Origin of the sequence: Xanthomonas sp. 1678 (assembly GCF_031455575.1) — a bacterium.
In the GTDB taxonomy this organism is placed as follows: domain Bacteria; phylum Pseudomonadota; class Gammaproteobacteria; order Xanthomonadales; family Xanthomonadaceae; genus Xanthomonas_A.
In genome coordinates this window covers 285,764-335,716 of sequence record NZ_JAVDSZ010000005.1, presented here as the reverse complement: position 1 = coordinate 335,716, position 49,953 = coordinate 285,764, and the positions used below count along the sequence as shown (strand labels likewise).

General features: G+C 70.9%; 43 protein-coding genes (1 of these 43 running past the window's edge). 23 read left to right on the top strand and 20 right to left on the bottom strand.

All coding sequences use genetic code 11. The features are described 5' to 3' along the window. Window positions 1-161 precede the first annotated feature (161 nt). Entirely contained in the window at window positions 162-764 is a 603-nt protein-coding gene (locus J2Y70_RS12185) for a TetR/AcrR family transcriptional regulator (RefSeq protein ID WP_309917704.1), read from the bottom strand. 140 nt (window positions 765-904) lie between these two features. Here J2Y70_RS12185 and J2Y70_RS12180 point away from each other — a divergent pair, with 140 nt between their 5' ends. The 4 genes from J2Y70_RS12180 to J2Y70_RS12165 are packed head-to-tail and all read left to right on the top strand — an operon-like array spanning window position 905 to window position 7,503. Next, window positions 905-2,107, top strand: coding sequence for an efflux RND transporter periplasmic adaptor subunit (locus J2Y70_RS12180; RefSeq protein ID WP_309917701.1), 1,203 nt, complete (start codon window positions 905-907; stop codon window positions 2,105-2,107). Between the two features lie 14 nt (window positions 2,108-2,121). Then, complete coding sequence (locus J2Y70_RS12175; protein ID WP_309917698.1) at window positions 2,122-5,271, top strand: efflux RND transporter permease subunit; 3,150 nt, start codon at window positions 2,122-2,124, stop codon at window positions 5,269-5,271. A 1-nt stretch (window position 5,272) separates the two neighbouring features. After that, entirely contained in the window at window positions 5,273-6,769 is a 1,497-nt protein-coding gene (gene adeC, locus J2Y70_RS12170) for an AdeC/AdeK/OprM family multidrug efflux complex outer membrane factor (RefSeq protein ID WP_309917694.1), read from the top strand. A gap of 2 nt (window positions 6,770-6,771) precedes the next feature. Then, window positions 6,772-7,503, top strand: coding sequence for a TetR/AcrR family transcriptional regulator (locus tag J2Y70_RS12165; RefSeq protein WP_309917692.1), 732 nt, complete (start codon window positions 6,772-6,774; stop codon window positions 7,501-7,503). Here the strand turns inward: J2Y70_RS12165 and J2Y70_RS12160 are convergent. Continuing rightward, window positions 7,451-8,683 (bottom strand): MFS transporter, encoded by a 1,233-nt coding sequence (locus J2Y70_RS12160; RefSeq protein ID WP_309917689.1) that lies wholly within the window; start codon window positions 8,681-8,683, stop codon window positions 7,451-7,453. The genes J2Y70_RS12165 and J2Y70_RS12160 overlap by 53 nt on opposite strands. Further along, a complete protein-coding gene (locus J2Y70_RS12155) occupies window positions 8,680-9,123 on the bottom strand; it encodes a MarR family winged helix-turn-helix transcriptional regulator (RefSeq protein WP_309917686.1) in 444 nt (147 codons plus the stop codon). Before J2Y70_RS12155 ends, J2Y70_RS12160 begins: the two co-directional genes overlap by 4 nt. Window positions 9,124-9,364: 241 nt before the next feature. On the opposite strand from J2Y70_RS12155, the gene J2Y70_RS12150 reads away from it, so the two are divergent. Further along, complete coding sequence (locus tag J2Y70_RS12150) at window positions 9,365-10,516, top strand: winged helix DNA-binding domain-containing protein (protein WP_309917683.1); 1,152 nt, start codon at window positions 9,365-9,367, stop codon at window positions 10,514-10,516. A gap of 135 nt (window positions 10,517-10,651) precedes the next feature. Continuing rightward, window positions 10,652-11,059 (top strand): SMI1/KNR4 family protein, encoded by a 408-nt coding sequence (locus J2Y70_RS12145; protein WP_309917680.1) that lies wholly within the window; start codon window positions 10,652-10,654, stop codon window positions 11,057-11,059. An 11-nt stretch (window positions 11,060-11,070) separates the two neighbouring features. Here J2Y70_RS12145 and J2Y70_RS12140 read toward each other — a convergent pair whose 3' ends face one another. Beyond that, window positions 11,071-14,088 (bottom strand): PAS domain-containing protein, encoded by a 3,018-nt coding sequence (locus J2Y70_RS12140; protein ID WP_309917679.1) that lies wholly within the window; start codon window positions 14,086-14,088, stop codon window positions 11,071-11,073. A gap of 333 nt (window positions 14,089-14,421) precedes the next feature. Between J2Y70_RS12140 and J2Y70_RS12135 the strand changes: the two genes are divergently transcribed. Further along, window positions 14,422-15,477 carry an XdhC family protein gene (locus J2Y70_RS12135; RefSeq protein ID WP_309917676.1) on the top strand — a complete coding sequence of 352 codons (1,056 nt, stop codon included), beginning with the start codon at window positions 14,422-14,424 and terminating at the stop codon, window positions 15,475-15,477. Continuing rightward, entirely contained in the window at window positions 15,474-16,079 is a 606-nt protein-coding gene (locus tag J2Y70_RS12130; RefSeq protein ID WP_309917674.1) for a nucleotidyltransferase family protein, read from the top strand. The genes J2Y70_RS12135 and J2Y70_RS12130 overlap by 4 nt, the downstream gene beginning before the upstream one ends. A 191-nt stretch (window positions 16,080-16,270) precedes the next feature. Here the strand turns inward: J2Y70_RS12130 and J2Y70_RS12125 are convergent, their stop codons facing one another. From J2Y70_RS12125 to J2Y70_RS12105, 5 genes are all read right to left on the bottom strand, one after another. Beyond that, complete coding sequence (locus tag J2Y70_RS12125) at window positions 16,271-18,466, bottom strand: xanthine dehydrogenase family protein molybdopterin-binding subunit (RefSeq protein WP_309917665.1); 2,196 nt, start codon at window positions 18,464-18,466, stop codon at window positions 16,271-16,273. Window positions 18,467-18,488: 22 nt separating this feature from the next. Beyond that, window positions 18,489-19,490, bottom strand: coding sequence for a xanthine dehydrogenase family protein subunit M (locus tag J2Y70_RS12120; RefSeq protein WP_309917662.1), 1,002 nt, complete (start codon window positions 19,488-19,490; stop codon window positions 18,489-18,491). Continuing rightward, entirely contained in the window at window positions 19,477-20,319 is an 843-nt protein-coding gene (locus tag J2Y70_RS12115; RefSeq protein WP_309917659.1) for a 2Fe-2S iron-sulfur cluster-binding protein, read from the bottom strand. Before J2Y70_RS12115 ends, J2Y70_RS12120 begins: the two co-directional genes overlap by 14 nt. 323 nt (window positions 20,320-20,642) lie before the next feature. Continuing rightward, entirely contained in the window at window positions 20,643-23,033 is a 2,391-nt protein-coding gene (locus J2Y70_RS12110; protein ID WP_309917656.1) for a TonB-dependent receptor, read from the bottom strand. A gap of 474 nt (window positions 23,034-23,507) precedes the next feature. Then, window positions 23,508-25,574 carry a TonB-dependent receptor gene (locus J2Y70_RS12105; RefSeq protein WP_309917653.1) on the bottom strand — a complete coding sequence of 689 codons (2,067 nt, stop codon included), beginning with the start codon at window positions 25,572-25,574 and terminating at the stop codon, window positions 23,508-23,510. A 166-nt stretch (window positions 25,575-25,740) separates the two neighbouring features. Between J2Y70_RS12105 and J2Y70_RS12100 the strand changes: the two genes are divergently transcribed. Then, window positions 25,741-26,154, top strand: a complete 414-nt coding sequence (locus J2Y70_RS12100; protein WP_263395109.1) for a MerC domain-containing protein — start codon at window positions 25,741-25,743, stop codon at window positions 26,152-26,154. Between the two features lie 109 nt (window positions 26,155-26,263). Further along, window positions 26,264-26,449: a 30S ribosomal protein THX gene (locus J2Y70_RS12095; protein ID WP_263395108.1), complete on the top strand. Its 186-nt coding sequence runs from the start codon at window positions 26,264-26,266 to the stop codon at window positions 26,447-26,449. Between the two features lie 102 nt (window positions 26,450-26,551). Here J2Y70_RS12095 and J2Y70_RS12090 read toward each other — a convergent pair whose 3' ends face one another. From J2Y70_RS12090 to J2Y70_RS12075, 4 genes are all read right to left on the bottom strand, one after another. Beyond that, complete coding sequence (locus J2Y70_RS12090) at window positions 26,552-27,949, bottom strand: chloride channel protein (RefSeq protein WP_309917647.1); 1,398 nt, start codon at window positions 27,947-27,949, stop codon at window positions 26,552-26,554. Between the two features lie 451 nt (window positions 27,950-28,400). Beyond that, window positions 28,401-29,675: an ectonucleotide pyrophosphatase/phosphodiesterase gene (locus J2Y70_RS12085; protein ID WP_309917644.1), complete on the bottom strand. Its 1,275-nt coding sequence runs from the start codon at window positions 29,673-29,675 to the stop codon at window positions 28,401-28,403. Window positions 29,676-30,153: 478 nt separating this feature from the next. Beyond that, window positions 30,154-30,678, bottom strand: a complete 525-nt coding sequence (locus J2Y70_RS12080; protein ID WP_309917641.1) for a methylated-DNA--[protein]-cysteine S-methyltransferase — start codon at window positions 30,676-30,678, stop codon at window positions 30,154-30,156. Continuing rightward, the gene (locus J2Y70_RS12075; protein WP_309917638.1) at window positions 30,671-32,146 is read right to left on the bottom strand and encodes an AlkA N-terminal domain-containing protein; all 1,476 of its coding nucleotides are present in this window, start codon (window positions 32,144-32,146) and stop codon (window positions 30,671-30,673) included. Before J2Y70_RS12075 ends, J2Y70_RS12080 begins: the two co-directional genes overlap by 8 nt. A gap of 232 nt (window positions 32,147-32,378) precedes the next feature. Here J2Y70_RS12075 and J2Y70_RS12070 point away from each other — a divergent pair, with 232 nt between their 5' ends. The 5 genes from J2Y70_RS12070 to ubiM all read left to right on the top strand — a co-directional run bounded on the left by J2Y70_RS12070 (window position 32,379) and on the right by ubiM (window position 36,259). Next, window positions 32,379-33,449, top strand: coding sequence for a hypothetical protein (locus J2Y70_RS12070; protein WP_309917753.1), 1,071 nt, complete (start codon window positions 32,379-32,381; stop codon window positions 33,447-33,449). 97 nt (window positions 33,450-33,546) lie between these two features. Beyond that, on the top strand, window positions 33,547-33,807 hold the full coding sequence (locus J2Y70_RS12065) for a hypothetical protein (protein WP_263395103.1): 261 nt from the start codon (window positions 33,547-33,549) through the stop codon (window positions 33,805-33,807). Between the two features lie 80 nt (window positions 33,808-33,887). Next, window positions 33,888-34,472 carry a DUF4019 domain-containing protein gene (locus J2Y70_RS12060; RefSeq protein ID WP_309917635.1) on the top strand — a complete coding sequence of 195 codons (585 nt, stop codon included), beginning with the start codon at window positions 33,888-33,890 and terminating at the stop codon, window positions 34,470-34,472. 49 nt (window positions 34,473-34,521) lie between these two features. Then, a complete protein-coding gene (locus tag J2Y70_RS12055) occupies window positions 34,522-34,911 on the top strand; it encodes an MAPEG family protein (protein WP_309917632.1) in 390 nt (129 codons plus the stop codon). A 160-nt stretch (window positions 34,912-35,071) separates the two neighbouring features. Further along, on the top strand, window positions 35,072-36,259 hold the full coding sequence (gene ubiM, locus J2Y70_RS12050; protein WP_309917629.1) for a 5-demethoxyubiquinol-8 5-hydroxylase UbiM: 1,188 nt from the start codon (window positions 35,072-35,074) through the stop codon (window positions 36,257-36,259). 385 nt (window positions 36,260-36,644) lie between these two features. On the opposite strand, the gene J2Y70_RS12045 is transcribed toward ubiM, so the two are convergent. The 4 genes from J2Y70_RS12045 to J2Y70_RS12030 form a co-directional block, all read right to left on the bottom strand. Continuing rightward, a complete protein-coding gene (locus J2Y70_RS12045) occupies window positions 36,645-36,977 on the bottom strand; it encodes a hypothetical protein (protein ID WP_309917626.1) in 333 nt (110 codons plus the stop codon). Window positions 36,978-37,035: 58 nt separating this feature from the next. Then, the gene (locus J2Y70_RS12040) at window positions 37,036-37,257 is read right to left on the bottom strand and encodes an RNA-binding S4 domain-containing protein (protein ID WP_263395098.1); all 222 of its coding nucleotides are present in this window, start codon (window positions 37,255-37,257) and stop codon (window positions 37,036-37,038) included. A 123-nt stretch (window positions 37,258-37,380) separates the two neighbouring features. Continuing rightward, window positions 37,381-38,040, bottom strand: coding sequence for a serine/threonine protein kinase (locus J2Y70_RS12035; protein ID WP_309917624.1), 660 nt, complete (start codon window positions 38,038-38,040; stop codon window positions 37,381-37,383). Between the two features lie 22 nt (window positions 38,041-38,062). Continuing rightward, complete coding sequence (locus J2Y70_RS12030; RefSeq protein WP_309917621.1) at window positions 38,063-38,569, bottom strand: sigma-70 family RNA polymerase sigma factor; 507 nt, start codon at window positions 38,567-38,569, stop codon at window positions 38,063-38,065. Between the two features lie 159 nt (window positions 38,570-38,728). Between J2Y70_RS12030 and J2Y70_RS12025 the strand changes: the two genes are divergently transcribed. The 3 genes from J2Y70_RS12025 (at window position 38,729) to J2Y70_RS12015 (ending at window position 42,744) form a co-directional block, all read left to right on the top strand. Then, the gene (locus tag J2Y70_RS12025; RefSeq protein WP_309917618.1) at window positions 38,729-40,741 is read left to right on the top strand and encodes a DEAD/DEAH box helicase; all 2,013 of its coding nucleotides are present in this window, start codon (window positions 38,729-38,731) and stop codon (window positions 40,739-40,741) included. A gap of 134 nt (window positions 40,742-40,875) precedes the next feature. Continuing rightward, window positions 40,876-41,595 (top strand): pseudouridine synthase, encoded by a 720-nt coding sequence (locus tag J2Y70_RS12020; protein WP_263395094.1) that lies wholly within the window; start codon window positions 40,876-40,878, stop codon window positions 41,593-41,595. Window positions 41,596-41,676: 81 nt separating this feature from the next. Then, a complete protein-coding gene (locus J2Y70_RS12015) occupies window positions 41,677-42,744 on the top strand; it encodes a diguanylate cyclase (protein ID WP_263395093.1) in 1,068 nt (355 codons plus the stop codon). Window positions 42,745-42,763: 19 nt separating this feature from the next. Here J2Y70_RS12015 and J2Y70_RS12010 read toward each other — a convergent pair whose 3' ends face one another. From J2Y70_RS12010 to J2Y70_RS12000, 3 genes are all read right to left on the bottom strand, one after another. After that, a complete protein-coding gene (locus tag J2Y70_RS12010) occupies window positions 42,764-43,711 on the bottom strand; it encodes a DMT family transporter (RefSeq protein ID WP_309917613.1) in 948 nt (315 codons plus the stop codon). Window positions 43,712-43,839: 128 nt separating this feature from the next. Continuing rightward, window positions 43,840-44,700: a DUF72 domain-containing protein gene (locus J2Y70_RS12005; RefSeq protein WP_309917611.1), complete on the bottom strand. Its 861-nt coding sequence runs from the start codon at window positions 44,698-44,700 to the stop codon at window positions 43,840-43,842. Window positions 44,701-44,954: 254 nt separating this feature from the next. After that, window positions 44,955-45,356, bottom strand: a complete 402-nt coding sequence (locus J2Y70_RS12000) for a YciI family protein (RefSeq protein ID WP_309917608.1) — start codon at window positions 45,354-45,356, stop codon at window positions 44,955-44,957. Window positions 45,357-45,539: 183 nt separating this feature from the next. Between J2Y70_RS12000 and J2Y70_RS11995 the strand changes: the two genes are divergently transcribed. The 5 genes from J2Y70_RS11995 to J2Y70_RS11975 all read left to right on the top strand — a co-directional run. Continuing rightward, the gene (locus J2Y70_RS11995; RefSeq protein WP_309917750.1) at window positions 45,540-46,001 is read left to right on the top strand and encodes a YciI family protein; all 462 of its coding nucleotides are present in this window, start codon (window positions 45,540-45,542) and stop codon (window positions 45,999-46,001) included. Then, a complete protein-coding gene (locus J2Y70_RS11990; RefSeq protein ID WP_309917605.1) occupies window positions 45,998-46,420 on the top strand; it encodes a VOC family protein in 423 nt (140 codons plus the stop codon). The genes J2Y70_RS11995 and J2Y70_RS11990 overlap by 4 nt, the downstream gene beginning before the upstream one ends. A 37-nt stretch (window positions 46,421-46,457) precedes the next feature. After that, complete coding sequence (locus tag J2Y70_RS11985; RefSeq protein ID WP_309917602.1) at window positions 46,458-46,865, top strand: VOC family protein; 408 nt, start codon at window positions 46,458-46,460, stop codon at window positions 46,863-46,865. Window positions 46,866-46,923: 58 nt separating this feature from the next. Continuing rightward, complete coding sequence (locus J2Y70_RS11980) at window positions 46,924-48,177, top strand: RNA polymerase sigma factor (RefSeq protein ID WP_309917600.1); 1,254 nt, start codon at window positions 46,924-46,926, stop codon at window positions 48,175-48,177. Window positions 48,178-48,414: 237 nt separating this feature from the next. Continuing rightward, window positions 48,415-49,953 carry the 5' portion of a serine hydrolase gene (locus J2Y70_RS11975; protein ID WP_309917597.1) on the top strand. The gene runs 69 nt beyond the window's last position, so the window shows 1,539 of its 1,608 coding nt (coding positions 1-1,539); it begins with the start codon at window positions 48,415-48,417; the stop codon falls past the right edge of the window.

Sequence of the window (49,953 nt, the reverse complement as noted above, 5' to 3'; positions counted from 1 at the left end):
GGGGGGGTGTTTGGTGATACTGGGGTGGGGTAGTGGGGCGCTTTGGAGTTTGAGCTGTTGGTGCGGCTCCAGCCGCTACTGGATTTCCCGATAGCGCCTGTCGCGGCTGAAGCCGCTCCTACAAATGCGCCTATTGGCGAATACGCCACCCACCATTCCAGCTAAGTCCCATAGCCGCCGAAGAACACCTGCAGCGCGCGCCGCGTCGCCTCGCGCAGGTACTCCGGCGACGGGTTCTTCAGCGCGCCGAACAGGCAGGGCATCAGCGTTTCCGCTTCCAGCAGCCCGGCCAGGTGGCGGGCGGCGGTGGTCGGGTCGGCGCGGCGCAGCCGGCCCTGCTCCATCTGCTCCTGCAGGTAGATGCCCAGGCGGCTCATGCCGTGGTCGGGGCCACTCTCGAAGAACAGCAGGCCGATGTCGGAGCGTCCCGACACGCCGATGATGGTCTGCCACACCTGCACCGACTGTTCCGAACACAGGAAGCCCAGGGCGTCCTCGCCCAGGCGCTGCAGTGCGGTCGGCAGATCGTCCTCGGTCTGCATCAGCGCGGCCAGGATCGGCTCCATGAACCGCTCCGCGACGCTGTGCGCCACCGCCACGAACAGCTCTTCCTTGGACGGGAAATAGCCGTACAGGGTGCGTTTGGAGCTGCCGGCACGGCTGGCGATCTGGGTCATCGAGGCGCCCTCGAAGCCGGCCTCCAGGAACACCCCGGCCGCCGCTTCGACGATCGCTTCGCGTTTGGCTTCGGTCCTGACGCGCATCGCTCTGCCGTGGGGAAGGGCGCTTAAGTATACCGGGAGGGCAGAAATGATTGACGGCGCCGGATCGCATGATTAGTATACCGAACCGTACCGTTTAGATTCTTTCGCCCCGCCTGCGTCCCCCACCCGGAGATTCCCTCGTGCGTCCTGTCCTGTCCTCTCGTCTCTCGCCGGCCCTGGCCGTGGCGGTCACCCTGCTGTTGAGCGCCTGCGGTTCGCCCCCGGGCGGCCCGCCGCCGGAGGAGGGCACGCCGCAGATGGGCGTCGTCACCGTCGCCACGCGCCCGGTCGCGCTGACCACCGAATTGCCGGGGCGCACGCTGCCGTACCTGATCGCCGATGTGCGGCCGCAGGTGAACGGCATCATCCAGGCGCGCAAGTTCCGCGAGGGCGGCGAGGTCAAGGCCGGCGAGACGCTGTACCAGATCGACCCGGCCAGCTATCGCGCCACCTACGACAGCTACGTGGCCGCGCTCGGCAGGGCGCAGGCCACGCTGCGCACCGCGCGGCTGAAGGCCGAGCGCTACCGCGAACTGGTGAAGGTGTCGGCGATCAGCCGGCAGGACAGCGACGATGCCGATGCCGCGCTCGGGCAGGCCGAGGCGGATGTCGCCGCAGCCAAGGCCAACGTGGAAAGCGCGCGCATCAACCTGGCCTATGCGCGGGTGGATGCGCCGATTTCCGGGCGCATCGGCAAGTCCAGCGTCACCGCCGGCGCGCTGGTCACCGCCAGCCAGGCGACGGCGCTGGCCACGATCCAGCAACTGGATCCGATCTACGTCGACGTCACCCAGCCCAGCGCCTCGCTGCTGCGGCTCAGGCAGGCGCTGGCCAGCGGCGAACTGGAGAAGGCCGACGCCACCGCGGCCAAGGTGTCGCTGCTGCTGGAGGACGGAAGTCCGTACCCGTTGCAGGGGCGGCTGGAGTTCTCCGACGTCACCGTCGACCAGAACACCGGCTCGATCACCTTGCGCGCGGTGTTCCCCAACCCGAACGCGGACCTGCTGCCGGGCATGTACGTGCGTGCGGTGCTGCAGGAGGGGATGAAGGACCAGGCGATCCTGGTGCCGCAGCAGGCGGTGTCGCGCAACGGCGCGGGCAAGCCGACCGCGTACGTGGTCGGCCGCGACCACACGCTGCAGCTGCGCGTGCTGGAGACCGACCGCGCGGTCGGCGACCAGTGGCTGGTGCGCAGCGGGCTCAAGCCCGGCGAGCAGCTGGTGGTCGAGGGCCAGTCGCGGGCCCGGCCCGGGGCGACGGTCAAGACCGTGCCGTGGCAGGCGAAGGCCGCCACCGCCGCGGCGCCTGCCGCTGCCGCGGCCGCGCCGCGCGCGACCAACTGAGGCGCTAGACCGTCATGGCACGTTTCTTCATCGACCGCCCGATCTTCGCCTGGGTGCTGGCCATCATCGTGATGCTGGCCGGCATCCTCTCCGTCGTCACCCTGCCCATCGCGCAATACCCGAGCATCGCGCCGCCGGCCGTGGCGATCACCGCCAACTATCCCGGCGCCTCGGCCAAGACCCTCGAGGACACCGTCACCCAGGTCATCGAGCAGAAGATGAAGGGGCTGGACCACCTGAGCTACATGGCCTCCACCAGCGAGTCCAGCGGCCAGGTCACCATCACCCTGACCTTCGACAACGGCACCGACCCGGACACCGCGCAGGTGCAGGTGCAGAACAAGCTGTCGCTGGCCACGCCGCTGCTGCCGCAAGAAGTGCAGCAGCAGGGCGTGACCGTGACCAAGTCGGCGACCAACTTCCTCAACGTGCTGGCCTTCACCTCCGAAGACGGCAGCATGAGCGACTCGGACCTGTCCGATTACGTGGCCGCCAACGTGCAGGAAGCGATCAGCCGCGTCGAGGGCGTCGGCGACACCACCCTGTTCGGTTCGCAGTATTCGATGCGGATCTGGCTGGACCCGAACAAGCTGAGCAATTTCAGCCTGACCCCGCTGGACGTGAAAACCGCGGTCCAGGCGCAGAACGCGCAGGTCTCGGCCGGCCAGCTCGGCGCGCTGCCGGCCGCCGCCAACCAGCAACTCAACGCCACCATCACCGCGCAGACGCGGCTGAAGACCGCCGCCGAGTTCGAGGACATCCTGCTGCGCACGCAGTCCGACGGCTCGCAGGTGCGCCTGCGCGACGTGGCCCGGATCGAGCTGGGCAGCGAGAGCTACAACACCGTCGGCCGCTACAACGGCAAGCCGGCCGCGGGCCTGGCGATCAAGCTCGCCACCGGCGCCAACGCGCTGGACACGGTCAAGGCGATCGACGCCAGCATGGCCGAGCAGGAGAAGTTCTTCCCGCCCGGCATGAAGGTGCAGAAGCCCTACGACACCACCCCGTTCGTGCGCATCTCGATCGAAGAGGTGGTGCGCACGCTGATCGAGGCGGTGGTGCTGGTGTTCCTGGTGATGTACCTGTTCCTGCAGAACTTCCGCGCCACGCTGATCCCGACCATCGCCGTGCCGGTGGTGTTGCTGGGCACGTTCGGCGTGCTGGCGGTGTTCGGCTACACCATCAACACGCTGACCATGTTCGCGATGGTGCTGGCGATCGGCCTGCTGGTGGACGACGCCATCGTGGTGGTGGAGAACGTCGAGCGGGTGATGAACGAGGAGCAGTTGCCGCCCAAGGAAGCCACGCGCAAGTCGATGGGGCAGATCACCGGCGCGCTGGTCGGCGTGGCCCTGGTGCTGGCGGCGGTGTTCGTGCCGATGGCGTTCTTCGGCGGCTCCACCGGCGTCATCTACCGCCAGTTCTCGATCACCATCGTCGCGGCGATGACGCTGTCGGTGCTGGTGGCGATGGTGCTGACCCCGGCGCTGTGCGCGACCTTGCTCAAGCCGGCCAAGCAGCACGGCATGGCCACCACCGGCTTCTTCGGCTGGTTCAACCGCCTGTTCGACCGCGGCAACGGCCGCTACCAGGGCGTCGTGCGGCACATGCTGGGCAAGGGCTGGCGCTACATGATCGCCTACGCGGTGGTGCTGGCGCTGGTGGTGGTCGGCTTCATGAAGCTGCCGGTCGGGTTCCTGCCGGACGAGGATCAGGGCACGCTGTTCGTGCTGGTGCAGCTGCCGCCGGGCGCCACCGCATCGCGTACCGATGCGGTGATCCGCCAGGTCGAGCAGCATTTCCTGGTCGAGCAGAAGGACTCGGTCGCCGGTGTGTTCGCCGTGTCCGGTTTCAGTTTCGCCGGCAGCGGCCAGAACGTCGGCTTCGCCTTCGTCAAGCTGCGGCCGTGGGACGAGCGCACCGGCAAGGGCCAGAGCGTGACCGACGTGGCGGGCAAGGCGGGCGCGTTCTTCGCCGGCATCCGCGACGCCAAGGTGTTCGCGTTCGCGCCGCCGGCGGTGTCCGAGCTGGGTAATGCGACTGGCTTCGACCTGATGCTGCAGGACCGCGCCAACCTCGGCCACGCCGCGCTGATGCAGGCGCGCAACCAGTTGCTGGCCGAGCTGTCGCAGGACAAGCGGCTGGTCGCGGTGCGCCCGAACGGGCAGGAGGACACGCCCGAGTTCAAGCTGGACATCGACCCGCATAAGGCCGAGACGCTGGGCCTGTCGATCGCCGACATCAACGGCACCTTCTCCAGCGCCTGGGGCAGTACCTACGTCAACGACTTCATCGACAAGGGCCGGGTCAAGAAGGTGATGCTGCAGGCCGATGCGCCGTACCGCATGCTGCCGGAGGACATCGACCGCTGGTACGTGCGCAACAGCGCCGGCACCATGGTCGCCTTAAGTTCCTTCGCCAAGGCCAGCTGGAGCATGGGTTCGCCGCGGCTGGAGCGCTACAACAGCGTGCCGTCGGTGGAGATCCTGGGCATGGCGCTGCCGGGCGCGGCGTCCAGCGGCGAAGCGATGGCCATCGTCGAGGCCGCGGCGGCCAAGCTGCCGCCGGGCATCGGCTACGAGTGGACCGGCCTGTCGCGGCAGGAGAAGGCGTCCAGCGGCCAGACCGGCATGCTGTACGCGCTGTCGATCCTGATCGTGTTCCTGTGCCTGGCGGCGCTGTACGAGAGTTGGGCGATCCCGTTCGCGGTGATCCTGGTGGTGCCGCTGGGCGTGTTCGGCGCGCTGCTCGGCGCGATCCTGACCTGGAAGATGAACGACGTGTACTTCCAGGTGGGGCTGCTGACCACCATCGGCCTGGCGTGCAAGAACGCGATCCTGATCGTGGAGTTCGCCCGCGAGCTGCACGAGAGCGGCAAGAGCCTGCTGGAGTCGGCGCTGGAAGCGGCGCGCATGCGTCTGCGGCCGATCCTGATGACCTCGCTGGCGTTCATCCTCGGCGTGGTGCCGCTGGTGCTGGGCAGCGGCGCCGGGTCCGGCGCGCAGCACGCGCTGGGCACCGCGGTGATCGGCGGCATGCTGTCCGGCACGATCCTGGCGATCTTCTTCGTGCCGCTGTTCTTCGTGCTGGTGTGCGGCCTGTTCAAGCGCCGCGCCGGCACTCCCGACGACCCGTCCGCCGCGCGCGTCGCGGAAGGAGCCTGAGATGTCCCGTTTCCTGTTCGCCCCGCTGGCGCTGGCGGTGTCCGCCGCGCTCGCAGGGTGCAGCCTGATGCCGACGTACGAGCGCCCGGCTGCGCCGGTGCCGGCGGCCTTCGCCGGCGCCGACGCCGACAGCGGCGCGCAGGCCGGCGCCGCGCAGGCCGGCGCCGCGCAGACCGGCACGCTGCCGGTCGCCGACATCGGCTGGCGCGCGGTGTTCACCGATCCCAAGCTGCAGCAGGTGATCGAACTGGCGCTGGACAACAACCGCGACCTGCGCGTGGCCGCGCTCACCATCGACCAGGCCTGGGCGCAGTACCGGGTGCAGCGCGCCGACCTGGCGCCGGGCGTGGACCTGGCCGGCAGCGGCAGCGGTTCGCGCACGCCGGGCGATCTGTCGGCCGCCGGGCGCCCGTCGGTCGCGCACAGCTACAGCGCCACGCTGGGCATCAGCGCCTACGAACTGGATCTGTTCGGCCGCGTGCGCAGCCTCAAGGAACAGGCGCTGCAGCAGTTCCTGTCCACCACCGAGGCGCAGCGCAGCACCCACATCAGCCTGATCGCGCAGGTCGCCACGGCGTATCTCACCCTGGCCGCCGATCAGGACCTGCTGCGGTTGGCGCAGGACACGCTGACCAGCCAGAGCGAGAGCTTGCGGCTGCAGCAACGCAGCTTCGACCTCGGTGCGGCCTCGGCGCTGACCCTGCGGCAGGCGCAGACCACGGTGGAAAGCGCGCGGGTGGACGTGGAGCGCTACACCGCGCAGGTGGCGCAGGACCGCAACGCGCTGCGCCTGCTGGCCGGTGCCGAGGTGCCGGCCGCGCTGCTGCCGACCGCGCTGCCGGACAGCGCCAGCGCCGACGCCAACGTGTTGGCCGGCATTCCGGCGGGGCTGCCGTCGGAACTGCTGCAACGCCGTCCGGACATCTTGCAGGCCGAGCGCACCCTGCAGGCGGCCAACGCCAACATCGGCGCCGCGCGCGCGGCGTTCTATCCGAGCATCAGCCTGACCGCCTCGGCCGGCAGCGCCAGCGCCGGCCTGTCCGGGCTGTTCAAGGGCGGCTCGGGCAGCTGGAGCTTCGCGCCGAGCATCTCGTTGCCGATCTTCGACGGCGGCCGCAACCGCGCCAATCTCGACATCGCCAAGGCGCAGCGCGACATCGACGTGGCCAACTACGAAAAGGCGATCCAGACCGCGTTCCGCGAAGTGTCCGATGCGCTCGCCGCGCGCGACACGCTGGGCCGCCAGCTGCAGGCGCAACAGGCGCTGGTGGACGCGTCCGCCGACAGCTACCGGCTGTCGCAGGCGCGCTTCGAGCGCGGCGTGGACAGCTACCTCGGCGCGCTGGACGCGCAGCGCACGCTGTACGCCGCCGAGCAGGCGCTGATCGATACGCGGTTGTCGCGCTTCACTAACCTGGTGACCTTCTACAAGGCGCTGGGTGGCGGCTGGGTGGAGATGGCCGCGGCCACGCAGGCCACGGCAGCGGTGGATCGCTAGCGATGCCGCGGCACCGCGCCGCGCCGGTGCCGCGGCGGCGCGCACCCGCGGCCACGCGCGAGAAGCGCGCCGCGATCCTGCGCGCCGCCCGGCAGCTGTTTTCCCGCGACGGCTTCGACCACACCAACATGGACGCCATCGCCGCGTGCGCGGACGTGTCCAAGGCCACGATCTACGCGCATTTCGCCAACAAGGACGCGTTGTTCCGCGCGACCGTGGACGCGATGGTGGGCGAGATGCCGGATCGCTGGGAGGCGCTGCTCGCCACCGCCGGGCCGTTGCAGCCGCGGCTGGCGGCGGTGGCGCACGCGCTGATGGAGATGGCGACCGGACCGCTGCCGAAGGCCATCCATCGCATGCTGGCGTTGTCCACGCAGTTCGCGTTGCCGCATGCCGATACGCACTGGGACCTGTGCTTCGAACGCTACGATCGCGCCATGCAGCGGTTCCTGCGCGCCGAGACCGGGCGCGGCACGTTGGCGATCGCCGACGTGGCGCATGCGTCCGCGCAGTTCTTCGGGCTGGTCGCCGGCGCACCGGCGCTGCGCGTGCTGCTGACCGGCGCGGCGGTCGCGCCGGAACGGTCGGCGGCGGCGTGCGTGGACAGCGCCGTCGCGTTGTTCGTCCAGGGCTACCGGCCCGATCCGATGTCCGCTGCCGCGTCGCCGGTGCCGGCGCCCCCTAGGCGGGCTGCGCGGCGCGCAGCGGGCGCTGCTCGCGGATCGGCAGATTGACCAGCGCTGCGGCCACCGCCAGCGCCATGTCGGCGTACCACATCCACTGGTAGTCGCCGAAGCGCTCCAGCGCCACACCGCCGAGCCAGGCGCCGAAGAACCCGCCGATCTGGTGCGAGAGCAGGGTCAGGCCGAACAGGGTGCCAAGGTAACGCGGCCCGAACAGCTTGCCGATCAGCCCGGCTGTGGGCGGGACCGTCGCCAACCAGGTGAAGCCGAGTGCGGCGGCGAACAGGTAGAAGGTCAGCGGCGTCGGCGGCGCGAGCAGGTACAGGGCGATCAGCACCGCGCGGCTGGCGTACATCGCCAGCAGCAGCCATTTCATGCGCACGCGCTCGCCGAGCTTGCCGGCGACCAGGCTGCCGGCGACGTTGAACAGGCCGATCAGCGCGATGGCGATCGCCGAGACGCTGGGCGCCAGCCCGCACAGCGCGATCTCGCCAGGCAGGTGGGTGACCAGGAACGCGATGTGCACGCCGCAGGTGAAGAAGCCCAGGTGCAGGCACCAGTAGCTGCGGTCGCGCAGGGCGACGCGCAACTGCGCGCGCAATCCGCCGTCCGCGGCGACCGCTGTCGCCGATGGCGCCTGCGCGTGACTCTTGCCGCGCAGCGGCCAGGCCAGCGGCAGGGTCAGCAGCGACAGCGCCGCCATGCCGGTCATGGCCATCGCCCAGCCGGCGGCGCCGATCATCCATTGCACCAGCGGCGCGAACAGGAACTGACCCAGCGACCCGCCGGCGTTGATCAGCCCGGCGGCGAACGAGCGCTGCTGCGGCGCGAGCCGATGCGCGGTGGCGCCGATCAGCACCGAGAAGCTGCCGGCGCCGGCGCCCGCCGCGGCGAGCAGGCCGAGGCTGACGATCAGGCCCCATTCGGTCGGCATCAGCGGCGCCAGGCCCAGGCCCAGCGCCAGCAGCATCCCGCCCAGCCACAGCACCGGCAGCGGGCCGCGCTGATCGGCGATGGCGCCGAACACCGGCTGCACCGCGCCCCACACGAACTGGCCGACCGCCAGCGCGAAGCTGATCGCGGCGATGCCGACGCCGCTGCTGCGATGGATCGGCTCGACGAACAGACCGGTGGTCTGGCGCGCGCCCATGGTCAGCATCAGCGTTGCCGAGGCGATGAGCAGCAGGCCCCAGTGGCGGCTGGCCTGCGCGTGCGGCGCCGCGTCACTCATGCGGTGGCGTCCTCGCGATCGGCGCCCAACGCGCGTTCAAGCTGCCGCAGCTGGCGGTGCAGGGCGTCGATGGCGGTGGTGCCGGCGAGGGCGTCGATCCGCGCCTGCGCGCGCTCCCAGTGCGGCAGCGCGCGTTTGAGCAGGCGCCGGCCGGCGGCGCTGACCACCACCAGCTTCTGCCGCGCATCGTCGCTGCGGCGTTGCTCGATCCAGCCGGCCGCCTGCATCGGCTTGAGATTGCGCGACAGCGTGCTGCGGTCCATGCCCAGGCGTTCGGCCAACGCGCCGAGCTGCTGTGCGCTGCCGGCGCGGCGCAGGATCGAATACTCGTTCAGGCTCAGCCCCACCGCGCTCAGTTCGCGGTCGTAGACCTGCGAGGTACGGCGCGCGGCGCGGCGCAACAGGAAACAGGTGCAGCGGCAGGGGAGGGCATCGTCCATGGTTCGGCAAAGTACGTGCATATGCATGTAGTTGGCAAGCGCAAGGTCGGCAGGGACGGCGGCATGCCGCCGTCGTTTGCGCGTAGCACGGGCCGAGCCGGGCGGGGCAGGGTGCATGCAGTTGCAGCGGTGGCAGTGCACCCTGCCTGGCGCAACGACGCATGCATGCGCACGCGCGATCGCGTGGTGCCCGACGTTGCTATGCTCTGCGGCGCCTTGCGCCTGCCGGAGTGCCGCACCGATGCCGAAGACCCCCGCCGCCTCTGTCCCCATCGCCGCCGCGCGGGCGCGCGCGCTGTGGCTGGACGCGCAACGGCTGACCACGCCCGCGCCGTTCGGCGCCGGCGCCGAAGCGGTGCGGCGGGCCACCGCGCACCTGGGCTACGTGCAGATCGACACCATCCACGTGATCGAGCGCAGCCACCACCATGTGCTGTACAGCCGCATCCCCGACTACCGCAAGCAGGATCTGGAACAGGCGCAGTCGCAGGACAAGTCGGTGTTCGAATACTGGACGCATGCGCTGGCCTACGTGCCGATCGCCGACTACCGCATGTACGTGGCGCAGATGGCGCGCTACCGCGCCGAGGCGGACGCGGCCGGCAGGATCGATCCGGCCGACTACACCAAGCTGCTGCGGCGCATCCGCAACGACGGGCCGTTGTCGATCCGCGACATCGACGACGACGTGCTGGTCGAGAAGACCCATCCGTGGGGCAGCCGCAAGCCGTCGCGGGCGGCGCTGCGCTACGGCTTCTTCAGCGGCGACCTGGTGGTCAGCCAGCGCAGCGGCATGCTCAAGACCTACGAGCTGGCCGCGCGCCATTTCGGCTGGACCCGGCGCCCGCGCCCGGCCAGCGACGCGCAGTACGCGCGCTATCTGCTGGAGCGCGCGCTGCGCGCGCAAGGCCTGGTCGGTGTGGACTCGATCTGCTACGGCCATGCCGGCGCCAAGCCCGCGGTGCGCGCGCTGATCGCCGCCGCGGTCGCCGCCGGACGGCTGCTTCCGGTGCACCTGCAGGGCCAGGAGCAGGCGACGTTGTGGGCCGAACCGGCGCTGCTCGAGCACGCGCCGCCCGTGCCGGACGAGACCGTCGCGCATCTGCTGTCGCCGTTCGATCCGCTGGTGATCCAGCGCAAGCGGCTGCAGCAATTCTTCGGCTACGAACATCGCTTCGAGGCCTACGTGCCGGCGGCGCAGCGGGTGCTCGGCTACTTCGCGCTGCCGGTGCTGGTCGGCGACCGCATCGTCGCCGCGCTCGACCTGAAGATGGACCGCCAGGCGGGCAGGCTGCTGATCCAGAAATGGACCTGGCTGGTGCCGCAGCGGCCCGCGCTGAAGCGCGCGATCGAGGCGGCGCTGCAGCGTTTCGAGCGCTTCCATCTGCAATAGCGAGGCGCACTTGCCGCGTCCGTGTGCCGCCGGGTTGTGCGAACTTGGCCAAGCCGCCCGAACGATGCGCGGCCCGCTGCAGACACGCCCTATACTCGCCGCCTCGTGCCAGAGCAGAGCAGCGGGAGCGCTCGAATGCAGCTGATCCTCGAAGACTCCGGGCAGGCCCTCACCGTGCAGGAGCTGGACGAATTTCAGCAGCAATTCGGTGCGCAACTGCCGGCCGGCTTCAGGCAGTTCTATCTGCAGCACAATGGCGGGGACCTGTCCGACGACCATGGCGACAACGATTTTCTGCTGGGAGGTTTCACGCCGATCAAGTACGGCATGGCTCCGATCGAGACCGTCTACCGCGACCTGACCGACAGCGTTCCCTCCCTGCAGGGAATGATTCCCTTCGCCTACGACTATGGCGGCGACTGTTTCCTGTTGTCGCTCAGGAAAGATGACCACGGGAAAATCTACCTCTACCTGATGGACGAGGAGGAACTGGCCCTGGTAAGCGATTGCTTTGACGACTTCATGGCCGAACTCACCGGCTGAGCGGCCGCGACCTAGTTTTCGCAGGCCGCCGCTTCGTTCCCGCCCGCGTTGTCGCCGGCGCCCACCGCGTCCATCACCGCCCGCGCCAGCCCGGCACGCGAGTACGGCTTGGACAGGCGCGGGATCTGCGGGTGCGCGCCCGGCGCCAGGTCGGTGTAGCCGGAGAGCAGCAGGATCGGCAGCGCCGGCTGCGCCTGGCGGATCGCCACCGCCAGCTGCATGCCGGTCATGTCCGGCATCGCGTAGTCGGTGACCACCAGGTCGAAGCGCTGCTGCGCGAGCATGGCCAGCGCCTCGGGACCGGAGCCGGCCGCGGTGACCTGGTGGCCGAGTTCGCCGAGCATCTGCGCGGTGTTGGCGAGCACCAGTCGGTCGTCGTCCACCGCCAGGATCTTCAGCGCGCCGGCCGCCACCGCCGGCAGCGCCGGCGTGCGCACCGCGGGCGCGGCGGCGGCGGCATCCGCGTCGGTGGCCGGCAGCCAGATTTCCGCGGTGGTGCCCAGGCCCGGCGTGCTGTGGATCAGCAACGCGCCGCCGCACTGCTGGGCCAGCCCATGCACCATCGACAGGCCCAGGCCGGTGCCCTTGCCGACGCCCTTGGTGGTGAAGAACGGCTCGGCGGCGCGCTTGAGCGTGGCCTCGTCCATGCCGGTGCCGGTGTCGGTGACCGCCAGGCACACGTAGCGGCCGGGCCGCAGCCCATCGGCCGCGTGCCGGCGCCGCGCCGCGCGCGCGGCGATCAGGATGCGGCCCTGGCCGTCCATCGCGTCGCGCGCGTTGACCGCCAGGTTCAGCAGCGCCGTTTCGAGCTGGTTGGCATCGGTCTCCACCGCTGGCAGGCGCGTCGGCAGTTCCAGCTGCAGCGCGATGGTCGCGCCCAACGAACGTTCCAGCAGGTCGGTCATGCCCTCGACCAGCGTCTTCACGTCGAGCCGCTCGGTGCGCAGGTCCTGCCTGCGCGCGAAGGCCAGCATGCGCGCGGTCAGCGCGGCGCCGCGTTCGGCGCCGGCGGTGGCGTTGTCCAGCAGCCGCCGCAGCAGCGGGTCGTCCGGCACGCGCCCGCGCAGCAGTTCCAGGTTGCCCAGGATCACCGTCAGCAGGTTGTTGAAGTCGTGCGCGATGCCGCCGGTGAGGTTGCCGATCTCCTCCATCTTCTGCGCTTGCCGCAGCGCCTTCTCGGCCATGATCCGCGCGGTCATCTCCACCGCCTCGAACACCATCCCCATCGCCGTGCCGGCCGCATCCAGCACCGGCCGCAGCGACAGGTCGAAGGCGCGCACGCCGGTCGGCAGGTTCAAGGTCATGCTCATGTGCTCGGTGCCGCCGGCGGCGACGCGGCGCACCGCGGCCTCGACCAGTTCCGGCGCACCGTCCGTCTTCGCGAACCACGGCGTGGTCCACAGCGGCCAGTCGCGGATGTCGTCCAGGCGCGCGCCGATACCCTGCAGCGCGGTGGCGTTGGTGTAGCGCAGGCGCCCGTCCAGGTCGAGCAGGCCCTGGAACAGGTGCGAGGTCTCCAGCACGGTGCGGATGTTGGATTGGCTCTGCGCCAACTCGGCGGTGCGCTCGGCCACCTTGCGCTCCAGTTCGCGCAGGAAGCGCTGTTCGTCCAGCCGTCGCTGCGCCTCCGAGCGCACGCGCTCGATGTGCGCCCAGGAACGCTCGGTCACTTCGGTCAGCAGCGACAGCTCCTCCTGCGTCCAGCGGTGCGGCGCGCTGTCGTGGATGGCCATCAGTGCGGTCAGCCGTCCTTCCTTGACCAGCGGCATGCAGATGGTCGCGGCCAGGCCGATGTCCAGGAACGTGGCCGCTTCGTGCGGCGGCAGCTGCGCGCGGTTGTCGTCCAGCACCAGCGGCAGGCCGGCGCGCAGGTTGCGCACCGCCAACTGGCCGAACGCGGTCAGGCTGTAGTGGCCGGTGATGCTCTGCGCGCCGGGCGCGCTCCAGTCGCCGCGGATGGTGAAGCCGTCCTGGTCCGGATCCATGTCCGCATAGGCGCACACCGACACGCGCAGGTACTCGCCGAGCAGGCGCGTGGTGGTGGCGAGGATGGCGCCGGCATCGGTGCTGGCGGCGGTGGCCTTGGCCAGCGCGTCGAGAAACCGCAGGCGCCGCTCGTTGGCGCGCAGCGCGTCGGCGCTCCGGCGCTGCTCGGTGACGTCGTGGCCTTCGATGAAGATGCCGGTGACCTCGCCGGACGGACCGGTCACCGGCTGGCAGACGAAGTCGAGGATGCGTTCGTGCGCCTGGCCGTCGTGCTGCAGCTGGAACGTCGCCGAATTGGCGACGAAGGCCGTGCCCGTGCGGTAGGCGTTGTCCAGGATGTCGAGGAAGTCCGGCCGCGCCATGTCCGGCAGTGCGGCGCGGATCGGCAGGCCGAGCAGCTCGCCGCCGCCCATCAGGCGTACGAACGCCGGGTTGGCCAGTTCGACCACGTGGTCGCGTCCGGTCAGCATCACCATCAACCCCGGTGCCTGGTCGAACAGGCGGGTCAGGCGCGTGCGCTCGGCCTGGATATGGGCCTGCGCGCGCACCCGCTCGGTGGTGTCGACGACGAAGGCGATGATCCCGGCGGGGGCGCCGTCGTCGTCCAGCACCGGCGAATAGTCCAGGTCCATCCACACCTGCTCGGGGCGGCCGTGGCGGTGCAGGGTCAGTTCCTGGTCCTTGTACGACAGCGTCTGCCCGGCCAGGCCCACCTTCATCACGTGGTCGTTGAACTCGGCCACTTCCGCCCAGCCCTGGCGCACCTCCGAGCCGAGCAGCTGCGGATGCCGCGCGCCGGCGAAGACCGCGTAGGCGTCGTTGTAGATCATGATGCCCTCGGGCCCCCACAGCAGCACGATCGGCAGCGGCGAGCGCAGCAGCATCGCGGTTACCGTGCGCAGGCTCTGCGGCCATGCCGACAACGGCCCCAGCGGCGTACGCGACCAGTCGAAACGGCCGATCAGCGCGCCGGTCCCGCCGCCGCCGTGCAGGAACGGGTGCGCGTGGGCCTCGGCGGCGGGAGTCGCGTGGTCAGGGCTCATGAGGGGGAATTGCCGGCGTCGTGCGGGTAAGCGGCGGTACTTTACCGGAGCGTTCTGCGCCGGCCATGACATGGAGTTCATGCGCGCAGGCGGGCCGATCCGGGACCGGCAGGCATCTGGCATGCACGACGGCGCGGGGCATCGGCAAAGGGTGCGCGGCCGGCGTGGCGAGCGCGGCGCATGCCTCGCGCGGATCGTGCGCGACACAAAGCCGCCGCCGTGCGCCGCCGCGGGGCGATGGCGGCGAATACATTGCCCGCGTCCACCGGCGAACGGATCGGGCCTTCACAAGCGCCTGCTTAGTCTGTGATTCCCACCTTCAGCGACAGCCGCATGTCCGCCGCCAGACACTGTCTCCACGCCGCCATCGTCGCCTGCCGAAAGCGCGCACCCGCCGTGCTGGCGGTGGTGATGGCCAGCGAAGGCTCCACCTATGCGCATGCCGGCGCGATCGCGCTGTTCGGCGCCGACGGCGCGCAGCAGGGTTGGCTCAGCGGCGGCTGCCTGGAGCCGGAGATCGCGCGCTGCGCGGCGCGCGCGGCGGCGGCCGGCGCGCTGGCGTGGATGGAGATCGACACGCGTGACGACGACGACCTGCTGTCCGGCTCGGCGGTGGGCTGCCGCGGCCGCCTGCGCCTGGCCTTGTTGCCGTTGTCGGCACTGCCCGGCATTGAGCGCCTGGCGCAGGCCTGGCTGCAGCGGCGCGGCGGCTTGGCCCTGGCGCTGGATGGCGACGGTGGCGTGGTCGCGGCGGTGGCCGGGCAGACGCTGCAGTGGCGGGTGCCGTGCCAGGCCTGGAATGGCGCGGCGGCCTGCGGCGGGCAGGTACAGGTGCCGCCGCCGCCGCGGGTCAGCGTGTTCGGCGCGGGTCCGGAAACCGCGGTGCTGTTGCCGCTGCTGCGGCAACTGGGCTGGATGACCACGCTGGTCGAGCAGCGGCCGCGCTGGATGGCCCAAGCCGTGCTGGCCGACCTGGCGTTGGCCTGCACGCCGACCCGCGCGCTGGCCGACTGCGCCGACAGCGATGCGGCGCTGGTGATGCACCACCACTTCGAACTGGACCGCGAAGCGCTGGACGCGCTGGCGGGCAGCGCGATCCCGTTCCTGGGCCTGCTGGGGCCGCCGCGCCGGCGCGAGGATCTGTTCCGCCTGCTGCGCCCGCAACAGCACGCGCAACTGCTGCCGCGGCTGCATGCGCCGGTCGGGCTGCGGCTGGGCGGCAGCGGCGCGGAGGCGATCGCGCTGAGCATCGCCGCGCAGCTGCAGGCCACCCGCACCGCGCCGCCACGGCCGGACGCGGTGGCGGAGGCGGGCGGCAGGCCGCGGCGCTCGCACCGCGATGCAGTGGCGCCGCCGGTGCCCTTGGATGCCGAGGAGGAAGCGCGATGAGCCAGGCGCACGCGGCGTTGATCCTGGCCGCCGGCGCCAGCCGCCGCCTCGGCCACGCCAAGCAGGCGCTGACCCGCGACGGCGAGCCGCTGCTGCGCCGCGCCGCGCGCCTGGCGCTGGCCACGGCGCCGGCGCGTTGCGTGGTGGTGCTGGGCGCGCAGGCCGAGGCGCTGCGCCCGGCGCTGGACGGGTTGCCGGTGGAAGTGGTGCGCAATCCGGACTGGTCCAGCGGCATGGGCGGCAGCCTGGAGTGCCTGCGCGCGGTCGTCCACGACGACGCCTCCATCAGCCACAGCCTGGTGCTCGGCTGCGACCAGCCGGCGCTGGATCTGCCGCACCTGCACGACCTGCTGGCCGCGGCGATGCGCGCCGCCTCCGGCTGCGCGATCAGCGCCTACGCCGGCGTGCGCGGCATGCCGGCGGTGGTGGCGCAGGACTGTTGGCGCGGGCTGCGCCTGTCCGGCGACCGCGGCCTGCGTGCGCTGTTCGAGGCGATGGCGCCGGACAGCCTCGGCTGCATCGTGGCCCCGGCGCTGGCGCTGGACCTGGACACCCAACAGGACGTGCTGGCCGCGGTGGAGCGTGGCTGGCTGGATCCGTAGCGGCCAAGGAGGCTGGGGCGCTGGTTACGGACGAGCGAATCCCTTGTAGGAGCGGCTTCAGCCGCGACCGGCTCTATCGGCAAGGCCACGGTCGCGGCTGAAGCCGCTCCTACAGGAAAGCATGACGGGCCACCCTGGCCGCGCACGAGCGCATGCCACGCCTGGCGCAGCGATGCCAGGTGCCGCCGCGCTCAGCCGATCAGCTTGTCCGGGGTGATCGGCAGTTCGCGGATGCGCTTGCCGGTGGCATGGAACACGGCGTTGGCGATCGCCGCGGGAATGCCGACCATGCCCAGTTCGCCCATGCCCTTGACCCCGAGCGGGTTGACGATACGGTCCTGTTCTTCCACGAACATGGTCTCGATCTGCTGCACGTCGGCGTTGACCGGTACGTGGTAATCGGCCAGCGACGCATTGAGCATGCGCCCGTAGCGATGGTCGACCTCGGTGCCTTCGCTGAGCGCCATGCCGATGCCCATCACCACCGCGCCGATCTCCTGGCTGTGCGAGGTCAGCGGGTTCATGATCTTGCCGCAGGCGGTGGCCTCGATGACCCGCGTCACCTGCACCATGCCGGTGTCCGGATCGACCTTGACCTCGATGAACTGCGCGCCGTGCGCGGCGGTGGCGTACTTCTGGCGCTCGGCCGAGGGCTTGGACTCGTGCACCACCTCCAGTTCCTGCAGGCCGTGCTGGCGCATCAGTTTGGCCACATCCAGGCCGGCCTCGGGCTTGCCGGTCGGGCGCAGCCGGCCATCGGCCAGTTCCACCGCGTCCACGTCCAGGCCGCTGAACGCCGATTGCCCGTCCTGCCTGGCCAACTCCAGCAGCTTGGCGCGGATCTCGCGCACCGCGCCGTGGATCGCGCTGCCGACGCTGGCGGTGGTCCACGAGCCACCCTGCGACGGCGCCTTCGGCAGGCGCGTGTCGCCGAGTTCGAACTGCACGCGCTTGGCGTCGATGCCCAGGTATTCGGCGGCGATCAGGGTCATCACCGTATAGGTGCCGGGGCCGATGTCGGCGGTGGCGCTGCCGACCACGGCGCTGCCGTCGGCCTTGAGCAGCACCCGCGCCAGCGCCGGCATCTGCATCGCCGGCCAGGTGCCGGTGGCCATGCCCCAGCCGACCAGCAGGCGCCCATCGCGCATCGAGCGCGGTTCGGGGTTGCGTTTGCTCCAGCCGAAGGTCTCGGCACCAAGCCGGTAGCACTCGCGCAGCGCCTTGCTCGAGAACGGCTTGCCGGTTTCCGGATCGGTCTCGGCGTAGTTGGCCAGGCGCAGCTGCAACGGGTCCATCTTCAGCGCATGCGCCAGTTCGTCCATTGCGCACTCGATGCCGAACATCTGGCTGATCGCGCCGGGCGCGCGCATCGCCTGCGGCGTCGGCAGGTCGGTGTCGACCACCTCGAAGCGGTCCTCGACGTTGGGGCAGGCGTACAGCGAGCGCGCGTTGCGCAGGAACGCTTCATTGAACGCCTCGATGCGCGAGGTGTTGAGCACGTGCCGGTAGCGGATCGCCTGCAGCTTGCCGGCGGCGTCGGCGCCCAGGTCCAGTTCCACCCGGTAGTAGGGGCGGTAGCCGTGGCCGCTGAACATCTGCCGGCGGGTGTAGACGATCTTGACCGGGCGGCCGACCGCCTTGGACACCGCGCCGAGCAGGAAGGTGTAGTAGTTCGGGCGCAGGCACGAGCCGAACGCGCCGCCGACGAACAGCGACACCACGTTGACCCGCTCGGTGGGAATGCCGAAATAGCCGGCCAGCTGCTCGCGATCCTGGTGGACGTTCTGGCTCTTGTTGATGACGGTCAGCGTGTCGCCGATCCAGTAGCCGATGCCGCCGTGCGGCTCCATCGGGTTGTGGTGCTCGATCGGCATCGTGTACGCGGCCCGCACCTGGGCCGGCGCGGCGGCGAACGCCGCGGCCGGGTTGCCGCGCGGCGGCGGCGACTCCTTCGGCGTCGGATCGTAGGCCTGGCCGAGCAGCGCCACGAAATCGGTGCTCGGCGTTTCCGCCGCGTAGTCCACCTGGATCAGCCGTGCGGCATGCCGCGCCTGCTCGAAGCTGGCGGCGACCACCACCGCGATCGGTTGCGCGCTGAAATGGATGCGCTCGTCGACCAGGGCGCGGAACGACAGGTCCTCGCCTTTCTTCTTGACCTCGTCGGACACCGGCTTGACCGAATTCAGATGGGTCAGCACCTTGATCACCCCCGGCGCGGCCTCGGCGGCGCGGGTGTCGATGCGCACGATGCGGCCCTTGGCGATGGTGCTGGTGAGGATGTAGCCGTGGGTCAGGTGCGGGATCTGGAACTCCGCCGCGTAGCGCGCCTTGCCGGTGACCTTGGCGTAGCCGTCGACGCGACGCATTTCCTTGCCGATGTAGTTCATTGCCGGTTCTCCGGTTCGGTGCTCACGCGGCATCGCTGCCGCTGGCGCGGTGCAGGGCGCGGATCATCGCGTGCGTGCCCATCGGCACCTTGTAGGCGTTGTGCGCCAGCGGGCGCGCGGCGGCCATCTCGGCCTGCGCGGCGGCGGCGAAGGCCGCTTCGCCGATGCGCTGTCCGACCAGTGCGCGTTCGGCGGCGCGCGCGCGCCATGGTTTGTGCGCCACCCCGCCCATCGCGATGCGCGCCTCGCGGATGCGCCCATCCGGCTCCAGCGCCAGCGCCGCGGCCACCGAGACCAGCGCGAACGCGTAGCTGGCACGGTCGCGCACCTTCAGGTAGTGGCTGTGCGCGGCGAAGCGCTGCGCCGGCAGGACGATCGCCTCGATCAGTTCGCCATGTGCCAGCTGGTTGTCCAGGTCGGCGCGCGCGTCGGGCAGCAGGTGGAAGTCGGCGAAGGGGATCTCGCGGCGCGCGCCGGCCGGCGTGCGCACCTGCACCGTGGCGTCGAGCGCGGCCAGCGCTACGCACATGTCCGAGGGATGCACCGCCACGCAGTGCTCGCTGTGGCCAAAGATCGCATGGGTGCGGTTGAGTCCTTCGCGCGCGCCGCAGCCGCTGCCGGGGCTGCGCTTGTTGCAGGGCAGGGCGGTGTCGTAGAAATAGCCGCAGCGCGTGCGTTGCAGCAGGTTGCCGCCGTTGGTGGCCATGTTGCGCAGCTGCATCGTCGCCCCGGCCAGGATCGCCTGGCTCAGCAGCGGATAGCGCTGGCGCACCAGCGGGTGGTTGGCGGTGTGGGTGTTGTTGGCCAGCGCACCCAGGCGCAGGCCGCCGTCGGCGGTTTCGGCGATCTCGGCCAGACCTTTGAGCCGGGTCAGGTCGACGATCTCGTCGGCGCCGGTCACGCCTTCCTTCATCAGGTCGAGCAGGTTGGTGCCGCCGCCGAGGAAGCGCGCGTTCGGATTGGCGGCGACGCGGCGCACCGCGTCCTCGGCGGAACTGGCGCGCTGGTACTTAAACGGCGTCATCGGCCACCTCCTTCGCCATCTTCAGCGCGGTCAGTTCGGACTGGTCGACGTAGCGCCAGGTCAGCGCACGCGGCGCGCCGCCGCTGTGCACGTCCTGGATCGCGGCGACCATCTTCGGATAGGCGCCGCAGCGGCACAGGTTGCCGCTCATGCGTTCGCGCACTTCCGCATCGGTGAGGTCGGTCACCGGCTGGCTGACGTCGGCACTGACGTGGCTGGCGTCGCCGCGTTTGATCTCGTTGAGTAGCGCCACCGCCGAGCAGATCTGCCCGGGCGTGCAGTAGCCGCACTGGAAGCCGTCGTGCTGCACGAACGCGGCCTGCATCGGATGCAGCCGCTCGCCGTCGGCCAGGCCCTCGATGGTGGTGATCTGCGCGTCCTCGGCCTGCGCGGCCAGGGTCAGGCAGGACAGCCGCCGCTCGCCGTCGACGATCACCGTGCAGGCGCCGCACTGGCCGTGGTCGCAGCCCTTCTTGGTGCCGGTCAACGCCAGGTGCTCGCGCAGCGCGTCCAGCAGCGTGGTGCGCGGGTCCAGCCGCAGCGCATGGCGCTGGCCGTTGACCTGCAGCACGACCGGCAGCACGACCGGCAGCGCGTTCTGCGGCGGCGGCACGTTCGCCGGTGCGGCGAAGGCGGCCTCGCTGAAGGCGATCTGGCCGCCGGCGCCGCTCAGCCCGGCGGCCGACAGCAGGGCGATGAATTCGCGCCGCGACAGGCCGTTGATGCCGAGCCGTCGCGCGAGCGCCGCCTCGTCGTCGCTGAGCGGCGCATCGGGCGGCAGCTCGGCGGCGTCGGGCGCGACCTTGGGGGGATGGGGGTCGTGCTGCATCGGTCTCTCCTGCCTGGGGCCACCGCCTTGTCGCAGCGCGCGTGGCGCAACGGAAGGGACGGTGCGACCTGGGGTGGGCGGTGTCGTCGCGACACCGGTGCATGGACGCGCGACGGCGCCATGTCGAAGCATCGCAGCGGTGTTGCGAAGAGATTGCGAAGGGAGGGGTTCGGTGGAGCCGGGATTCGGGAGTCGGGAGTCGGGAGTCGCAAGGGCGCAGCATCGCGTTCTGTAGGAGCGGCTTCGGCCGCGACAGGCGCTACGGATAGGGTCTGTCGCGGCTGAAGCCGCTCCTACAAGGTCTCTGCGCAGATGTTCGCGCGCTACCAGCGATACGCCACCGATACCTGGTACTGGCGGCCGGCGATCGGGCGGCCCATGAACACGCCGCCGGTGGCCGCGCCGGGCACGCGCACGTTGCCTTCGGTCAGGCCCAGTTCGTCGGTCACGTTGCTGCCGCTGGCGGTGAACTCCCAGTGGTCGCCGGCATGCAGGCTGGCGCCGACGTCGATCATGTCGTACGAGGGCAGGCGCTGGCTGTTGGCCAGGTCGGCGAAGCGCTCGCCGACGTAGGAGTAGGTGGCGAACAGGCGCAGGTCGCCGAACGGCAGCGCCCAGTAGTAGCTCGGGGTCAGCCGGAACTGGCGCTTGGGCTGGCGCATCACCTGGTTGCCGGTGAACTCGCGGTAGTTGCGGTATTTGGCGTCCAGCCACACCCCGGTGCCGGCCAGCTCGAAGCCGCCGAACGGACGGATCGCGCCTTCCACTTCCAGCCCGTAGGCGCGCGAATCGCCGACCGTGGTGAAGTTGCTGCCGTTGGACAGGAACGCTTGGAACGGCGAGTTCTTGAAGGTGTTGTAGAACGCGGTCAGGTACAGGTCGTAGGCGGTCGCGCCGGACTTCAGGCCCAACTCGTACTGGTCGACCTCCTGCACCTTGGTCTGCCCGTCGCGCAGGTTGTCGAAGCCGGGGAACTTGACCCCGGAGTTGACCCGCGCGAACAGGCTGTTGTGCTCGTCGAGCTTGAAGTTCAGGCCCGCGGTCCACGACAGCGCGTCGTCGTCCTGGTCGATGCGCCGCGCGCTCGGCAGCGAGATCGAGGTGGCGTTGTCGTACAGCGTGGCCGGATTGCCGTCCAGGTCCACGGTGGCGGTGTCGTGCACCGTGCCGGTGACGCTCTGGCGCTCGTAACGCACGCCCAGGTCCAGGCGCAGGCGCTCGTCCAGCTCCCATTCGTCGGCCACGAACACGGCGGTGTTCTCGCCGTCGTAGTGCGCGCGCAGGGCGAAGAAGGCGGTGCTGGTGAAGCCCTCGCGGGTCGGCTGGCGGCCGTCGGCCAGGTCCACGTCGATGCGCCGTGCGTGGTTCTGCGCGGTCAGCAGCATGGTGTTGCCGAGGTACCAGGTGTCGTTGGAGGAATACTTGGCGTAGTAGCTGCCCACGGTCAGCGTGTTGCCGGCGAACAGTTCGCGGCTCAGGCGCAGATCGTTGGTGAAGGAGTTCAGGCGCTTGTCCACCGACCACCAGCCGGCTTCCAGCACCTGCTGGTCCGGATCGACCGCGCCGCCGCCGTTGGTGTAGCGGGCGCTGCCGGCGCTGCCGTAGCCGGCGATGAAATCGCCCAGGCGCTGCGGCGCATCGCCGGTGAACAGCGCATAGGTCGGCGCGGTGCCGCCCATCACGTTGAAGCGGTCGGCGATGGTCCAGTCGCCGACCTGCCAGTTCAGTTCGCCGCCGAACACGTCGATGTTGACGCCGCGGCCATCGGCCAGGTCGCGCTGCACGGTCTCGCCGTTCGGGCCGACCGGCAGGCTGACGTTGCGGAAGTCGTTGCTGAGCAGGGTGCCGGTCTGCGCGTTGAGGCCGGGGAAGCTGGACAGGTCGCCGCCGTTGTTGCGCGAGCGCAGCGGGATCGCGGTGTAGAAGGCGTTGTTGTCGTCGGTGTGGCGGGCGTAGAACGACACCTCGCCGCTGTCCCAGCGCTTGCTCAGCGTGGCGCTGAACTGGCCGCCCTTGTCGGCGGAGAACTGCGGGTCGCGCACGCCGTCGGTCTCGCGGAAGAAACCGCCGATGCTGTAGTACCAGCCGTTGCCCATCGGCCCGCTGTTGAACAGGTCGATGCGGCGCAGGGCGTCACTGCCGCCGGTCAGGCGCACGCTGCCTTCCGGCTCGTCCTGGCCCTTCTTCTGGATGAAGTTGGCGGTGATGCCGGCCTGGCCGTTGGAGAAGATCGGGCTGGAACCGCCGCGCAGCACTTCCAGGCGCTCGACGGTGTCGTCGGTGCGGAACAGCGTGGAGTTCTCCAGGAACGACAGCGTCGGCGGCGGGAACAGCGGCGCGCCGTCGAGCTGGAAGGTGACGAACGGCGCATCGCCTTCCGACGGCATGCCGCGCACGAAGATGTTGGCGCCGGTGCCGCCGCCGCTGGGTTCGGCCCACACGCCCGGCACGATCTTCAGCAGGTCGGCGCTGCTCTGCGGCACCGCCTGCTGGATCTGTTCGGGCGTGGCGGTGGTGATCGAGAAGCTGGCGTCGCGCTTGCGCAGGCCCTTGAAGCGCGCGGTGCCGCTGACCACGACGGTATCCAGGGTGGTGGCGTCGGCTTGCGCGGTGGACGCGGCCGGCGTGTCGGCGGTCTGCGCCCAGGCCGGCGGCGCGAGCAGGACGGCGGCGACGGACAGCGGCAGCAGGCGGCGGTGCAATGCAGGTTTCATGAAGAATCTCTCCTTTCTTCATCCGGAACGGTGTGCCGGCGCTCGCGATCCGCGTGCGTTGCACGGCGGCGTGGGTCGGCCGGCACGGCGCGAGCGGGGGCTGCGCGCCGCGCTCTTTGTAACGCCGTTGCGCGCGCAGGCCATTGTGCAGCGCGGTATCGGGTTCGATTGCGTGATGGGCTGCGCAGGCTGGCGCCGTCGCCGCAGGGCGCGTGCAACGCGATCCGCAATTCGCGATGCCGTGTCGTGGCGCCGCTTTGGCGGCCCTGGTCAGCGTTGGCGGCGGGCTGCCGGTGCCGCATATCGCAACCGATCACGCGAGGCCGCCGGACGCGTTCCGCAGCGCGGTGGCCGCGCATCGTTGCGATGGTTGGGTTGGATTGGGCGTGGCTGCAAGCGTCGGCCTGCCCTGCTGCCGCCAAAAAAGAGGCCGCCCGAAGGCGGCCTCCACTGACGCGGGGGAGAGGAGCCGCGTCAGAAGAACAGGCGCACACCGAAGGAGGCGTTGCGGCCGGGCAGCATCACGTCGTCCTTCAGGAACGAGGTGTGCACGCGCGCGTCCTGGTCGGTGAGGTTGTTGCCGTCCAGGAACACTTCCCACGCGGTGGCGCCGGCATCGACGTGATAGGCCAGGTGCGCATCGACCAGCGTGTAGCCGGCGGTCGGGGTCTCGTCGACCGCCACCTTGTCCTGCTTCTGGTAGCGGGTGGCGCCGAGCGAGGCGCGCCAGTTGCTGGCGTCCCAGCGCAGCTGCGCGCCGTAGCGCGCCGGCGCGATGCGCGGCAGGTTGCCGCCGTCCTTCAGCCGCGCGCGCACGGTGTCGCCGAACACGCGCAGGTCCCAGGCGCCGCTGTCGTTGTCGGCCAGGTGGAAGGTGGCCTCGCCCTCGAAGCCGTGGAATACCGCATCGGCCTGGGTCCACTGGCGGATCGGCAGGAAGTCGTTGTCTTCCTCGTGGAACCACTGCTCGCCGGTGTCGACGATGTAAATGAAGTCGTTGTAGCGGTTGTAGTACGCCGAGACCTTGGCATCCACCCAGTCGTTCTTGAAGTTCAGCCCCAGCTCGGCCTGGTTGGCCTTCTCGGTCTTGAGGTCGGCGTCGCCGATCTCGTAGGCGAGGGTGGCGATGTGCGGGCCGTCGGCGAACAGCTCTTCCTCGGCCGGCGCGCGCTCGGCGTGGTCGAGGTTGGCGGTCAGGCGCCACTGTTCGTTGAAGCGGAAGCCGCCGCTGAGCGAGAAGCTCTTCGGGGTGAAATCGCGGTCCACGCCGATCTCGGTTTCGTACTTGGTCTTGTCCACGCGCGCGCCGACCTCGGCGCTGACCCGTTCCCAGTTGTTGCGGGCCACGGCGAACACGCCGATGGCGCGGGTGTCGGTCTTCGGCACGAACGCTTCCTCGCCGATCGCCTGGAAGGTGGAATCGGTGCCCTGCACGCCGAACGCGGTCTGCCAGCCGCCGCCGAAGGTGAAGGACGCCTCGACGCGGCCCTCGTTGGCGCGCTTGTCGAACACCGTGCCCACTTCCGCGCCTTCGAACTCGGTATGGGTGTAGTCGGTATGGCCGAAGCTGTAGCGCAGCGCGCTGCCGTCGCCCCACGGATCGGTCAGCCCGCCTTTGAGTTCGTAGCGGTCCTGGTGCAGGCGCAGCGACACGCCGCGCTCGCCGGCGGCCGGATCGCCGGGCTCGCCCGGGTTGCCGTAGTTGTCGCGGAAGCGCGAGGCCGACACGCCGACGAAGCCCCAGTCGCCGGCCAGCGAGGCGCCGATCGAGCCGACCTTGGAATCGAGGAAGGAATTGACCTGGCGCCCCTGCGGGGTGTCGTAGTCGTTCTGGTTGCGGTACACGCCGTCGGCATGGATCGACAGGCCGCTGCCGTTGCCGGCGTCGACGCGGAACATGTCGGTGTTGCCGTCCTTGTCGCCGCCCTCGAAACGCACCTCGGCGCGGCCGTGCACGCCGTCGACCGGGGTCTCGGCGATGCGCCCATCGACCACGTTGACCACGCCGCCGATCGCGCCGGAGCCGTACAGCAGGGTGGACGGCCCCTTCAGCACTTCGATCTGGTCGGCCAGGAACGATTCCACCGCCGGCGAATGGTCCTGGCTGACGGTGGACACGTCCTGGGTCGACAGGCCGTCGCTGAGCACCGCCACGCGCGGGCCGTCCAGGCCGCGGATGATCGGCCGGCCGACGCCGGGGCCGAAGTTGGAACTCTGCACGCCCGGCAGGCTGGCCACGGTCTCGCCGATGCTGGCGCCGCGGTTCTCGTCCAGGCGCTCGCCGGCCAGGACCTCCACCGGCTGGCTCAGGTCGCCGACCACATCGCGCAGCGGGCTGGCGGTGACCACCACCGCGTCCAGGTCCTTCACGTGGCGGTCGTGCTTGCCGCCGTCGGCGTGGCGGCTGTCGCTGGCCGGCGGCGTGGCGTCGGTGTCGGCGGCGGGCGCATCGGCGGCCAGGGCCAGGACCGGGGCGAGCAGGCTGCCCAGGGCCAGGGACAGTGCGGTGCGACGGAGCGAGCGGGGGCGGGAGCAGGACATTAGGTATACCGAGTAGGGGAAAAGGCATTGCCTGGCGAGCACGGGCGCTCGCGTTCGCCGCACAGGGGCGGCGACAGGCACGAAAATGCGGAAGCATGGCGACGCTGGTCGCCGGCCGGGTAATGTTATATTATTCTATAACGCAATCACCACTGTGCTGGAAGTCATGTCGCCTACCTCCAATCTGCGCGCCTTGCTCGATCGCCTCGGCGCCACCGGTTCGCTGCTGTGCGCGGTGCATTGCGCGCTATTGCCGCTGGCGCTGGCGGTGCTGCCGTCGCTGGGCCTGTCGGTGTGGCTGGGCGATGGCGTGGAGCGCACGCTGGTGCTGTTCGTGACCTGCCTGGGCCTGTTCAGCCTGGTCCTGGGCTACCGCCGGCACCGTGCCTGGCAGGCGTTGGGGCTGCTGCTGGTCGGCCTGCTGTCGCTGTGGGCCGGCATGCTGGTGCCGGCGCTGCACCACGCGGTGGCGCCGCATGCGGCGATCATGACCTTCGGCGGCACGCTGGTCGGGCTTTCGCACCTGCTCAACCTGCGGCTCAACCACGGCCACGTGCACGACGCCAGCTGCGCCCACTGAGCGCACGTGGTAGGCTTGCCGGCCTTGCGCGAGGGCGCTGACCGCGTTGGCCTCGCCAAACCCGTGCACCGCGCGGGGATTTCGCACACACATTCAGGAGTCGATGAGCATGGGTAAGGGTGACCGCAAGACCGCCAAGGGCAAGCGCTATAACGCCAGTTATGGCAATTCGCGCTTGCACAACGTGAGCAAGGTGGCCGTTGGCGCAGCTGCGCCGGTCGCCAAGAAGTCGGTGGTCAAGACCCCGGCGGCGAAGAAGGCAGTGGCCAAGAAGACGGTCGCTAAGGCCGGCTGAGCCTCGGCTCCAGCGGTACGAGAAGAACGCGGCGCTTGCGCCGCGTTTTTTTTGCCTGCGCGATGGACGCGACCGCGTCGCGCGGCGCGGTGCGTTGCGCGCTCAGCGCGGCGGATCGTCCTCGCCCGGGTCGCCGGCCAGGTCGGTGGTCAGGGGCGTTGGTTCTGGTGCGGGTTCGGCCACGGCCGGCGCCGCCAGCAACTGCTCGGCCAGGCCGCGATAGATCGGCGTGCGGCAGACCAGCGCCGAAGCGCCGCGCGCGATCAGCACCGTGGCCAGGATCGGCAGCAGCATGTCGCTGCTGTCGGTGAGTTCCAGCGAGATCACCGCCGAGGTCAGCGGCGCCTGGGTGACGCCGGTCAGGTAGGCGCACATGCCGAGCAGCACGAAGGTGCGCGGGTCCACGTCCGGCATCAGCACCGCCAGGTTGTGGCCCAGGCCGGCGCCGACCGCCAGCGCCGGCGAGAACAGCCCGCCGGGGATGCCGGCCACGTACGACGCCAGGTTCGCCAGCAGCTTCATCAGCCCGAATTCGTGGCCGACGCTGGCGTGGCCCTGCACCAGGCTGCGCGCCTGTTCGTAGCCGGTGCCGAACGCGCCGGCGCCGAACGCCAGGCCCAGCGCGACCAGCGCCAGGCCGCACAGCGCGGCCAGCAGCACCGGGTGGCGGCGGCGCAGCGCGCCCAGCCAGCGCGGCTTGCCGGCGACGGTGGCCAGCACCATGCGGCTGAACGCGCCGCCGAGCAGGCCGGCGACCACGCCGCACAGTACGATCGCCAGCCACGCCCGGCCCAGCGGCAGCGCCGCCGACACCTTGCCGAAATAGGTGTAGTTGCCGAGCAGGCCCAGCGAGATCACGCCGCCGACGATCACCGCGGTCAGCAGCGTGCCGGAGAAGCGGTGCTCGAAGCGCCCACTCAGCTCCTCGATCGCGAACACCACCCCGGCCAGCGGCGTGTTGAACGCCGCGGCGATGCCGGCGGCGCCGCCGGCGAGCAGGAAATGCGAGGCCTGGCGCGGATCGCGGAAGCCGAACCAGCGCCCGAGCACGTACATCAGGCTGGCGCCGACGTGCACGGTCGGCCCTTCGCGCCCGACCGAGGCACCGCCGAGCAGGGCCAGCGTGGTCAGCAGCAGCTTGCCGGCGGACACGCGCAGCGACAGGTTGTCCTGCCGGAACGCATCGTCGGGCCGCTCCAGCGCGGCGATCACCTGCGGGATGCCGCTGCCGCGGGTGGGACGCAGCACGCCGTTGGTCAGCCAGGCGAGCAGCGCGAACACGCTCGGCGTGAGCAGCAGCGCCCACCACGGCGAGTGCGCGATGATGCGCTGGAACAGGTGGAAGGCCGCGTCGCTGGCCTTGGCGAACACGATCGCGACCAGCGCGACCGCGACCGCGCCGCCCCACAGCACCGCACGCTGTTTCCAGCTCTCGTGCGAGAGCAGCGGGTGCAGGCGTTGGCGCATGCGCGGCGGTGGCACGGGATCGGGCGACTGCATGTGCGGATTGTCGCATGCGTCGATGGCGCGGGCTCGCGCTGCATCCATCCGTCATGCCCGACACGGTTCGCATGCGGCGCGACGGCTGGGGCCGCGTCCTCGCATGTCGGTGCAGACGTCCACCCGGGCGCAGCGAAAAGTGGCGTGACGGCGCAGCGCGGCCTTGGAAGCAGTTTGCGCGTGCTTGCCCGCCGACGGCGGCACGGCCGCAGTGCGATGGGCCGCGCTCTGCCCGCAGCGCCGATCGCGCGCGATGCGCAATGCGGTCGTGACGGCGCGATGGCACCGCTTCCGTCTGCACATGGCCAACCATGCCGGGGGATGTCGCTCGCCGCTGCCACGCTACGTCCCGCCGTCGCGGTAGCGACGGCACCCGGCAGCGCATGTTGCAGGCACGCGAGGCTGTATCCGGTTATCCGGATTCCAACAAGCCGTGTCGCGACCGCTGTACTCAGCGCAACGCCGGCAGCAGCGCCTGCGGGTCGCCGTCGTTGGCTGCGGCGGGAATTCCCAGCAGTCTGGTCAGCAGCGGATACACATCGACGTTGTCGAACGGCGCCAGCGTCGCGCCCTGGCGGAATGCCGGACCGCGGGCGATGAACGCCGCGCGCATCGATGGCAGCGCCGGATCGTAGCCGTGCGAACCGCGCAGGCCGGTGCGCGGTTTCTCCGCGGCGCGCTCGGCCGGCAGCGCGTCCCAGCCCTCGTGCATCTGGCACACGATCGGCGGGACGCGCGGATGGCTGCCGTAGTGCCAGCGCGCCGGCAACTCGGCCTTGCGCCAGCAGTCGTACTGCGGATGCGCGCCGAGCAGCCTGGCCTCGACCTTGGCCTCCTGGCCAGGCCGCGGCGCGATGCCGATCGACTGGCCATAGCTGACCACCTCGGCCTCCTGCATCGACACCATGTCCTCGATGATGACCACCTGTTGCGCCGGCACCGTCGCCATGCCGTGGTCGGACACCACCACCAGGTTGGTGCGCTGCAGCTGCCCGCGCTGCGCCAGACCGTCGAGCAGGCGGCCGATCGCGGCGTCGACCTGCTCGATCGCCTGCGCGTACTGCGCCGATTGCGGGCCGAAGTCGTGGCCGGCCCCGTCGACCTGTTCGAAGTACAGGGTCAGCAGCTGCGGATGTGGCGCGTGGCGATCGTCGAGCCAGCCCAGCGCCTGGTCGACCCGCGCGTTTGGCGCGACCTGTTCGTCGAAGGCGTGGCCGCGGCTCGGGCGCACCCCCTGGATCGTCGCCTCGCCGCCCGGCCAGGCCCAATTCGCCGCGGGCAGGCCGGCCTTCTCGGCGCCGACCCAGATCGGTTCGCCGCCCCACCAGCGGCCGTCGCCGACCGCGTCGCGGTCGCTGACCCGGAACGTGCCCAGTAGCGGGTCGCGCATGCTGTTGTGGACGATGCCGTGGTGGTCCGGGCGCAGCCCGGTGACGAGGGTGTAGTGGTTGGGAAAGGTCAGCGACGGATACGACGGCGTCATCCATTGCGCGCGCACGCCCTCGCGGGCCAGCCGGCTCAGGTTCGGCGTGATACCGCGATCGAGCATGTCCGCGCGCAGGCCGTCGATCGAGATCAGCACCAGCAATGGCCGCTGTGTCGCCGCGCTGGACGCGGCCTGCGGCGCGCCGGCCGCGGTGCCGGGAGAGGAGGAGGGGGTGGAGGCGCAAGCGCCGAGCAGCAGCGCCGCGCAGGCGCTTGCCAGTCGTAGGGCGAGGGAAGTCATCGGCGCATGATAAAGCGCGCGCGGTGACGCGGCGAAGACATGCGCGGCGGACACGGATGGTTGCGCACGCACTGCGGCGCACGTCGTCAAGCATCGGGCGCAGGTGGTGAAGCGCCGTCGCTCTGGCGACTGACCGCTTTAGCCCCTCTCCCCCCGGGAGAGGGGTTGGGGTGAGGGTACGTCGGCACGGATAGCCTGGCGCACCCGAACATCCAAGGCTTCGCCGTACCCTCATCCGCCCCTTCGGGGCACCTTCTCCCGAGGGGAGAAGGGAGTGGCCAGCGTGCGCGGCGAGGTCGCTGACGATGCCGGCGTGGCGAGGCTGCTTTAGCCCCTCTCCCCCCGGGAGAGGGGTTGGGGTGAGGGTACGTCGGCATGGATAGCTTGGCGCACCCGAACATCCAAGGCTTCGCCGTACCCTCATCCGCCCCTGCGGGGCACCTTCTCCCGGCGGGAGAAGGGATGCCAGCGCTGGCATTCAGTCGAACAGCGGCGCCGTCGCGCCGTGCGCCGCTGTCGCCCCGCGCCGCTCCAGCGCCAGCAGTGCGGCCTTGGTCGGCAGGCCGCCGCCGAAGCCGGTCAGGGTGCCGTTGGCGCCGATCACGCGGTGGCACGGCAGCACGATCGGCAGCGGGTTGCGGCCGTTGGCGGCGCCGACCGCGCGTACCGCGCGCGGCTGCGCGATGTGCTGCGCCAGCTGCGCGTAGCTCCAGGTCGCGCCGAACGGGATGTCGGCCAGCGCCTGCCACACGCGGCACTGGAAGGCGGTGCCGCGCGGCGCCAGCGGCAGGTCGAACGTATCGCGCTCGCCGGCGAAATAGGCCAGCAGCTGTTCGCGCGCCTCGCGCACCGGCGCCGCGTCGCGGATCCAGTCGGCGCGGCCGCGCGCGTCGTAGCGGTTTTCCGGGAACAGGATGTGGCGCACGCCGTCGTCGCCGACGGCCACGGTCAGTTCGCCGATCGGGGTGGCGAAGGCGTCGTAGTACAGGCGGTGCTCAGTCATGGGAAGTCTCCTCGGGTGGATCGCCGGCCAGGTGCCAAAGCTGCAGGACGGCGTAGGCGCGCCATGGCCGCCAGGCCTGCGCGCGGGCCTCGGTGGCGCGTTCGCTCAGGCGCGCGCCGTCGGCGCCGAGCACGCGTTGCAGGACCAGGTCGCCGGCCGGGAATGCGTCGGGCTGGCCGAGCGCGCGCAGGGCGATGTAGTGCGCGGTCCAGGCGCCGATGCCGGGCAGGGCGGTGGCGCGTTCGACGAACTCGGACAGGCGCTGGCCGGCACGGAAATGCAGGCGTCCGGCCACCACCGCCGCGGCCAGCGCGCGGAGCGTGGCGGCGCGCGACCGCGGCAGGCCGATCGCTTCCAGCGGCGCGTCCAGCAGGTCCTGCGGCGCCGGGAACGCGCGGTCCAGGCCGGGCGCCTGGCCGGGCCGGTGCGCACCGTGGCGCTCGACCAGGCGCGCGGCCAGGGTCGCCGCGCCGGCCACGCTGACCTGCTGGCCCAGCACCGCGCGCACCGCCACCTCGAAGCCGTCCCAGCCGCCGGGCACGCGCAGTCCCGGGCGCCGCGCGATCGCGCGCGCCAGCAGCGGTTCGGCGGCCAGCGTGGCGTGCACCGCGCGCAGGTCGGCGTCCAGGTCGAAGATGCGGCGCACCCGACGCACGATGTCCGGGATCGCGCGCGGGTCGGCCGCGGCGATGCGCAGGCGCAGTTCATGGCGCTGCGGATCGGCCTCGACCCGGATCCGGGTCGAGGCCTCGAGCGGGCCGAGCACGCGCTCGTAGCTGGCTTCGCCGATGCGCTCGATGCCGGGGATCGCGCGCTTGCGCAGGAACGCCAGCATGGCCGGGAAATCCAGCGGCGGGCGGTAGCCCAGGCGCAGCACCAGATCGCCGCCCGGCACCTCGGCGCGCTGCTTGCGGATCGCCGACGGCGGCATGCCGCAGCCTTCCAGGAACGCGGCGTTGAAGCGGCGCAGGCTGTTGAAGCCGGCCGCCAGCGCCACCTGGGTGATCGGTAGCGCGGTCTCGGTCAGCAACTGCTTGGCCAGCAGCAGGCGCCGCGTCGCGTGCACCGCGACCGGCGTGGCGCCGAGCTGGGCGACGAACACCCGCTGCAACTGGCGCGCGCTGAGCCCGACGTCGCTGGCGAGGCGTTCGACGCCGGCGTCCTGCAGCGCGCCCTCGGCGATGAGCGCCAGCGCGCGCCGCACCGATTCCTCGCCCAGATGCTGCTGCGCTTCCGGCGACAGCTCCGGCCGGCAGCGCAGGCACGGCCGATAGCCGGCCGCGGCCGCGGCGGCGGCGCTGGGGTAGTAGCGCACGTTGCTGCGCTTGGGCGCCGGTGCCGGGCATACCGGCCGGCAATAGATGCCGGTGCTGCGCACCGCGGTGAAGAACACGCCGTCGAAGCGCGCGTCGCGGGCCTGGCGGGCGCGGTCGTAGAGGGCGTGGTCGGTGGTCGCTGCGTAGATCATGGCGCCAGTCTAGTCCGCCCCGGCGGAGCGGACTGGCCGTTTTCGGACATGGATGGTCGGCATGGATGCGGCGGCCACGCCTGCGCCGCGACCGCAGGCAGCGGCGGTTTAGGCGCAGTTGGGAAGCGGATGCGCATCGGCACTAGACTAGGACCGCGCGCTCCCGGGTGCGCCGTCTCTCCACTGCGGATCCCGTCGCTTGCCTTTCCCGTCCAAAACCTGGTGGTTGTCGCTGTGCTGCGCTGGCCTGTTGTCGTGCCAGCAGGGCGCGCCGTCCGCCGGCAGGACCGTGGCCGACAGCCCGCCCGGCGACGGCGAACACATGGTCTCGGTCGGCGCACCGCCGCCCCCGCCCGTGCGGGCGCCCGCCGCCACGCCCAAGCCCGACGCGGCCAAGCCCGATGTCGCCAAGCCCGACGGCGGCGCCTGGGACGAGGCGGCCCTGGAGAACGGCGAAGCCTTCGTCAGTTGCGACACCGACTACGCGGCCGATGCCGGCGACGGCGAGCCGCTGGCCGGGCTGGACCGGCCGACGCTCGAGACGGCGCTGGCGCCATGCCGCGAGCGCGGCCTGCTGCGGGTGCGCTACGAAGGCAAGATCAACGCCGGCTTCGCCGCCATGGTGCAGCGCCTGGCCGAGGTCGCCACCCACGCGGGCATCGGCAAGCGCGTGCTGGACCTGGATTCCAGCGGCGGCCAGGTCGAGGCCGCGATCCGCGCCGGCGACGCGATCGGCGAATCCGGCTGGACCATCTGGGTGCGCGAAGGCTCGATCTGCCACAGCGCCTGCGTGTTCGTGCTCGCCGCCGGCGACAACCGGCTGATCTCCGGCAAGGTCGGCATCCACCGCATGATGCGGATCAGTTCCACCGCGACCTCGCGCGCCGAGCTCAACCGCGAGTTGCAGGAGGTCTACGGCAACGTCAAGGACTACCTGGAGCGCAACGGCGTGGCGGTGTCGGTGGCCGACCTGATGATGACCGTGCCCAACCGCAGCCTGCGCCTGCTCAGCAACGACGAACTCAAGCAGTACGGACTGGACGGGACCAACGCGGTGCAGGACGACCTGGAGCGGATCAAGCAGCTGCGCAAGTGCGGCGACGACTTCCTGCGCCGCAAGGACGCGTTCCTGATCGCGTTCGACCACGAGTGCAAGGCCAAGGGCGTGGACCTGGAGACGTTGACTGCCTGCGGCCAGGCCCTCAAGCAGCGCTTCGGCTTTCCCGACCAGGCCTGCCCGGCGGAGAGCCCGCTGTCGGAAATCGACGTGGCCACGCTGCCGCTGGCCTCGCCCGGCGCCTGAACGCCGGCTGCGCCGGCGCGCCGCTGCGCTGCGGTGTTCACGCCCCCGGCACCGCGGCGGCGCTAGCGTCCGCGCCATCCACTTCGGGAGCGTGCAGATGGCGGTCGGAACCAAGCTGATGGTGCGGCTGTATCTGCCGCCGGCGTTGCTGGTATTGGGCGGTTTCCTGGTCGCCGAACTGCTGCTGCACTTCGCCAGCGGCGCGTATGCGCAGCCGCTGGCGCGCACCGCCTCGCTGCTGAGCCTGGCCGGCCTGCTGGGCGGTACCGGCTGGGCGCTGTGGGCGAGCTGGCGCGCTTGGCACCGGCAGCGCTATGCGGTGCCGGTCAGCGCGGCGGCGCCGGGCGAGGAGCCGTGAGCGCCCCTGCGCCGGCGCGCGCGGCCGGCGTAGACTGCGGCCCCCGCCGCTGCCACGCGGCCTGAGCGATGCCCACCCCGATGCCCTTGTCGACCCGCCTGCTGGCGCCGCTGCTGTATGCGGCGGCATTCGCCGTAGCCGCGCAACCCGCTGCCCAGTCCGCTGCCCCGCAGCCTGCCGCTGCCCAGCCCGCCGCCGCCGCGCAGTCCGCCGTTTCGCCGCCTGCGGCCGCCCAACCTGCCGCGCCCAAGCCGGCCGCGTCCAAGCCTGCTGCGCCCGCCGCGCCGGGGCCGCTGTCCAAGCAGGACGCACAGATGGCGCAGGCCGGGCTGCGCGCGGCGCAACTGGTCGATGCCGGACGCAGCGGCGAGCTGTGGGATGGCGCATCGGCGGTGGCGAAGAAGGTGGTCGCGCGCGAGGCTTTCGTGCGTCAGGTCGATGCGGACCGCGCACGGCTCGGCGCGCTGCTCGGCCGCGGCGTGGCCAGCGTGGCGCGGGTGCGCTACGCGGCGGGCTCGCAGGTGCCGCCCGGGGTCTACGTCAACATCAGCTTCCCTAGCCGCTTCGCCAACGCGCCGCAGCCGGTGCGTGAACTGGTCTCGCTGCGCCTGGACGACGACAAGACCTGGCGCCTGGTCGGCTACCACGTCGGTCCGCCGAACTGAATCGGCCGCGTCCGCCGTTCCGCTGCTTCCGCAACTGCCCGAGGTCTTCATGAGTATCGAAATCCGCATGCTGGCCTGGGCGATCCTGCTCGGGATCGTGCAGCTGTTGCTGGCCGCCGCGTTTGTCACCGCGCAGCGCGGCATGAAGTGGAATGCCAGCGCGCGCGACGCGCCGCAAGCGCCGCCGGCCGGCGTGGCCGGGCGCCTGGACCGCGCGCTGCGCAACTTCCTGGAAACCTTTCCGTTCTTCGCCGCCGCGGCGGTGGCGGTGGTGGCGATGGACAGGGGCAGTGCGCACACCGCACTGGCGGCGCAGCTGTATTTCTGGGCGCGGCTGGTCTACGTGCCACTGTATGCGGCGGGCGTGCCGTATGTGCGCAGCCTGGTGTGGGCGGTGTCGCTGTGGGCGATCCTGCAACTGGTGTGGGCGCTGCTGTGAGGCCGCGCGTGCGGCGCCGCGCGCGGCCATGCGCCGCGGCCGCACCGCAGCGGATGCGCGAGGCACTGCGCTGCGACCGTTTGCCGCAGCGCTGATCCAGATCAATGCCGCGCCGCGCGGCGGGTTTATGCTGGCCGCGTCCGATACGGGAAGCGCAGCAATGCATGTGGATATCGCCATCGTCGGTGCCGGCCCGGCCGGCCTGTGTTTCGCCCGCTCGCTGGCCGGCAGCGGGCTGTCGCTGGCGCTGATCGAGCCGCAGCCGCGCGCGGCCCTGGCCGAGGCCGCCTTCGATGGCCGCGAGATCGCGCTGACCCACGCCTCGCGCACGCTGCTGGAACAACTGGACCTGTGGTCGCGGATCGATCCCGATGCGATCTCGCCGCTGCGCGATGCGCGGGTGATGAACGGTTCCTCGCCGTTCGCGCTGACCTTCGCCGCGAGCCAGCGCGACCGCGGCGACCTGGGCTGGCTGGTGCCCAACCACCTGATCCGCCGCGCCGCATTCGACGCGGTGCAGGCGCAGCCGGGCCTGACGCTGCTCGACGGGGTCTCGGTACAGGCGCTGCATTGCGACGACACGCAGTCCACGCTGCGCCTGTCCGATGGCTGGACGCTGCGCGCGCGTCTGGTGGTCGCGGCCGACAGCCGTTTCTCCAGCACCCGACGCATGCGCGGCATCGGCGCGCAGATGCGCGATTTCGGCCGCAGCATGCTGGTGTGCCGGGTCAGCCACGAGCGCCCGCACCAGCACACCGCCTGGGAGTGGTTCGGCTACGGCCAGACCCTGGCGCTGCTGCCGCTGCGCGGCAACCAGGCCTCGGCGGTGCTGACCCTGGCGCCGGAGCGCGCGCAGGCGCTGATGCAGATGGACGAAGCGGCGTTGGGCGCGGAGATCAGCGCACGCTTCGAGCACCGGCTCGGCGCGATGACGCCGCTGGTGCGGCCGCAGGTCTATCCGCTGGTCGCGGTGTACGCGCAGCGTTTCGTCGGCAAGCGTTATGCGTTGATCGGCGATGCCGCGGTCGGCATGCATCCGGTGACTGCGCACGGCTTCAACTTCGGCCTGCAGAGCCAGGCGCGGCTGGCGCGCGCGCTGCATGCGGCGGTGGCGCAGGGCCGCGACATCGCCGCACCGGCCTTGCTGGCCGGCTACGAGCGCGGCCACCGCCTGGCCACGCGGCCGCTGTACGAGGCGACCAACGCGATCGCCGCGCTGTACACCGACGACCGCCTGCCGGCGCGCGCGCTGCGCAACGCGGCATTGCGCGTGGCCGACCGGGTGGCGCCGTTCAAGCGCGCGATCGCTGCGCACCTGACCCAGCGCGGTGCGGTGGGCGCGCGTTGAAGGTGGGGCGCGCGCAGGACTCAGGAGAAGGTAAAAGGTAGTTCGTCGCGCGGCGAGTGACAGCGACAGCAGCGCCGCCGGGTTGGCACCGCCATGTGCGCTCTTTCCCGTCCGCCTGCACACGCCACTGTAGGGGCGGCTTCAGCCGCGACAGGCTTTCTCGGGAAGGCCTGTCGCGGCTGAAGCCGCTCCTACAAAAAGCCAACGGCGCCCAGATGCGGGAATCACCCCATCATTTGGCGCACCGATGCCAGCGGTCTGTGGATTGGCGAAGCAGTGTGGGAGCGACTTCAGTCGCGACGGGCTCTACCGGGAAGGCCCGTCGCGACTGAAGTCGCTCCCACAAGATGCGATTGCCCGGATGGAGGCGAGAAACCCGCTAGCGCTATGGCGCGCGAACGAGGCTGCGTTCCTCAGCCTCGGCGATTATCCGGGCGAGGGCCGCCTGCACGTCGCCCGAGCGCTGCGCGGCCTCGATCGGCGCGATGGCCCAGTCGCAGCCGGCGCGGCGCAGGTGCAGGCGCCAGTCGCCGCGCCAGCCGTCCAGGTCGTCCAGGCCCAGGGCGATGGCGCCGCCGCCTTCGGCATGCCCGCCGCGGATCGATTGCGACAGCCAGAACGGCCGCGCCGCCTCGGGGTCGATCGACAGGCCGTACACGTCGTGCAGCGGGTCGTCCGCCGACGGCGCGATGTTGCGCGCGCCGATGTCGATCAGCATGCCGCGGCCGCCCTGTGCGGCGGCCGGGAACGCGCCGTGCAGGCCGCGCCGCCTGCGTTCATGCCTTGCCGATCACCCGGATCTGCACGTCGTCCAGCGCGACCACCTGGCCCGCGTGGATCTTGCAGGCCTTGCGCAGCTCGACTTCGCCGTCCACGCGGACCTGGCCTTCGCTGATGACGGTCTTGGCCGCGCCGCCGCTGTCGCACACGCCGGTCAGTTTCAACAGGTGCTTGAGTTCGACGTAGTCGCTTTCTAACTGGAGATCGATGGTCTGCATTGAGGGACGCTGTTCGGAAATCGGCGCTCATTGTCGGTCATTCGCGGGAGAAACGCTCGGACTTCGCGCCGCGGCGGGCGTTGCGGACGCTCTGCGTGCGCCGCAAGCCAGCGGCTGCGGCACTCACTCGCGCTGAAAACGCTCGGCTTCGTCGAGCAGCAGGCTGGCCTTGCGCAGGCTCGATCCTCCCAGGCTGTCGTCGACGATCCGTTTCAGCCGTGGACGGCCCGGATGCCGCGACCAGCGATAGAACCCCACGCTGAGCGCGATGCCCGCCACGCCCACGCCGAGCCCGATCCACACCACCGCCGCCGCCCTCGCCAGCAGGTCGATGCCGGCCAGCGCGCCAAGCACCATCAGCACCGGCACCCACAGCAGCCACCACGACAGCCCGCAGACCAGGCCACTGCCGACGTACCAGCGGCGGGTGTGCGCGATCCGGCGCTGGATCTCCAGCACCGGCGCGCCGTAGTCGATGCGCAACAGCCGGCCCAGCACGATGCCGGCCATGGCCACGGTGAGCACGCCGTAGGCATGCACCGCCACACCGGCGGCGATCAGGTGCGCCGGCAGCGCGCCGCCCCGGCTCCACAGCAGGCCGGCCAGGGCGATGCAGCACAGCCCGAACGGCAGCTGCAGGAGTTGGCCCCACAGCAAGGGGCGCAGGCTGCCGCGCACGCGCTGCAGGTTGTGCTGCAGCAGCAACTGCACCTGTAGGCGGTCGTGGCGCTGCAGGCGCAGGTCCAGCGCCTGCCAGGCTTGTTTCAGTTCGTCGGGATGCATGGGGCGGTCCTGTGTGGGTGAGTCAGAGTTCGTCGCGGAGGCGCTGCTTGAGGCGGCCGATCCTGGTGGAGACGTTGCTTTCGCCGATGCCCAGGATCTCGGCGATCTCGCGCTGCGGGCGGTCGTCCAGGTACAGCAGCGCCAGCGCCCGCTCCAGCGGCGGCAGCTGCGCGATGAAGCGGTACAGCGCCTGCACCTGGCGTTCGCGCTCCGGATCAGCGGCGTGCGGGTCGGCGATGTCCAGGTCCTGCAGCGGCAGCGCCTGGCGGTGCGCGCGGCTGCGCCCGCGCAGGTCGCCGATCGCCACGTTCAGCGCGATCCGGTACAGCCAGGTGGGGAACGGCCGCTGACGGTCGTAGCGCGGGAAGGCCCGCCAGGCCTGCGTGGCGATCTCCTGGATCAGGTCGGCGCGGTCGTCCGGGTGCCGGCAATAGCTGCCGGCCACCTTCGCCGCAATGCCGCGGTGCGCCTGGAACAGCGTGGCGAAGTCGGCCGGGGGCGGTGCGGCGGGGGCGGGAGCGTCGGGCATGGGGCGGGTCGCGAAGGGGTCTGGAAGGTGGTTCGCGGCAGGGCGGGATTTCTCACGCCTGAACGGCTCCGTTCACCCGGTTTCGACATGCGGCCCGCCAAGGCGCACAATGTGCTTCTTTGCGCCTGCCGGTTCTCTGCGGCGCCTCCGGAGTCTCCCATGTCCCAAGATACCCCCGCGCCGCTGCTGTTCGCAGATCTCGGCCTCTCGCCTGCTGTGATGAAGGCCGTCACCGACGTCGGCTACGAGTCGCCGTCGCCGATCCAGGCCGCCACCATCCCCGCGCTGCTGACCGGCCGCGACCTGCTCGGCCAAGCCCAGACCGGCACTGGCAAGACCGCCGCGTTCGCGCTGCCGATCCTGTCGCGGCTGGACTTCAACCAGCGCAAGCCGCAGGCGCTGGTGCTGGCGCCGACCCGCGAACTGGCGATCCAGGTCGCCGAGGCGTTCCACCGCTACGCCGGCGCGATCCCCGGCTTCCAGGTACTGCCGGTATACGGCGGCCAGCCCTACGTGCAGCAGCTGTCGGCGCTCAAGCGCGGCGTGCACGTGGTGGTGGGCACCCCGGGCCGGGTCATCGACCATCTCGAGCGCGGCACCCTGGACCTGTCCGAGCTGCGCACGCTGGTGCTCGACGAAGCCGACGAGATGCTGCGCATGGGCTTCATCGACGATGTCGAGGCGGTGCTGAAGAAGCTGCCGGCCTCGCGTCAGGTGGCGCTGTTCTCGGCGACCATGCCGACCGCGATCAAGCGTATCGCGCAGACCTATCTGAACGATCCGGCCGAAGTCATCATCGCTTCCAAGACCACCACGTCGGCGAACATCCGCCAGCGTTACTGGGCGGTCAGCGGCCTGCACAAGCTCGACGCGCTGACCCGGATCCTGGAAGTGGAGCCGTTCGACGCGATGATCGTGTTCGCGCGCACCAAGGCCGCCACCGACGAGCTGGCGCAGAAGCTGCAGGCGCGCGGCCTGGCCGCCGCGGCGATCAATGGCGACATCCAGCAGTCGCAGCGCGAGCGGGTGATCCAGCAGCTCAAGGACGGCAAGCTCGACATCCTGGTCGCCACCGACGTGGCCGCGCGCGGCCTGGACGTGGAGCGGATCAGCCACGTGCTGAACTACGACATCCCGTACGACACCGAAAGCTACGTGCACCGCATCGGCCGCACCGGCCGCGCCGGCCGCAGCGGCGAGGCGATCCTGTTCGTCAGCCCGCGCGAGAAGGGCATGCTGCGCGCGATCGAGCGCGCCACCCGGCAGCCGATCGAGGAGATGCAGCTGCCGAGCGTGGACGCGGTCAATGATCAGCGCGTGACCCGCTTCATGGAGAAGATCAGCGAGACCATCGCCAGCGGCGGCATCGACACCTATCGCGATCTGCTGCAGCGTTTCGAGACCGAGAAGAACGTGCCGATGGTCGAAGTGGCCGCGGCGCTGGCGCGCCTGCTGCAGGGCGACACGCCGCTGCTGCTGGCACCGGAGCGCGCGCGTCCGCCGCAGGCCGAGCGCTTCGAGCGGCCCGGTGCCGAGCGCCGCGCGCGCGCCGACCGCGGCGAGCGCACGGAACGTCCCAAGTTCGAGCCGAAGTTCGACCGTGAGGCGCGCCCGCCGCGCCGCGACGAAGGCGAGCGCGCACCGCCGCGTGCGCCGCGTCCCGCGCCGGCCGGGCACGGCCCCGACTACGACTACCAGCGCGACGTCGGCAGCTTCGAGGCGCCGCGCCGCGACAAGGCGCCCAAGGCGCCGCGCGGCGAGCCGGAAGTGGGCATGGAGACCTACCGCATCGAGGTCGGCCACCAGCACGGGGTCAAGCCGGCCAACATCGTCGGCGCGATCGCCAACGAGGCCGGCCTGGAGAGCAAGTACATCGGCCGCATCGACATCCACGACGACTACTCGGTGCTGGACCTGCCGGCGGACATGCCGCGCGAGCTGCTGACCCACCTGAAGAAGGTCTGGGTGTCCGGCCAGCAACTGCAGATGCGCAAGCTCGACGGCGACGATGCCGGCGGCGCCGGCGCGCCGTTCAAGCCGAAGTTCGCGCGTGCCGCCGGCAAGCCCGGCGGCCGCCCGAACGCGGCCGGCCCGCGCCCGGCCGGCGCCGCCACCCGCATCGCCGACCGCGCCGGCGAGCGCCCGCCGCGCAAGGGTCCGCCGAAGCGCTGAGGGGCCGGGATTGGGGACTCGGGAGTGGGGATTCGTCCCCGCTTCCGCTTTTCTGTCCCAACCCTCGCTACTGCCTCGGATCGCAGTAGCCCGCTTTTGCGAATCCCCAATCCCGAATCCCGAATCCCCGCTCAATGTCCATCCGCCTCAACAAGCACATCGCCGAGACCGGCTACTGTTCGCGCCGCGAGGCTGACCGGCTGATCGCCGCACGACGCGTCACCGTCAACGGCATGCCCGGCGGGGTCGGGTCGGTGGTGGGCGAGGGTGACGACGTGCAGGTCGACGGCCAGCCGCTGCGCGCGCGCGCCAAGCAAAAATCCGGCCGCCGCCACGTCTACATCGCGTTGAACAAGCCGGTCGGGGTGACCTGCACCACCGAGAGCGAGGTCAAGGGCAACATCGTCGACTTCGTCGGCCACGAGCAGCGCATCTTCCCGATCGGGCGCCTGGACAAGGAGTCCGAGGGCCTGATCCTGATGACCAGCAACGGCGACATCGTCAACGAGATCCTGCGCGCCGAGAACCGCCACCAGAAGGAATACCTGGTGGCGGTGAACAAGCCGGTCACCGACGAGTTCCTGCGCGGCATGGCGCGCGGGGTGCGCGTGCACAACGAGACCACGCTGCCGTGCCGCACCGCGCGGATCGCCAAGTTCGGTTTCCGCATCGTCCTCGAGCAGGGCCTGAACCGGCAGATCCGGTTGATGGCTGCCGCGTTCGATTACCGCGTCACCCAACTGCGCCGCGTGCGCATCGACAACATCAAGCTCGGCGCGCTGAAGCCGGGGCAGTGGCGCAACCTCACCGAGCAGGAACTGCGCGGCCTGCTGCCGCAGCGCCAGGACTGGTAAGCCGGGCCGCGCGCCTTCACTGGCATCGGCGGCGATTTTGGCGATACTCGCCACGCAATCCGCCGCCGGCCGCCCGCTCCCGTGATCAAGCCACCCAAGCCCGACAACGAAGCCGACCGCCTGCGCGCGCTGCACGCGTTGCGGATCCTGGATACCGAACCGGAAGCGTCCTACGACGACCTGGTCGGCATCGCCGCCAGCCTGTGCGATACGCCGTCGGCCCTGATCTCGCTGGTCGACGCCGAGCGCCAGTGGCTGAAATCGCAGCGCAACGTCACCCTGCTGAGTGCGACGCGCGACGACTCGTTCTGCGGCCACACCATCCTGACCCCGCAGCAGGTGATGGTGGTCAACGACGCGGCGGTGGACCCGCGTTTCGCCTTCAATCGATTGGTCACCGAGGTCGGGGTGCGCTTCTACGCGGGCTCGCCCCTGGTCAACAGCGACGGGCTGGCGGTGGGCGCGCTGTGCGTACTCGACCGGCGCCCGCGCACACTTGAGCCGGAGCAGGTGGTGGCGCTGCAGGCGCTGTCGCGGCAGGTGATGCAGCTGATCGAACTGCGCCGCACCAGCCATGCGCTGGCCCTGCAGCTGCGCGAGCGCGACTGGTACGAGCAGCAACTGGCGCAATACCAGTCCACGCTGGAATCGCTCAACGCCGACCTGCTCGAACAGTCCCGCACCGACCCGTTGACCGGGCTGCTCAACCGGCGCGCGTTCGCCACCGCGCTGATGGTCAACGCGGAGGCGGCGCGGCTCAGCGCCAGCCCGCTCAGCGTGGCCCTGCTGGACCTGGACTACTTCAAGAACATCAACGACCTGCATGGCCACGACAAGGGCGATGCGGTGCTGCTGGCGTTGGCGGACATGCTGCGTGCGCGGGCGCCGGCGGGCAGCCTGGTGGCGCGCTACGGCGGCGAGGAGTTCGCGGTGCTGATGCCGGGCCTGGACGCCGCCGCGGCCATGCACGAATGCGAGACGCTGCGCCAGGAGACCAGCCTGCTGCAACTCGGGGTGCCGTTGACCGCCAGTTTCGGCGTGGCCGTCTACCAGCCGGAGGAGAGCGCCGAGCAGTTGCTCAAGCGCGCCGACCTGGCGCTGTACCAGGCCAAGCGCGCCGGCCGCGATTGCGTGTCGCTGGCGGAGTGAACCGCGCCGGCGGGCGCGCTCACTCCAGCGCGTTCTTCGCTTCCGACGTCGCCAGCAGTTCCGGATGCCGCAGCGGCTTGTCGCGGGTCAGCAGCGGATGCAGGAACACTGCGCCCAGGATCACCGCCACGCCCAGGTAGAACAGCGCGGTGAGTTGCTTCTGCTCGTCCAGCAGCACGATCGCGAACACGATCGCGTAGACCGGTTCCAGGTTGGTCACCAGCTGCACCGCGTAGGCGCTGAGGCGGCGCAGCGCGACCAGCGCCAGCGCGAACGGCAGCAGCGTGCACAGCAGCGCCAGCGCCAGCAGCAGCGCGGTGTCGTGCAGGCTGGGCAGCACCAGCAGCGGCCCGCTCAGCGCCGGCAGCACGAACGGCAGCAGCGGCGCCAGCAGGGTCAGGGTCAGGGTGCCGGCGCCCAGTTCCAGCGCGGTCACGGTCAGCGGGTCGGCATGGTCGACCAGGCGCTTGTTGAGCGAGCCGAACGCGGCGACGAACAGCGCCGACACCGCGCCGATCGCCACGCCGGCGCGCATCCCGTCGGGGACGCCGCCGACCACCAGCGCCACGCCCGGCAACACGGCCAGGCCGAACACCAGTTCGCTGGGACGGAACGGACGCTTGGCCACCCACGGCTCGATCACCGCGGTGAACACCGGCGCCAGCGCGATGCAGGTCGCCGCCACCGAGGCGTTGGCCAGCTTGATCGCGCCGTAGAAGGTCAGCCAGTGCAGGCCGACCAGCGCGCCCACTGCGGCGTAGCCGAGCAGCAGTTTCGGGGTCAGCGCGGCCAGTCCGCGCCACACCCGCGGCAGCAGCGCCAGCGCCGCCACCACCATCAGCATCCGCCACCACACCAGCGGCAGCGCCGGCAGCGTGATCAGTTTGCCGAGGATCGCGGTGATGCCCCACAGCAGCACGCAGAAATGGATTTGCAGTTGGGCTTTGGTGGTGGGGTGCAGGGGCATGCGGGTATTGTCGCGCGTTGGGGGCGGGATGGGGACTCGGGACTCGGGACTCGAAAATCAAAAAACGCCTTTGCAGGCGCTTTTTTGATTTTCGAACTGGATCGCGCCAAGCGCTGACAGAGCCGCTGTTACGAGTCCCGGGTCCCGGGTCCCGAGTCCCGATCAACACCTAGCTCAGCCAACAACCCCATCGCCGCGGCCGGGTTGCGCTCCTTGGCGGCGCTGATGAAATACACGAAGACCTCGCGCGGTTTCGCCGGGGCGGTGGGCGCGCCGGCATGCGGCAGCGTGTCCGGGTCCTCGCCGCGGCGCCAGGCCTGCACCTGCGCCGCCCAGGCACGCAGTTCCTTGGGCGGGTAGCCGTGGGCTAGGTTGGCGCGGCTGCGCATCAGTCGTGCGTAGACGAAGTCGGTGCCCAGATCGGCGAAGGACGGGTAGTCGGGCGAATCGGTGAACACCGTGGCCACGCCGTGGGTGCGGGCCAGGTCCAGCAGGCGCGGGCCGACGCTGGCCGGGTCGCGCACTTCCAGTACATGCCGCAGCCGGCGGCCGCCGCCCTGTTGCGGCAGCAGGTCCAGGAACACGGCGAGGTCGTCGAGGTCGAGCGTGCGCCCATGCTCGAACTGCCACACCAGCGGGCCGAGCTTTTCGCCGAGGGTGACGATGCCGCCGATGAAGTCCTCGACCTGCGCGCCGGCACTGGCCAAGCGGCGCATGCCGGTGATGCGCTTGGGCGCCTTGGCCGAGAACAGGAAGCCCGGGGGCGTCTCGTCGCGCCAGCGCGCGTAGGTGTCCGGCTTCTGCGTGCCGTAGTAGGTGCCGTTGATCTCGATGCTGTTGACGTGGCGGCTGGCGTATTCCAGCTCGCGGCGCTGCACCAGCCCCTGCGGATAGAACATGCCGCCGCGCCACGGCGCATAGGTCCAGCCGCCGATGCCGACGCGGATGCCGTCGGGTGCGGCCGGGGCGGAGTCGAAGAGATCGTTCATGCGGGAGCACCGGCAGCGGGCAGGCTGCGATTGTGCCGCAGCACCCTGTCGTCGCGATGTGCGCTGTCGCCGATTTCACCGCGCCACGGCGCGGTGCGATGCACTGTGATGTGGTGTGATGCGCTGCGAGCGTAGCGTCCATACGCTGCTGCGCGGCAGCATGCAGCCGCTGACCGCGGCGACGTCGGCATCGCGTGAAGCGATGCCAGCGGCATGCGCGCATCGGCCGCATACCAGCGGCCCGACCCTGGCGTCTAGCCAGTCACCGCCGAGCCCGCCAACGCGGCGCCGACGCGGGCACGCTCGGCGTCCATGTCGGCCAGCGGCCGCACCTCGATGCTGCCGAAACGCGACCACGGGAAATGCGCGGCGACGCGCATCGCCTCGTCGTGGTCGCGGGCATTGATCAGGTTGAAGCCGGCGAGCAGTTCGCGGGTCTCGGCGAACGGGCCGTCGGTGATGCGCGCCTGGCCCTGGCGCGTGCGCAGGGTGCGGGCGTTGGCCACCGGCTGCAGTTGTTGCGCCAGCACCAGCGTGCCGTCGGCCTGCAGCGCATCGGCGTGCTGCAGGCAGCCGTGCATCAGCCGGTCGTATTCCTCGCTGGGCAGGGACTGCAGCAGCGATTCGTCGATGTAGATCAGCAGCAGGAATTGCATAGGGTTGACCGGACGGGACGGGGGAAGGCGCCCATGATCGCGCAGCGCGGCGCGGAGGCGTGTTGCGGTGCCGCATCCGTCGCCGCAGCAAGAATATTTTTTGTGGGCATGTCGATCTGCGCGCTGCCGGGACGTCGTACCCATGAACGGCCCGGCCACGGGGCCGCACCCAGGAGCGAACCCATGAAAGTGATGGTGCTGGTCAAGGCGACGGCCGATTCGGAGGCCGGGCGGTTGCCCAGCGCGGAGGAGTTCCGCGCGATGGGCGCCTACAACGAGCAACTGGTCGAGGCCGGGATCATGCTCGCCGGCGAAGGCCTGCATCCGAGTGCGCGCGGCCGCCGCGTGCGCTTCGCGCCGGGGCAACGGCAGGTGATCGAGGGGCCCTTCGCCGAGACGCGTGAGCTGCTGGCCGGGTTCTGGCTGTGGCAGGTGCGCTCGCTGGACGAGGCCACCGAATGGCTCAAGCGCGCGCCGTTCGAGGCGGGCACGGAGGTCGAACTGCGCCAGGTCATGGACATGGAGGATTTCGGCGCCGGCTTCACGCCCGAACTGCAGCAACAGGAACACCGCCTGCGCGAGCGCATCGGCAATGCCGATTCAGTCGCGTCATCCCGCATCCACACCGAGGAGAACACCCGATGAAACTGATTCCTTTCCTGAGCTTCGATGGCGCCACCCACGAGGCGATGGCGTTCTATGCGCAGGCGCTGGGCGGCAGCATCGTGTCGGAGGCGACCTACCGCAACCTGCCGCCCAGCGAGAACATGGACGGCTGCGGCGAAATGCCGCCGGAGACGCTCGACCAGGTCGCGCACAGCCAGCTCGAGGCCGGCGGCGCGGTGCTGATGGCCGCCGACGGCCCGTCGCCGCCGGGCGCAGGCAGCACCACCATCAACGTCGAGGTCGACTCGGTGGAGGACGCCGAGCGGATATTCGCCGCGCTCAGCGCCGGCGGCGAGGTCAGGATCCCGATCGGCGAGACGTTCTGGGCGCACCGCTGGGGCATGCTGGTCGACCGCTACGGCAAGCCGTGGATGGTCAACTGCATGAAACAGCCGTGACCGTACCTTCCCTTTTTTCGATCCAGGAAAACCGACCATGTCCGATTCGCCGCAGATGATCTTCGTCAACCTGCCGGTCCGCGACCTGGAGGCCTCCAAGGCCTTCTTCGCGGCGCTGGGCTACAGCTTCAATCCGACCTTCACCGACGCCAACGCCGCGTGCATGGTGGTCAGCGACAGCATCTTCGTGATGCTGCTGACCGAGGCGTTCTTCGCCGGCTTCACCAGCAAGCCGATCAGCGATGCGCGCGCGGGCACCGAGGTCATCACCGCCTTGTCGGCGCCCAGCCGCGAGGCGGTCGATGCGGTGCTGGAGAAGGCGCTGGCCGCCGGTGCGCGCGAGCCGCAGGCGGCGCGCGACTACGGTTTCATGTACCAGCGCGGTTTCGAAGACCTCGACGGCCACCTGTGGGAGTTCGCGCACATGAGCGGCGAGCCGGGCTAGGGCGGCGCCGCGGCCGTGCGGCTTGTGCCGCGCCGCGACCGGTGCTCTGATTCGGCGCATGGATAACGCGCTCACGCAACGGCTGGAGACGGTCTGGCGCATGGAAGCGCCGGGCCTGATCGCACGCTTGACCCGGCTGCTCGGCGGCGACGTCGGCCGTGCCGAGGAACTGGTGCAGGACACCTGGTTGGCGGCGCTGGAGCGCTGGCCGATGCAGGGCATTCCCGACAATCCCGGAGCGTGGCTGATGACCACCGCGCGCAATCGCGCCATCGACGTGCTGCGCCAGCACCAGCGGATCGCCGGGCAGCATGCGCAGTGGGGCGAGCTGCTGGAGCCGCAGCCGCTGCCGGCGCCGGACGACAGCGATGCGCTGGAGGACGACATCGGCGACGACCTGCTGCGGCTGATGTTCGTGGCCTGCCATCCGCTGCTGCCGGCGGACGCACGGGTGGCGCTGACCCTGCGTCTGCTCGGCGGCCTGAGCACGGAGGAGATCGCGCGCGCGTTCCTGCTGCCGGAGCCGACCATCGCCCAGCGCATCGTCCGCGCCAAGCGCACGTTGGCGCAGAAGCAGGTGCCGTTCGAGGTGCCGCGGCAGGCGGCGCTGCCGCAGCGGCTGGCGTCGGTGCTGGAGGTGATCTATCTGGTGTTCAACGAGGGCTATGCGGCCAGCGCCGGCGACGACTGGATGCGGCCGGCGCTGTGCGAGGAAGCGTTGCGCTTGGGCCGGGTGCTGGCGCATCGCATGCCGACGTGGCCGCAGGTGCACGGGCTGCTGGCGCTGATGGAACTGCAGGCCTCGCGCAGCGCCGCGCGGGTGGGTGCCGACGGCAGCCCGGTGCTGTTGCCCGAGCAGGACAGGGCGCGCTGGGACTGGCTGCAGATCGCGCGCGGCCAGGCCGCGCTGCAGCGCGCGCAGAGCCTGGGCGGTGGCGACGACGCCTACGTGCTGCAGGCGGCGATTGCCGAATGCCATGCCTGCGCGCGCCGCGCCGAGGACACCGATTGGGCGCGGCTGGCGGCGCTGTACGCGCGGCTGGCGCAGTTGCATCCCTCGCCGGTGGTGGACCTCAACCGTGCGGTCGCGCTCGCGCGCGCCGAGGGCGCGCCTGCGGCCTGGGCGCTGCTGCAGCCGCTGCGCCAGGATCCGCGGCTGCGCGACTACGCGCCGCTGGCCGCGGCCTGCGGCGATGTGCTGCAACGCCTGGGGCGGACCGACGAGGCCCGCGCAGCGTTCGCGCAGGCGGCTGCGCTCAGTGCCAACGCGCGCGAAAAGCAGGCGTTGCTGGCCCGGGCCGCGGCGCTGTAGCGCGGCACTGCCGCGCAGGCCCGGTGCTGGCCTACACTCGGTCCTGCGCTGCGGCGCATGGCGGGGCGCGGGAGATGGCGTTCCCGGTTGACCGCGGCGTTGGCAAGGTGGGGCGTGCGCAGCGCCATGCGCGCTGCGGCAGGCCGTGTCGGAGTGGCCATCGGCGGCGCGTTGCGCTGCGGACGCCGCGCGCGGCGCCGGTAGCGGCGTCTTTCTTTGATTTCAGGAGCGATGGATTTGAAAAGCATGTCGATGGGCTGCGGCCTGCTGCTGGCGATGAGCGCCACCGCGCAGGCGCAGGCGCCTGCCCCGGTGGAGGCGGCGTTGCCGCCGGCGCTGCAGGATCTGGATGCGCGGGTCGAACGGGTCCGCAAGCAGTTCGACGTGCCGGGCATCGCCATCGCCATCGTCAAGGACGGGCAGGTGGTGCTGGAGCGCGGCTACGGCGTGCGCGAACTCGGCAAGCCGGAGCCGGTGGACGCGCAGACCCTGTTCGCGATCGCCTCCAACACCAAGGCCTTCACCGCCGCGTCGCTGTCGATCCTGGCCGACGAGGGCAAGCTCAAGCTCGACGACCGGGTGATCGAGCATCTGCCGTGGTTCCAGATGTCCGACCCTTACGTGACCCGCGAGATGCGCCTGCGCGACCTGCTCAGCCACCGCAGCGGGCTGAGCCTGGGCGCCGGCGACCTGCTGTTCTGGCCGGCGACCGGCTACCGCAACGAGGAGGTGGTGCGGCGCCTGGCGCAGGTGCCGCTGAAGGGCGGTTTCCGCGACCGCTACGCCTACGACAACATCCTGTACGCGGTGGCGCAGAAGGTGATCGAGCAGGTGTCCGCGCAGTCCTACGCCGAGTTCGTGCGCCAGCGCATCTTCGTGCCCGTGGGCATGAGCGGCGCGCGCATCAACAGCGACCACCTGCAGCCCGGCGATCGCGCCGCGGTCGGCCATGCCAAGTTCGATTTCCGCGAGCTGCGCACGGTGCCGCCGCTGACCTGGTCGAACAATGCCGGTGCCGGCGGCATCTACGCCAACGTGCACGACATGGCCAAGTGGATGCAGGTGCAGCTCGACGGCGGGCGCCTGCCGGTGGCCGACGGCCAGGAGCGGCGCCTGTTCAGCGCGCAGCGGCAGCAGGAGATGTGGCAGGTGATCACCCCGATCGCCATCGCCGAGCCGAGCGTGCCGGAACTGCTGCCGGCCAAGCCCAACTTCGCCGGCTACGGCGAGGGCTGGAGCCTGAGCGACTACCGCGGCAACAAGCTGGTCTGGCACACCGGCGGCTGGCCCGGCATGGTGTCGCGGCTGACCCTGGTGCCGGAGCGCAGGCTGGGCGTGATCGTGCTGACCAACCAGGAAGTCGGCGCGGCGTTCAACGCGCTCACCCTACAGGTGCTCGACGCCTATCTCGGTGCGCCGGCGACCGATTGGACCGCCGCCTACGCCGCGGCGGTGGCCAAGGCCGAGCACAAGGCCGACGAGGACTGGAGCAAGCACCAGGCCGCGCGCGACGCCACCTCCACGCCGTCGTTGCCGCTGGCCGGCTACGCCGGCACCTACCGCGATCCGTGGTACGGCGACGTGGCGATCGTGCAGCGCGGCAAGCGGCTGGAACTGCGCTTCAGCAAGACCGCGCAGCTGGTTGGCACGCTGGAGCACTGGCAGCACGACACCTTCATCGTGCGCTGGCGCGACCGCTCGCTCAACGCCGATGCCTTCGTCAACTTCGCGCTGACGCCCGACGGCAAGGTGCGCGAGGTGCGCATGGACGCGATC

Bases quoted from the DNA above. Each gene is read 5' to 3' on its own strand.
- J2Y70_RS12060 (WP_309917635.1), top strand. From the start codon at position 33,888: ATGCCCTTGTCGACCCGCCTGCTGGCGCCGCTGCTGTATGCGGCGGCA.
- J2Y70_RS12185 (WP_309917704.1), bottom strand. From the start codon at position 764: ATGCGCGTCAGGACCGAAGCCAAACGCGAAGCGATCGTCGAAGCGGCG.
- J2Y70_RS11995 (WP_309917750.1), top strand. From the start codon at position 45,540: ATGAAAGTGATGGTGCTGGTCAAGGCGACGGCCGATTCGGAGGCCGGG.
- J2Y70_RS12020 (WP_263395094.1), top strand. From the start codon at position 40,876: ATGTCCATCCGCCTCAACAAGCACATCGCCGAGACCGGCTACTGTTCG.
- J2Y70_RS12040 (WP_263395098.1), bottom strand. From the start codon at position 37,257: ATGCAGACCATCGATCTCCAGTTAGAAAGCGACTACGTCGAACTCAAG.
- J2Y70_RS12150 (WP_309917683.1), top strand. From the start codon at position 9,365: ATGCCGAAGACCCCCGCCGCCTCTGTCCCCATCGCCGCCGCGCGGGCG.
- J2Y70_RS12000 (WP_309917608.1), bottom strand. From the start codon at position 45,356: ATGCAATTCCTGCTGCTGATCTACATCGACGAATCGCTGCTGCAGTCC.
- J2Y70_RS12065 (WP_263395103.1), top strand. From the start codon at position 33,547: ATGGCGGTCGGAACCAAGCTGATGGTGCGGCTGTATCTGCCGCCGGCG.
- J2Y70_RS12135 (WP_309917676.1), top strand. From the start codon at position 14,422: ATGTCCGCCGCCAGACACTGTCTCCACGCCGCCATCGTCGCCTGCCGA.
- J2Y70_RS12105 (WP_309917653.1), bottom strand. From the start codon at position 25,574: ATGTCCTGCTCCCGCCCCCGCTCGCTCCGTCGCACCGCACTGTCCCTG.
- J2Y70_RS12110 (WP_309917656.1), bottom strand. From the start codon at position 23,033: ATGAAACCTGCATTGCACCGCCGCCTGCTGCCGCTGTCCGTCGCCGCC.
- J2Y70_RS12045 (WP_309917626.1), bottom strand. From the start codon at position 36,977: ATGCTGATCGACATCGGCGCGCGCAACATCGCGCCGTCGGCGGACGAC.
- J2Y70_RS12140 (WP_309917679.1), bottom strand. From the start codon at position 14,088: ATGAGCCCTGACCACGCGACTCCCGCCGCCGAGGCCCACGCGCACCCG.
- J2Y70_RS12145 (WP_309917680.1), top strand. From the start codon at position 10,652: ATGCAGCTGATCCTCGAAGACTCCGGGCAGGCCCTCACCGTGCAGGAG.
- J2Y70_RS12080 (WP_309917641.1), bottom strand. From the start codon at position 30,678: ATGACTGAGCACCGCCTGTACTACGACGCCTTCGCCACCCCGATCGGC.
- J2Y70_RS12165 (WP_309917692.1), top strand. From the start codon at position 6,772: ATGCCGCGGCACCGCGCCGCGCCGGTGCCGCGGCGGCGCGCACCCGCG.
- J2Y70_RS12010 (WP_309917613.1), bottom strand. From the start codon at position 43,711: ATGCCCCTGCACCCCACCACCAAAGCCCAACTGCAAATCCATTTCTGC.
- J2Y70_RS12095 (WP_263395108.1), top strand. From the start codon at position 26,264: ATGGGTAAGGGTGACCGCAAGACCGCCAAGGGCAAGCGCTATAACGCC.
- J2Y70_RS12055 (WP_309917632.1), top strand. From the start codon at position 34,522: ATGAGTATCGAAATCCGCATGCTGGCCTGGGCGATCCTGCTCGGGATC.
- J2Y70_RS11980 (WP_309917600.1), top strand. From the start codon at position 46,924: ATGGATAACGCGCTCACGCAACGGCTGGAGACGGTCTGGCGCATGGAA.
- J2Y70_RS11990 (WP_309917605.1), top strand. From the start codon at position 45,998: ATGAAACTGATTCCTTTCCTGAGCTTCGATGGCGCCACCCACGAGGCG.
- J2Y70_RS11985 (WP_309917602.1), top strand. From the start codon at position 46,458: ATGTCCGATTCGCCGCAGATGATCTTCGTCAACCTGCCGGTCCGCGAC.
- J2Y70_RS12005 (WP_309917611.1), bottom strand. From the start codon at position 44,700: ATGAACGATCTCTTCGACTCCGCCCCGGCCGCACCCGACGGCATCCGC.
- J2Y70_RS12025 (WP_309917618.1), top strand. From the start codon at position 38,729: ATGTCCCAAGATACCCCCGCGCCGCTGCTGTTCGCAGATCTCGGCCTC.
- J2Y70_RS12155 (WP_309917686.1), bottom strand. From the start codon at position 9,123: ATGGACGATGCCCTCCCCTGCCGCTGCACCTGTTTCCTGTTGCGCCGC.
- J2Y70_RS12175 (WP_309917698.1), top strand. From the start codon at position 2,122: ATGGCACGTTTCTTCATCGACCGCCCGATCTTCGCCTGGGTGCTGGCC.
- J2Y70_RS12115 (WP_309917659.1), bottom strand. From the start codon at position 20,319: ATGCAGCACGACCCCCATCCCCCCAAGGTCGCGCCCGACGCCGCCGAG.
- J2Y70_RS12090 (WP_309917647.1), bottom strand. From the start codon at position 27,949: ATGCAGTCGCCCGATCCCGTGCCACCGCCGCGCATGCGCCAACGCCTG.
- J2Y70_RS12030 (WP_309917621.1), bottom strand. From the start codon at position 38,569: ATGCCCGACGCTCCCGCCCCCGCCGCACCGCCCCCGGCCGACTTCGCC.
- J2Y70_RS12160 (WP_309917689.1), bottom strand. From the start codon at position 8,683: ATGAGTGACGCGGCGCCGCACGCGCAGGCCAGCCGCCACTGGGGCCTG.
- J2Y70_RS12125 (WP_309917665.1), bottom strand. From the start codon at position 18,466: ATGAACTACATCGGCAAGGAAATGCGTCGCGTCGACGGCTACGCCAAG.
- J2Y70_RS12085 (WP_309917644.1), bottom strand. From the start codon at position 29,675: ATGACTTCCCTCGCCCTACGACTGGCAAGCGCCTGCGCGGCGCTGCTG.
- J2Y70_RS12035 (WP_309917624.1), bottom strand. From the start codon at position 38,040: ATGCATCCCGACGAACTGAAACAAGCCTGGCAGGCGCTGGACCTGCGC.
- ubiM (WP_309917629.1), top strand. From the start codon at position 35,072: ATGCATGTGGATATCGCCATCGTCGGTGCCGGCCCGGCCGGCCTGTGT.
- J2Y70_RS12075 (WP_309917638.1), bottom strand. From the start codon at position 32,146: ATGATCTACGCAGCGACCACCGACCACGCCCTCTACGACCGCGCCCGC.
- adeC (WP_309917694.1), top strand. From the start codon at position 5,273: ATGTCCCGTTTCCTGTTCGCCCCGCTGGCGCTGGCGGTGTCCGCCGCG.
- J2Y70_RS12130 (WP_309917674.1), top strand. From the start codon at position 15,474: ATGAGCCAGGCGCACGCGGCGTTGATCCTGGCCGCCGGCGCCAGCCGC.
- J2Y70_RS12120 (WP_309917662.1), bottom strand. From the start codon at position 19,490: ATGACGCCGTTTAAGTACCAGCGCGCCAGTTCCGCCGAGGACGCGGTG.
- J2Y70_RS12100 (WP_263395109.1), top strand. From the start codon at position 25,741: ATGTCGCCTACCTCCAATCTGCGCGCCTTGCTCGATCGCCTCGGCGCC.